Source organism: Sinomonas sp. RB5, from assembly GCF_054063535.1.
In genome coordinates, this window is record NZ_JBSSGJ010000011.1 from 56,519 (window position 1) to 113,652 (window position 57,134).

Below are 57,134 nucleotides of genomic sequence, written 5' to 3' on the forward strand. Positions count from 1 at the left end.
CGCGTGCGGGTGGAACTGCAGGACCGAGGCGACGCACATCGCGGTGACGGGTCCCTCGACCAGCCCGTGCACGGCCCCGGCCTTGACGGCGCCGGTCGCCACGAGCACCACGTGCCGCGCGGCCATGATGGTCCCGACGCCCTGGGTGACCACGTGGTGCGGGACCTCGTCGATCGAGGAGAAGAAGCGCGCGTTGTCGCGCCGGGTCTGCTCGGTGAGGGTCTTGATGCGGGTGCGGGAGGCGAGCGAGGACCCGGGCTCGTTGAAGCCGATGTGCCCGTCCGTGCCGATGCCGAGGATCTGGAGGTCCACTCCCCCGGCGTCGAGGATCGCCTGCTCGTACCGGGCGCATGCGTCCTCGAGGTCGGCGGCGGCGCCGTCCGGGCTGTGGACGCGCGCGGGGTCGATGTTGACCCGCTCGGCGAAGTCGCGGCGGATCACGGACCGGTAGGACTCGGGGTGGTCCGCGGCCAGGCCGACGTACTCGTCGAGGGCGAACCCCGAGGCGCGGGAGAAGTCGAGCCCGTCCTCGGCGTGGAGGCGGACCAGCTCGTCGTAGACGGGCAGGGGCGAGGACCCCGTGGCGAGCCCGAGCACCGCGTCGGGCCGGCGAGCCAGCAGCGCGGCGACGGCGGACGCGGCGGTCCTGCCGACCTCGTGCGCGTCCCTGAGGATGACGATTTCCATGCTGGCCCCTCCCGTCGGTCTCCGGCACCTCGCGCCGGGCGGTGCGCATCCGGCGCGGACTTCCTGCTGTCCTATCTTCCGCCGCGGCGGCCCGGCGCACGACGGCGGCCGCCCGCCGTCGTGCCTCGGCCCGCCGTGCGCTTCAGCGCACCCGGACGAGGCTCGAGTACAGCTCGGGGCCGCGCGCGTCCATGAGGCGGCCGCCGAGGAGGATGCCGGCGGCGAGCAGCGCGCCTCCGAGCAGCACCCCCACGCCGAGGGTCGCCCACGCGAAGCCGGCAGCGCCCGTCGCGGCAGCGAGCACCGTGAGGACGATCTCGGGTGCGGCGAGGATCCCGAGCGCCACGACGCCCCCGAACTGGACGAGGAGCGTCTGGGCGCTGTTGCCGGCAGGCTTCTTGAACGGGCTCTCCCCGGGCAGCGGGACCGCCACGGTGTACCGCGCCGAGACCACGGAGGACAGCCCTACCCCGCTGAGCAGCACCCCGAGCGCGAGCCCGAGGAGGGCCGGGAACAGGGCCCAGTCGCCCGCCAGGGCAAACGGGAGCGCGGTGATGAGCGCCACTGCGGGCAGGGCGAAGAGCAGCAGGGCCGCAGCCCGCCCCAGCCGGTCGGCCCAGCCGCGCACGCCCGCGGCCAGGTGCATCGAGAAGGCCGTCGAGTCGTAGGAGACGTCGGCCGAGATCGACCAGGCCAGGACGAAGGCGGAGATCGCCCCGGCGAGCGGGAACGGTCCCTCGAGCACCGATCCGGAGCTGTGCCGGCCGGCGCGCGAGGCGACGAAGAGCACCACGGGCAGCAGCGGCACCACGATGAGCCCCGTGGTGTACCGGGGATCGCGGATCCAGTAGGTGAGGGCACGGGCCGCGACGGCGCCCGCCGGCGTGGCGGGCATCCAGCCGAAGGCGCCGAGCCCCCGCCGCGGGGCCGGCGAGCGCCCGGATCCCCTGCTGCCGGGATTCTCGAGGGCCCGCGCGAGCGCCCAGGACCATCCCCAGGCAGCGAGGACGAGCGCCGCGGCGGTGATCAGCAGCTTCGCGGCCGCCTCGCCCATCCGGCCCTCGGCCACCGCCGCGGGCGCCGAGAAGGCCGCGCCCAGCGGCGTCCAGCCCAGCACGGCCGCGGCCTGGGAGACGGCCGTGGTGCCGCCCTCGCCGATGCCGCGGGCGAGCAGCGAGATGCCGGGGCCAAGGAACATGATCGGCACGATGAACAGGATCCGGGTCACGTCGCGGAACCGGCGCGAGGAGGCCAGCTCCGCCACGATGCTCGCCACGAGGCGGCTCGTGACCACGCACAGCGCGAGCGCGAGCAGCGCGCCCAGCACGGCCGCGGCGACGACCAGGCCTCCGCGCGCCCACGTCACGGTGGTCCCGGCGAGCGCGAGCGCGGTGCACACCCCCGGCACGCCGATGAGCCCCGCGGCGGCCTGCCCGAGGAGCAGCTGGCGCAGCGGGATGGGGTAGAGCGCGAACCGGGCCGGGTCCAGCGTGAGGTCGATCCCCGAGAGCACGATCGGGGTCAGGGCCCAGCCCAGCACGAGCAGGGAGCCCGCCAGCACCAGCACCGTCTCGGCAATGGGAACCGGGACGGCCCTGAGGGCCACGAGCCCCACCAGGGCGAGCGCGAGGATCCAGAGCCCGTACAGGGCCCCGATGATCACGCCCACCAGCTGCCAGGGGCTGCGGCGCAGGCCGTTGCGCAGGAGGGTGAGCTTGAGCCGGATCAGGTGTGCAACCACGACAGTCCCCCCGTGCGCCCCGGCCCGCCCACGAGCTGGACGAACCGGTCCTCGAGCGAGGCCCCGGCGCGGACCTCGTCCACGGTGCCGGCCGCGAGGATCTGTCCCTGCGCCACGACCGCGACGTGGTCGCACATGCGCTGCACGAGGTCCATGACATGGCTCGAGACGACGACGGTGCCGCCGGATCGGACGAACTCGGCGAGGATGGCCCGGATCCCGGAGGCCGAGATCGGGTCCACCGACTCGAACGGCTCGTCCAGCACGAGCACCCTGGGCGCGTGGACGAGCGCCGCGGCGAGCGCGATCTTCTTCGTCATGCCGGCCGAGTAGTCCACCACGAGCGTGCGGCCCGCATCGGCGAGGTCGAACGCCTCGAGCAGGTCCCGGACGCGCGCCGCGACGGTCACACGGTCCATGCCCCGCAGGAGGCCCGCGTAGGTCAGCAGCTGCTCCCCGCTGAGCCGGTCGAAGAGGCGCACCCCGTCGGGGAGCACTCCGAGGAGCCGCTTCGCACCGACCGGGTCGGCCCAGACGTCGACGCCCAGCACGGCGGCCGTGCCGGCGTCGGGGCGGAGGAGGCCGGTGGCCATCGAGAGGGTGGTGGTCTTCCCTGCCCCGTTCGGCCCGACCAGCCCGTAGAACGAGCCGGCGGGCACGTCGAGGCTGATCCCTGCCACGGCCGGCTTGCCGCCGAAGGTCTTCACAAGGCCCCGGAGGGAGAGCGCGGCGGGCACGGCCGGGCTGGGAGCATCCATGCCACCACGCTAGCAAGCGCCGTCCCGCCGCGGATGAGCCCCGAGGATGACTAGCGGCTCAGTCTTGAGGATGACCGGCGCGCAGTGGCCTCAGAAGAGGGCCGTCCTCAGAAGAGGGCGCGGGCGAGCTGCTGCCGGGCCGTGGCCACCCGCGGATCGGCGGCGCCGACCACCTCGAAGAGCTCGAGCAGCCGGACGCGTGCCGCCTCCCGGTCCTCGCCCCCGGTGCGGGAGATGAATCCGACGAGGCGCGAGAACGCATCCTCCACGTGCCCGCCCGCCACGTCGAGGTCCGCGACCCGGAGCTGGGCGGCGAGGTCGTCGGGGGACGCCGCGGCGGCGGCCCGGGCGGCCTCGGCCGCGGGCTGGTCCACCTCGGCCACGCGGGCCATGAGCTGGACCTGGACGAGCCCCGCCTTGGCCTCGCGGTCCGCGGGCTGCTCGGCGAGCGCCCTGCGGTACGCGGCCTCGGCCGCGGCGAAGTCGCCGCGGTCGATCGCGTCGAAGGCCTCCTGGTGCAGCGGGGGCAGCTCCGGCTCCGCCTCGGCGGCGGGGACGCCGTCGGCGGTGCCGGTGACGCCGTTGGCCGCGGCGACCCGCAGCAGCTCGTCGAGGAGCTGGCGCGTCTGCGGCTCGGAGGCCGCGCCCTGGAAGAGCGGGATCGGCTGGCCCTTGAGGATGGCGACGGCGGTCGGCACGGCCTGGGCCTGGAAGGCCTGGGCGAGCTGCGGGAAGGCCTCGACGTCCGCGGCGGTGTAGAGCAGCCGCCCGGCGTAGGAGGAGACGATCGTGCCGAGGTCGTCGCGCAGCCGCTGGGACTCGGGCGAATAGGAGGCCCACAGGAGCACGACGACGGGCACGGTCGCCGAGCGCTGGACGACCTCGCCGAAGGTCCGCTCGTCGAGGTCGATCCGGCCCGGTGCCGGGGCGCCCTGCGCGGGCGCCGCGTGGTCGGCGGGCTGCCCGGCGCCCGCAGGCGCCGGGTGGGCGGCCGAGGCGGGCGGGGCCGCCGTCGCCCGCGCCTTGAGGGCCGAGAGGTCGACGGCGCCGCGGAAGTTCAGCTGCGGCTGGGGCTGGCGGGAACCGGGAACACTCATGGCCCCAGCTTAGCGAAGGGCCGGGACGGGCGAGGGCGGGGCCGCACCGCGTCGGTGCAGCCCCGCCCTCACTCCGGACGGACCTCGTCAGCTCACGCTGGCCCCGGAGAGGTTCCGGGTGGCCCCGATGAGGGTGACCTGCTGCGGGCCGCCGTCCTTGGGGATGTAGAGCATGACCGACTCGCGGAACGTGAGGGTCGCCTTCGTGCTGGCCTCCTTGCCGCCGGCGAGCGCCGCGGCGTCGTCCTGGAGGGTGACCTTGTCGCCCGAGGCCTTCGGCGTGCCCTCGACCGTGAAGTCGAGCGGTGCGACCACGATCGCGCCGCCGTCGGCCGCGCGGAAGGCGGCCGCCTCGTTGCCGACGGGCGTGTGCTTGAAGGTGAACGTCGCGTCCGCGGCCTTGGCGATGTCGGACTGGTAGCCGAACGTGTCCTTGATGTAGGCGTTGTCCGGGATCCTGCCCTTCCAGGCGCTGTTGGCGTTGGAGAGCCGATCGGCCACCCCCGCAATCGCGTCCTTCGGGCTCACCGTGAGGCCCGCCTTGTCGTCGAGGGCGATCTGGTCGGTACCGGACTTGGGCGTCCCGGGGAAGGTCGCACCCGGCAGGAGCGGCGCGGCCTCGATGAGCTTGTAGTTCTCGCGGGCGGATGCCTGGCGCAGCGTCAGCAGCTGCGGGGTGGTGTTGCCCTGCCCCTGGGTGACCGCCACGATCGTGCGCGGCCAGGACCGCTGGGTCGTCACGACGGTGGTGAGCAGCTTCGACGAGCGCACGGGGGCGATCGCCGGGGCGCTCGAGACGGCCGCGCGCACCTTGTAGTTCTGCTGGCGGGCGAGCAGCGCCGAGCCGTCGACCCGGGCGCCGAGCTTGCCGGCGTCCTTCGCGTCGTCGCCGGCCTGCACCGCGTTGGCGGTCTGGTCGAGGATGCGCGTGAGCTGGTCCTCGACCACCACGCGCGTCCCCGACTCGGCGGGGCTGGGTGCGGGCGCGGTCGCGGCCTGCGCGGGGACGGCTGCGAGGCCGCCCACGCCGAGCAGGACGGAGAGCACCGCAGCGACGCGGGCCGCCGGCGTGCGCCGCACGGCCGGCAGGGACGCCGCGCGGCGGTCCGCTGTGCGCTCGGCGGTGCCGGGTGCCTGGCCGGGCACCGGGGGGTTGGCCGCGGTCGCCGGACCGGACGCGCCGGCCTCGGGCGCACGACGCCGGTCCTCGCCGTCGGTGCCCGGGCCGCCCGCGTCGGGGCCGCCGGTGCGGGGGGCACCGGGGCCGCCCCGGAGGCGCCGCAGCAGCACCAGGGCGGCGGCCGCGAGGATCAGGAGGGCGCCGATGACGATGAGCGGGACAGCCCACGGCATGGTCGCGTGGCTCGGCCAGGTGATCGTCACGTCCTGGGGTGCCGGGGCCTTCCCGTCGGTCGCGAGGAGGAGCTGCCAGTCGCCCGAGTCCGGGAGGTCCCAGTGGTACTGGAGGGTGCCGTTCGCGTTCTGGCTGGTGGCGAACAGGTCGGCGCCGGCGGGGTTCGGCGAGGTGGCCTCGCCGTCCGTGTGGGTGGCCTTGAGGACCTTGCCGTCATCGGAGGCGCCGTCGATGGTCGTGTGCGCGGCCTTGCCGACCCAGGCGGCCATGTCGTCGGGGCGCGCAGCGGCCAGCACGTAGTTGCCGTTGCCGTGGACGGTCAGGGTCGCCTCTCCCCCACGGAGGTCCTTGAGCTTCGCATCGATCACCGTCAGCGGGGTGGCCGGGGTGCCGGCCGGAACCGTTGCCGTCACTTGGTCGGCTGGCGCCCACCAGGTGAGCTGGCCGATGCCGGCCACGAGGGCTACAAGGCCGAGCAGCAGGAGCGCGGCTGCGGTCTTCAATCGCACAGGAATACCTCACGTCGGGGGAAGGGAACCTGTCCATGGTAACCAAATCGTGACCATCGGGTCAGATCGGGCCGGCTGGTAGGGTGTGCGCAGTGGGCCCGGGGGCCTGCGGCCCACCCGCAGCCGAGCCCTCGGTGCCCGTCGTCCTCCGGCCTGTCCGGACCTAGCAGAAGGCAGAGGCGTGGGAGAGAACCACCAGCCCGAACCAGTCGAGCCGGAGTCTCCCTCCGCCGCGGGGACGAACCCGCCCGTGAAGCATCCGGTGATCGGGACCGGGCACACGGCCGAGCACCATGGCGGCAGGGAGTTCATGCGCACGGTCGCCCAGCGCCTGCGGACGCCGCTGCCGGGGGCGCAGCCGCGGGTGCGCTTCGAGATGCCGCCCATCGCCGAGGCGGAGGAGGGCAGCCCCCTCGCCCCGCTGTCGAAGGACAGGGGCCTCGGCGAGCCCGGGCCGCGGGTCTCGAACAGGAACCCCGTCTACGTGGGGTTCATGGGGACCGTCGGCGTGGGGATCGCGCTCGCGCTGTACTACATCGCAGCGCACACCACCCAGCTGCTGCTGTGGATCCTCGCGGCCCTGTTCATCTCCCTCGGGCTGGACCCCGTGGTGCGGTGGCTCGAGTCGCGCCGCATCCCCCGTGCGCTCGGCATCGCCGTGACGATCCTCGCGCTCCTGGGCGTGCTCGGCGCGTTCTTCGGCACGCTCATCCCGACGATGGTCGACCAGATCACCCAGCTCGTGAACAACGTCCCGACCTGGATCAACGACTTCCTCGCCTCCGACTTCTACAAGAGCATCGACGAGCAGTTCGGCATCAAGACCCGGGTGACCGAGGAGCTGCAGAAGTTCGGCCAGGACTCGACCGCCGTAACGAACCTGTTCGGCGGGGTCCTCGGCTTCGGGACCACGGTGGCGAACTCCCTGTTCGGGGTGCTCATCGTCGTCGTCCTCAGCCTCTACTTCCTCTCCGCCATGCCGGCGATGAAGCGGTGGGCCTACCGGCTCGCACCCCGCTCCCGCAGGGTGCGGGTGCAGGCGCTCAGCGAGGAGATCACCCGGTCGGTGGGCAACTACGTCATCGGGCAGGTCTGCGTCGCCGCCCTGAACGCGGCCTTCGCCTTCATCGTCATGACGATCCTCAAGGTGCCCTTCGCCGCGCTCCTGGCGTTCATGGTCGGCTTCCTCGCGTTCATCCCGCTCGTGGGCGGCGTCGTCGCGGGCACGGTCATCTCGCTCGTGGCGCTCACCGGCGGCTGGCAGACCGCCGTCATCCTCGCCGCCGCGTACTTCGCCTACCTCCAGTTCGAGGCGTACTTCATCTCGCCGCGCATCATGCAGCGCGCCGTGGCGGTGCCCGGCCCGGTCGCGGTGATCTCGGTGATCGCGGGCGGCAGCCTCCTCGGCGTGCTCGGGGCGCTCATCGCGATCCCGACCGCGGCCTCGGTGATGCTGCTCATGCGGGAGGTCTTCATCACGAGGCAGGACCAGCACTAGCCCGAGCGGCCGGCGCGCCGGGCCGCCGTCAGGAGGCGGTCGCCGTCGGCCCGTCCCACACGGCAGGGAGCTCCGGGGACTCACCGAGCACGTCGTCGACGACCTCGCCCAGCACCCGCTGCACGAACTTCTCGCCCACCCAGAGGTGCTTCGCGCCCTCGACGGCGACGACGCGCGCCTGCGGCACCCGCGCGAACCGCTGCACGGCCTCGGCAGGGCGCAGGTAGTCGTCGAGCTCCGGCACGAGCACGGTCAGGGGCCGCCCGCACGCGGCCCACGCCTCGAGGTCGGCGTCGCCCGCGCGGTGCAGCGGCGGCGAGAGCAGGACCGCCCCCTCGATCTCGTCCACGACCGGGGGCACGGCCCCGTACTTCAGCGCGAGTTCGGTGCCGAAGGACCACCCCACGAGCCACCGGCGCGGAAGCCCGCGCTCGGCGGCGAAGCGCACCGCGGCCTCGACGTCCGCCCGCTCGCCGACGCCTTCCTCGAACTGGCCCTCGCTCGTTCCGCGCGCGCTCGAGGTCCCGCGCGTGTTGAACCTCAGGACGGCCATGCCCGCGAGCGCGGGGAGCCGGAAGGAGGCCTTGCGGTAGACGTGCGAATCCATGAAGCCGCCGTGGGTCGGCAGCGGGTGGAGCGTGATGAGGGTCGCCACCGGCTCCGTGTCCTGCGGCAGGGCCAGCTCCCCGACGAGCGTGAGCCCGTCCTCGGTGCGCAGCTCGATGTTCTCGCGGCGCGCGGGCAGGACGGTGTTGGCGCGGATCGCCGCGGGCCCGTCGGGCTCGGTGAACACGTAGGAGGCGGGGTCGAAGCTCATGGTCCCCACAGTATCGAAGGGGGCTACCGGTAGCGGTACGTGCGGGTGCGCCAGCAGTGCGTGTGCCAGTGCCGCCGCTCGGCGATCCCGGCCTCCTCGCCGAACAGGTGGTCGTCGGCCCAGACCACCAGGTGGGCCGTCCCCGGCGGGATGGTGCGCGAGCACCCAGGGCACGTGTACACCTTCGCCGCGCTGCGGGTCGTCACCTGCCGGACGCGCCAGTCGCCGTCCGGCGCGGACTCGAGCCGGGCGAACCCGGCGAGCACGCGTTCGGGATTGAAGTCGTCCCGCCCGTCGCGCGCGTCCGCGGCGTCCCTGTCGCTGCGGGGGGCGGCAGGGCGGCGTCGTGGGCGGTTCGAGCGGGGCATGGCTCCATTCTGCCGTGCCCACTGCCTCGTGCCCGTCCCACCGGGGGGCCCGCGCCGTCCGTGGGCGCCACGGTAGAGTTCTCGGGTGCGACTCGTCATTGCCCGGTGCTCCGTCGACTACGTGGGGCGCCTGAAGGCCCATCTGCCCCTCGCGACCCGCCTGCTCGTCGTCAAGGCGGACGGTTCGGTGCTCGTCCACTCGGACGGCGGGTCGTACAAGCCGCTGAACTGGATGAGCCCGCCGGCCACCCTCCGCGTCGTCTCCCCCGAGGAGTCCGAGTTGGAGGACGGCGTCCTCGAGCAGTGGACGGTGCAGTCGGCCAAGACGGACGACCGGCTGATCGTCAACGTCCACGAGGTCGTGCACGACTCCTCCCACGAGCTCGGCGTGGACCCCGGCCTCATCAAGGACGGGGTGGAGTCCGACCTCCAGCGGCTCCTCGCGGAGCAGATCGAGACCCTGGGGCCGGGCTACAGCCTGATCCGCCGCGAGTACTTCACCGCCATCGGCCCGGTCGACATCCTCGCGCGAGACGCGACCGGCGCGACCGTCGCGGTCGAGCTCAAGCGGCGCGGCGACATCGACGGCGTCGAGCAGCTCACGCGCTACCTCGAGCTCCTCAACCGCGACCCGCTGCTCGCGCCCGTGCGGGGCATCTTCGCCGCCCAGCAGATCAAGCCGCAGGCGCGGGTTCTTGCGGCCGACCGCGGGATCGACTGCGTGACGCTCGACTACGACGCGATGCGCGGCGTGGACGACGTGGAGTCCCGCCTGTTCTGAGCCCGACCGGGCTCGCCTAAGGTAGTGGCATGACGACCGCCGCCGCTGCCCCGGATTCCACCGCCCAGACCCGGCTCACCCTCCGCGGCCGGATCGTGAGCGACGGCGCCGTCCAGGAGGACGGCCTCGTCGCCGTCGAGGACGACCGCATCGAGTACGCGGGGCCCGCCGCGAACTTCGATGCCGCGGCCTTCGGCGGCCAGTCGGTGTCCGTCCCGGACGGCGCGCTGCTGCTCCCCGGGCTGGTCGACCTGCACTGCCACGGCGCGGCCGGCGTCGACTTCCCGACGGCGGACGAGGAGCAGGCGCGGCGGGGCATCGCCTTCCTCCACGGGCGCGGGACGACCACGTTCCTGGCGAGCCTCGTCACCGCCTCGCGCGAGGACCTGCTCCGCGGCGTCGCGCTCTTCTCGCAGCTCGACGACGAGGGCCTCGTGGCGGGTGTCCACGCCGAGGGGCCCTTCCTCTCGCACGCGCGCTGCGGGGCACAGAACCCGGACTTCCTGCTCGAGCCGGACGTCGACTTCGCGATGGAGCTCATCGAGGTCTCGGACGGCTCGCTCGCGACGGTGACGTACGCGCCGGAGCTGCCCGGCGCGTCCGACCTCGTCGACCTCCTGACGGCCCACGGCGTCACGCCCTCGCTCGGACACACCGCCTGCGACGACGCCACGGCGGAGGCCTCGCTCGAGCAGGCGCGGGACGGGCTCACGGCCGCGGGGTTCGACGGTGCCGAGGGCGTGCCCACGGTGACGCACCTCTTCAACGGCATGCCGCCGCTGCACCACCGCTCCCCCGGTCCCGTGGCGGCCTGCCTCCGCGCTGCCGCCGCCGGGGCGGCCGTCGTGGAGCTCGTGGGCGACGGCGTGCACCTCGCCCCCGCGACCGTCCGCACCGTCTTCGAGCTCGTCGGCTCGGCCAACATCGCCCTCGTCACCGACTCGATGGCCGCGGCCGGGCTCAGCGACGGCCACTACATGCTCGGCCCCTCCCCCGTGAGCGTGGCCGGCGGCGTCGCGACCCTCGATGCGAACGGCTCGATTGCCGGAGGTACGGCCACCCTGCTCGAGGTCGTGGCCCGCACGGCGGCCGCCGGGGTGCCGCTCGCCGACGCCGTACTCTCCGCCACCGCTGTCCCCGCCGCCGTCCTGGGCCGCTCCGACGAATTCGGCAGCCTGCGCCGCGGGCTGCGGGCCGACATCGTGGCCACGGATCCGGACCTCGGCCTGGCCGCGGTCGTCCGCGCTGGCCGGGTGCTCCCCTCGGCACGCTGACGCCGGCTGGGCGAATTTGCCATTCATAGCCCGTCAGAGGTCCATGCCGGAACGTTTTCCGTGCGTTCTCCTGAATTTCTCCCCGCCGTCGCGCATGAAACGGCGTATGCCGTTGACCGTGAATGCGCGGCATGATTGGCTAGAGCCAGTCTTGATGTAGGTAGCAGTGTTTTCCATGCAATGCAGGCTCGCAAGACCGTTGCGAGCGTGGAGTTCCCGGCCAACACCGGCCTCCTCGCGGAGTAACCCGGCCGGCACACAAGTGCCGGCGTCTCGTTGCAATCCACAGGAGAACGCAGGACATGGCACAGGGGACCGTCAAGTGGTTCAACGCCGAGAAGGGGTTCGGCTTCATTACCCCGGATAACGCCGAATCGGACGTCTTCGTCCACTATTCGGAGATCAAGGCGAACGGCTTCCGCACACTGGAGGAGAACCAGCGCGTCGAGTTCGAGATCGGCCAGGGGGCCAAGGGCCCGCAGGCCACCGGAGTCAGCGCCATCTGAGCAGCTGCACGCCGGCGCATGACGCGCAGGAGGGGTTCCGAATCTCGGGACCCCTCCTTTTTTCATGACCGATTACTGACCGGCGCTGTAAACATTCATGGGTGATGCCGAATTAGCTGACCATCTGGCGCAGGAGGCGCATCCGGTGCCGCATCGTGAGGCCGGGGAGATAGGCCTGGGCGAGGGCCTGGCCGATGGCCGGGAGCTGCAGCGGGTCCTGGTAGTACATATAGAGCGCGTGGTATTCGGGCTGGAAGCGCGACTTGAACTTCGCGAGGGAGCGGAAGCCGTAGACCGGCTCGAGGGCCTGGCCCACGGCGTTGAGCAGCCTCGAGAGCAGCTCGTCCCCGGCGTCCACCTCGGCCCGCTCCCCCGCGGGATCGGCAGCCAGCGGGGAGCCCGACAGCGAGATCCATTCGACGCTGCCCTTCAGCTCCGTCACGGCCGAGGCGATGAGGAACTCCATGACCCCCGGGAAGGCACCGGGCCCGCGGCGCATGAAGTCGAGCGTCCATCCGACGATCCGCGACTCCTGGTACACGGGCAGCCAGCTCGTCACGCCGTGGATCCGCCCCTCGGCGTCGACTGCGAGGCACAGGAGCACTTCCGGGTCGTCGAGTTCGTCGAGGCCGCCGAGGGTGAACCCCATCGCGGGAAGGGCCTTCTGGGCGGACCATTCCTCGGAGAGGGCGCTGAGCTGCTGGCGCTGTGACGGGCTGAGGTGGTGGTACCTGGTCCACACCGCGCTGACCCCCAGCTTCGCCGCCCGGTTGACGGCGGTCCTGACGTTCTGCCACTCCTTGCCGACGAATTCGAGCTCGCGGACCTTCAGGCGGGTCTCCTGGGCGACCTCGACGCGGTGGAATCCGCGCGCCCGCAGCACGGGCCACAGGTCGGCGGGCAGGGAGTAGAAGCACGGCACGAGCGCCGTGCGAGCGCAGTGGGCGATGAACTCGGTGACGACCGCCGAGGCGCGCTCCGGCTCCCCGATGGGCCCTGCCACCGAGAGCGCAACCCTCCCGTGCAGCTGGAAGGCGAGCCCGGCGGTCCCGTGCTCGTCGAACCAGAACCGGTTGGGCGGCCAGAGCGTCATCCAGGACAGGGATCCGCCGCCGCGCCGCACGAGGCTGCGGGCGAGCTGGAGGCTGCCGTCCCTCGCCCCCACAGACTGCCGCCCGCGGAGCACGACGACGGCCGCCAGGACGAGCGCGACGAGCCACAGGATCAGGCCGCTGTGGATGAAGAGCCAGAGCTCCGCGCCGCTCCGGTTCCGGAAGAGGGCGCCGTAGCTGCTCGGGATGGGCGAGGGCAGGTACTGGCGGACGAGCTCGGCGAGCAGCCCCCACGCGGACTCGCGCCGGCCCAGTCCCCCGCCCTGCCACCACAGGAGCGTGTAGGCGACGACGAGGCCTCCCGCGACGGCCCCGCCGACGGCGCCGAGGCGCCGGCGCATGCCGCGCTCGGTCTCCACGGGGAACAGGCCGCGGTTGGCCCACAGGATCGCCACGAGGGCCACCGCCGTCAGGGCGATGGGCAGCAGGTGCAGGAAGCCCGAGGCCAGCACGGTGAACCGCGGCCCGCGCGGCGCAGGCGGCATCCTGACGAACAGCGCAAGGTAGCCCACCGCGAGGGCGCCGACCGCGAGCTGGACGGCGATCGCGAGGCGCAGCGCAACCTTCCGCCCGCGCCGCAGTCCTTCCGCGCAGATCAGGAGGATGGCCATCGGCACGAGGGAGGTCACGTAGCCCTCGGGCGAGAGGAAGGCCGGCTGCGCAGCCTGGAGGCACGCGGTGTCGACCACTCCGCCGCAGTCCTGCTCGAGCTGGGCGAAGACGGGCATCGGGTTGAGCACCATGTCGCGGACGAGGGCGAGGGGCCCGGACGGGCTCCGTGTCAGCGCCGTGAGGACCGGGCCCACCGCCGCGAGGGTGACGACGACGACCACGATGTTGCGCCGCTCGCGCACGGACGGCAGGGCCAGATGCGAGTCGTGCCGCCAGCCGGCGGACCACCACGAGGCGGCGATGCCGAGCAGGGCGCCGATGAGGCCGAGCACGGTCTCGGAGTGGCCCACGTAGAGCGTGAGCATCGCGGCGATGCCCACCACGGCGGTGCGCAGCCGGCGCCGCCAGAGGACGCCGAGCGCGGGGGCGGCCGCCATGGCGGTGAACAGGGCGGCGGGATAGGGTCCAAGCACGGGGTCGTCGACCATCGAGCCGAGCCACCCGTCGCCCCCGATCCGGGCCAGCTGGGTGACCGCGAAGAACGCGGTGACGGAGGCGAAGTCGCCGAGGAAGAACAGGGCGGCGGCCTTGAGGGAACCGTAGGCCGTCTCGGCCACGGCGACGAGCACACCCACCACCACGGTCGCGGCGAGGTAGGCGACCGGGTTCGTGACGAAGAAGATCGAGGTCACGGCGCCCCACCACTGGCCGGAGCGCAGGGATCCGAGGTCGCCGCCCACCACGTCGAGCACCGCCGGCGGCGGGCCGGAGAGGATGCTCCCGGTGGCGATGCCGGCGATCCACATCACGGCGATGACTGCGAGGGTGAAGGGGATGCGACGGCCGCCGCGGGCGGCGGCCCGCGCGGCCTGGGCGAGCCTCCTGGCGCCGTTCACGGGTGTCCAGCCCCGGAGGCGGCGGCGCGGCGGCCGGGGAAACTCGACGGGGCTGCCATCACGCGGGAGGATGCCCCGGAGCTCAGCGCCACGTCCCGATGCCGATGACAGGTCCGGCCTCGAGCCACGAGGCGAGGCCGGCGTAGGCGTTGAAGTCCATGGCGAAGCGCACGCTCGCGCCCTGGTAGGCCAGCTCGACGATCACGACGTCGGCCTGCACCCTGGTGCGCTCGGCCTCGGTGGGCGATCGGCGCCCCAAGAGCTCCAGCGAGCTGCGCGTGAAGCGGTGCCGCGCGCGCGGGCTGAGGGAGAGGAGGTTGAACCATTCGAGCTCGGTGTCCTGATAACGGCATACCCCCATCCGCCACGGCCCGGAGGCCATGGAGATGGAGGCATCGACCGTGCCCAGGGTGCGCCGCAGGACTACGCGGCGCACCCCGAGGGCACAGAGCAGGGCTGCGAGGAGAACGAAGACCACTGCCAGGACGATGAACGGAATGGCGGAGTCGTCCATCGAGGTCTGGCTAACGGGTCCCCGCGGCCGATTCGCCGATCTGGGCGTTGTCGGCGACGATCACGACCCGGTCGGAATCGACGGAGAAGAAGCCGCCGTCCACCGTCGCCGTGATCCGCGAGCCGGAGACCGGCTCGATCACAATGTCGCCCGCATGCATGATCGCCAGGACGGGGGTGTGGCCGGGAAGGATCCCGATCTCACCGTCCGCCGTGCGGGCCTTGACCATCTTCGCCGGGCCGGACCACACGAAGTGGTCCGCCGCGACGATCTCGACCTCGAGCTCAGCCATGCTACTTGGTCTGGTCCTGGATCTTCGCCCAGTTGCGCTCGACGTCGTCGAGGCCGCCGACGTTGAAGAACGCCTGCTCGGCGATGTGGTCCAGCTCGCCGTCGCAGATGGCCTTGAAGCCCTCGATGGTGTCCTTGATGGACACGGTCGAGCCCTCGACACCGGTGAACTGCTTCGCGGTGTAGGTGTTCTGCGAGAGGAACTGCTGGATGCGGCGCGCACGGGCCACCACGATCTTGTCCTCTTCGGACAGCTCGTCGACACCGAGGATCGCGATGATGTCCTGCAGCTCCTTGTTCTTCTGGAGGATCTGCTTGACCCGCACGGCGGTGTCGTAGTGGTCCTGACCGATGTACTGCGGGTCGAGGATGCGCGAGGTCGACGTCAGCGGGTCGACGGCCGGGTACAGGCCGCGCGAGGCGATCTCACGCGAGAGCTCGGTCGTCGCGTCGAGGTGCGCGAACGTCGTCGCCGGAGCCGGGTCGGTGTAGTCGTCGGCCGGGACGTAGATGGCCTGCATCGACGTGATCGAGTGGCCGCGCGTCGACGTGATGCGCTCCTGGAGGAGGCCCATCTCGTCGGCGAGGTTCGGCTGGTAGCCCACGGCGGAGGGCATGCGGCCGAGCAGCGTCGACACCTCGGAGCCCGCCTGGGTGAAGCGGAAGATGTTGTCGATGAAGAGCAGCACGTCCTGGTTCTGGACATCGCGGAAGTACTCCGCCATGGTCAGGGCCGAGAGCGCGACGCGCAGGCGCGTGCCCGGGGGCTCGTCCATCTGGCCGAACACGAGGGCGGTGTCCTTGAGCACCCCTGCCTCGTCCATCTCGACCCAGAGGTCGTTGCCCTCGCGGGTGCGCTCGCCCACGCCGGCGAACACGGACGTGCCGCCGAAGTTGCGGGCCACACGGGTGATCATCTCCTGGATGAGCACGGTCTTGCCGACGCCGGCGCCGCCGAACAGGCCGATCTTGCCACCCTTGATGTACGGGGTGAGCAGGTCGATGACCTTGATGCCGGTCTCCAGCATCTCAGTGGAGCCCTCGAGCTGGGCGAAGGAGGGGGCCTTGCGGTGGATCGGCCAGTGGTCGGCGGCCTGGATCTCCGACTCGGCGACGTCGAGCGGCTTGCCGAGGACGTTGAAGATGTGGCCCTTGACGCCGTCGCCGACGGGGACCGAGATCGGGGCGCCGGTGTCGACGACCTTGGTGCCGCGGACGAGGCCGTCGGTGGCCTGCAGGGAGATCGCGCGCACGAGGTTGTCGCCGAGGTGCTGGGCGGTCTCGAACGTGATCTCGCGCGTGTGGTCGCCGAGGGTGATCGTGGTCGTCAGCGCGTTGTAGATCTCCGGGATCGCGTCGGCCGGGAACTCGACGTCGACAACCGGCCCGATCACGCGGGCAATGCGGCCCGTCGCGCCAGCGGTCGCAACCGCTTCAGAGGCAGTGGCAGTCATCTCTCTCACTTCTTCAGTAGATGCGTTGATTCAGTCTAGGTGGTGTGTACGAGCGCGTCCGTGGCTCAGGCGCTGAGCGCGTCGGCGCCGGCGATGATCTCCGTCAGCTCCTGCGTGATCTCCGCCTGGCGGGCGGTGTTGCGCAGCCGCGTGTACTTCTTGATGAGCTCGGTCGCGTTGTCGCCGGCGTTCTTCATGGCGCGCTGGCGGGAGGCGAGCTCGCTCGCCGCGGCCTGGAGCATCGCCGCGAAGATCCGCGATTCGATGTACCGCGGCAGCAGCGCGTCGAGCACCTGCTCGGGCTCGGGCTCGTACTCGTAGAGGGGCAGGATCTCCTTCGCGTCCTTCGCCTCCTCCTCGACGACCTCGAGGGGAAGCAGCCGGATCACGGTGGGCACCTGCACCACCATCGACTTGAACTGGGTGTAGACGACGTGGATCTCGTCGACCCCGCCGTCCTCGTATGCGGTCGCGAAGGCGTCGAGCAGCACGCGGCTGATCTCCTTGGCCGTCGCGAACTCGGGGTTGTCCGTGTTGCCGGTCCACACCCGCTCGTAGGGGCGGTTGCGGAAGTCGAAGTAGGCCTGGCCCTTGCGGCCCACCAGGTAGGTGGCGATCTCCTTGCCCTCAGAGCGGAGGAGCTCGGCCAGGGACTCGGCCTGCTTCATGATGCTGGCCGAGTAGGCGCCGGCCTGGCCTCGGTCTGCCGTGAGGACCAGCACCGCCGCGCGCCGCACCTGGGTGGGCTCGGTGGTCAGCGGGTGGTCGATCTCGGACGAAGAGGAGACAGCAGAAACGGCGCGGGTAATGGCATTCGCGTACGGCAGGGAGGCGGCCACGCGGGCGCGCGCCTTGCCGATGCGGGAGGTAGCAATCAGCTCCATCGCCTTGAACATCTTGCGCATCGACGACGTCGAGGCAATCTTCTGGCGGTAGACCCGGATCTGGGCTCCCATTCTTGTCCTTTCCTCACCCTCGCCGACCGGCCGGGCCGGAGCCGTGGGCCCCGGCCCGACCGATCAGCTGCAGGGAATCAGCGCTTCTGCTTGACGATCTTTTCCTGGTTGACGTCGCCTTCGGCAAGAGCATCGTGCTCCTCGTGCCCGGCGCCGACCAGCAGGCTGTCGCCCTGGCCGAAGAAGCCCTTCTTGAACTCCGTGACGGCGGTCTTGAGGGCCTCGACGGTGTCGTCCTCGAGCTTGCCCGTCTGGGCCAGCGTCGTCAGGATCGACGTCTTGCGCTTGAGGTAGTCCAGGAAGTCAGCCTCGAAGCGGCGCACGTCCTCGACGGGGACGTCGTCGAGGTAGCCGCGCGTACCGGCCCAGATGGACACGACCTGCTCCTCGACCGGGAACGGCGAGTACTGGCCCTGCTTGAGCAGCTCCATGAGGCGGGCGCCACGGGTGAGCTGCTGGCGGGACGCCGCGTCGAGGTCGGACGCGAACATCGCGAACGCCTGCATGTCGCGGTACTGGGCGAGGTCCAGCTTCAGCGTGCCGGAGACCGACTTCATCGACTTCACCTGCGCGGCGCCGCCGACGCGGGAGACCGAGATGCCGACGTCGACCGCGGGACGCTGGTTGGCGTTGAACAGGTCGGACTGCAGGAAGATCTGCCCGTCGGTGATGGAGATGACGTTGGTCGGGATGTACGCCGAGACGTCGTTCGCCTTCGTCTCGATGATCGGCAGGCCGGTCATCGAGCCTGCACCGAGCTCGTCCGAGAGCTTCGCGCAGCGCTCGAGGAGGCGGGAGTGCAGGTAGAACACGTCGCCCGGGTACGCCTCGCGGCCCGGCGGGCGGCGGAGGAGCAGGGAAACCGCGCGGTACGCCTCGGCCTGCTTCGAGAGGTCATCGAAGATGATGAGGACGTGCTTGCCGCCGTACATCCAGTGCTGGCCGATGGCCGAGCCGGCGTAGGGGGCAAGGTACTTGAAGCCGGCGGGATCGGACGCCGGGGAGGCGACGATCGTCGTGTACTCGAGGGCACCGTGGTCCTCGAGGGTCTGGCGCACGGCGGCGATCGTTGAGGCCTTCTGGCCGATCGCGACGTAGATGCAGCGGACCTGCTTGGTGACATCGCCCGAGGCCCAGTTCGCCTTCTGGTTGATGATCGTGTCCACCGCGATGGCGGTCTTGCCCGTCTGGCGGTCGCCGATGATCAGCTGGCGCTGGCCGCGCCCGATCGGGATCATCGCGTCGATGGCCTTGAGGCCGGTCTGCATCGGCTCGTGGACCGACTTGCGCTGGGTCACGCCGGGCGCCTGGAGCTCGAGCGCGCGGGTAGCCTCCGCCGCGATCGGGCCCAGGTCGTCGATGGGGGCGCCGAGCGGGTCCACGACGCGTCCGAGGAAGGCGTCGCCGACGGGCACGGAGAGGATCTGGCCGGTGCGGTGCACCTCCTGGCCCTCCTCGATGCCGCCGAAGTCACCGAGGACGATGACGCCGATCTCGCGGACGTCGAGGTTCTGGGCCAGGCCCAGGGTGCCGTCCTCGAACCGGAGGAGTTCGTTCGCCATGACCGAGGGAAGCCCCTCGACACGGGCGATGCCGTCTCCGGCGGAGGTGACGCGGCCGACCTCGACGCGCTCAGCCGTGCCGGGCTGGTAGGAAGCCGCGAAGTCGTTCAGCGCGCTGCGGACGTCGTCGGCATTGATGGTCAATTCGGCCATCTTCAGTCCTGCTCTCTTGATCTCGTGGTCATCGAAAGCGGAACTGCTGCGATGACCGGATTGTCTTGTACGGAGTGTGCTGATGCCTCAGCGTGCCTGGGCGGCCAGCTGACGTCGCAGGTCGCCGAGCCGCGTCACCGTCGAGGCATCGAGCACCTCGTCGCCGACCGTCACGCGGAGGCCGCCGACGAGCGAGGGTTCCACGGTCGTGTTGATCTTCAGCTCGCGCCCGTAGAGGGTGTTGAGCCCGTCCTGGAGCCGCTTCAGCTGCCCCTCGCCCAGAGGACGCGCGACGGCGACGTCGGCGATCCAGCGCTTCTGGCGGCCAGCGGCGAGGGACGCGAACTTCTCCACGAGGGCCGTCGGCTTGGCGCCGCGCGGGGCGGACACCGCCTGGCCGATGAGCAGCCGGGCCTCCTCGGACGCCTCCGGCACGAGCCGCAGGGCGAGGGTGCGCCGGGCCTCCGGGGAGGCCTGCTGCTCGGTCAGGGCGGCCTGGAGCTCGTGGTTGCCCTCGACGGTGTTGTTGAACGCGAACAGGTCGTTCTGGAGCTTCTCCAGCCCGCTGAGTCCGCTCGCGGTCCCCGCGCCCTGCTCGGCCACGGCGCATGCCACGGTCGAGGCGATGGTCTCGAGCGCATCGCTGATGTCGCGCGCGCCGGCCCACCGCGAGGCGGCGAGCTTGGCCGTGATCTCCACGGCCTCGCCCGAGGCCTTGCCGTCCAGCAGGCTGTGCACGAGGGCCGACTTCTCCGCGCCCTCACGGGACGGGTCGGTCAGCGCGCGCCGAAGCCCGGCGGAGCCGTCGAGGACGGCGAGGATGCCGAAGAGCTCCCGCGCCAGCGACAGCGAGGCCGTGGGCAGCGTGGTCTCCAGGTCCGCCAGCTCGGCGGCCAGCGATTCGCTCGATGCTCCTGCCATTACTTCGCCGCACCTGCGTTCTGGGACTCCAGCTCGTCGAGGAAGCGGTCCACCACACGGGCGGCGCGCGCATCGTCGTCGAGGGACTCACCGACGATCCGGCCGGCCAGGGTCGTGGCCAGGGTGCCCACCTCGGAGCGGAGCGACGCAACAGCCTGCTGGCGCTCGGCCTCGATCTGGACGTGCGCCTGCTCGGTGATGCGGGCGGCCTCGGCGGCAGCCTTCTCCTTGAGCTCGGCGAGGATCTGGGCGCCCTCGGCGCGGGCCTCTTCGCGGATGCGGTTGGCCTCGGTGCGGGCGTCGGTGAGCTGCTGCTTGTACTCCTCGAGGGCTGCGGACGCCTCCGCCTGGGCCTTCTCTGCCTTGGCGATGCCCCCCTCGATGGCCTCGGCGCGCTCCGCGAACGTCTTCTCGAACGCGGGAACGACGAACTTGACCACGATGAAGAGCAGGACGGCGAAGCCGACAGCAACGACCAGGATTTCCCACCAGCTCGGCATGAGCGGGCTCTGGGCGCCCTCGGTGGCGGCGCTAACAATGAACTGATGCATGTGTTGCACCCCTCCTATCTACTCGGTTCTGGCTGTGTGTGCCGTGTTCTGGGTCAGAGAACGAAGGCGAACACGAGGCCGAGGATCGCGAGCGCCTCGGTGAGCGCAAGGCCGAGGAAGGCGATCGGCTGGAGCACGCGCTGCGCCTCCGGCTGGCGGGCCACGCCATTGATGTAGGCCGCAAAGACGAGACCCACGCCGATGGCACCGCCGATGGCGGAGAGACCGTAGCCGACGAGGTTGAGGTTGCCGGTCATTGTGTTCCTTTCAGGCTGCCCTGGAGGGCGGGTTGAGTGATCGGTTCATCCCCCGTGAAGGGGAAGTCTCAGTGGGCGTCCGCGTGGAGCGCGCCCTGAATGTAGATGGCAGTCAGAAGCGTGAAGACGTACGCCTGCAGCACCATGATCAGCGCCTCGAGCATGTACATCGCGGTCGCGCCGACGAGCACGAGCAGCGACGTCCCCTTGAGGACCACGCTCTCCTGCGCGATGAGGAACGCGATGCCGGACCCCGCCAGCGCGACCACGAGGTGGCCGGCGAGCATGGTCGCGAAGAGACGGAGGCTGTGCGTCATCGGGCGGACGATGAAGTTCGAGATGATCTCGATCGGGACGACGATCGGCAGGATGTACCACGGCACCCCCGCGGGGACCACGGTGAGCTTGAGGAACCGCGCGCCGAACTTCTTCAGGCCGACGCCGATCCACGTCACGTAGACGAGCGCCGCGAGGAAGTACGCGCCGCCGACGTGGGACATCGTGGGCAGCTGGAAGAACGGGATCGCGCCGTAGATGTTGTTCACGAGGATGAAGAAGAACAGCGCGAAGAGCAGGGGCACGAACTTCATGAAGTCCTTGCCGCCGATGATGTCCTTGCCGATCGAGTTGCGCACGAACCCGTAGAGGTACTCCCCGGCGAACTGGAGCTTGCCGGGGACCAGCTGGCCCTTGCGGGAGGCCGCGATGAAGAACCAGGCGATGAAGACGACGGAGAGCAGGACCATGAGCATCTGCTTCGAGAAGCCCTCGTGCGCGCCCCAGGGGAAGATGGCCGGGAGGTGCATGTCCTCGAGGGTGGGCGGGGTGAAGGCGCCGGAGTCTTCGGCCGGAAGCGTGAGCGGGGTCAACGCGATTCCTCTCTGCAGTGTCCATCGTCGGGCAGATGCTGGGGCGAGTGGCTTCGACCCCCACATGTGAAATTTTTCGGGTGCTCCATCAGCGACGGTCCGCCTCGGCGTCATCGCCTGGGCCCTGATGCTCAGCGGGGCCCGTTCGGTGCGTGAAGAGCCCATGCTTCATGGTCAGGTAGATGCCGCCGGCAATCCCCACCAGAGCGCCAGCGAGCACAAGCCAGCGCGTTTTCAGGAGATTGTCCAGCCCCCACCCTATCAAACTCCAGACAACGATCCCGCCAATCACATAGCTGAAGACGGCCATTCCGGAGTTGTAGCCGCCGTCGCCGGAAGGCTCGACGGGGCCCTGCTGGGGCGTGGTGTCCTCAGGCACGGGGACCCTCCTTCCCGGACGACGGCGCGGCGTCGCCACCGGTGCCATCGGCCGCCGGAGCGTCGTCGAAGATCTGCAGGCGGAGCCTGCTGAAGCGGTAGAGCTCGGCCGCCTGCCAGACGACGACGCTCACGATCCCGGCGGCGCCGAACCACGGGCGGTCGATCCAGGCCGGGGTGCCGATCCAGAGCAGGATCGCGGCGAAGCCGACGATCTTGAGCACGTAGACCACGGCGAAGACGCCGATGGCCCCCGACGGGTTCCGCCGCCCCACGAGATGCCCTGCGATGAGGCTCAGGGCGAAGAACGCGATCACGATCACGGCCGCGAAGGCCACGCTCGCCGCGGCCGCGGGGCCGGTGGACACCAGGGCCGCCGCCACGAGCAGGACCGCTGCCGCGGCGGACGCCGCCGTGCAGGTGCCGGCGAGGCCGAGCCACGGGGTGGGTCCGGGGTCGGAGCGGCCGACGCGGGGACGGCCGAAGAAGCCGTGCCGGTGCGTCATGGGGTCCATTTCATGCCAATTCGTCGGCGGCCTGCTGCCAGGAGGCCGGCGGGGGTGGGTGCCCTCCTATTCTACACAGGATAGAAGAGGTTCCCGCCGCCCGGCGGGGCCGGGGCGCGCCGTCAGGAGGCGGGGCGTGCCCGGCGGGCGCGCAGCCAGGCCGGGGAGGTCAGGTAGGCCACGAGGACGGCGGCGGTCACCACCTGGGCGGCGAACACCCCGCCCGACGGCGCGGTCGCCGCGTAGAAGCCCGCGAGTCCGGTCAGGACGGAGGCCGCGGTGACCAGGAGCGCGACCTCGAGGTGCCGCAGGCCGTTGTCGGTGAGCCGCTGGTACACGTGCTCCCGGTGCGAGGCGTACCAGCGCTTGCCCTGCAGGGTGCGCCGCACGAGCGTCGCGAAGGTGTCGGCCAGGTAGACGAGCACGGGCGAGAAGACGTACTCGAGCGGGAGCTGGGCGAGGAATGCGGCGACCGCGGTGAGCGAGATCCCCGCCCCGAGCAGGTAGCTGCCCACGTCGCCCATGAACATCGACCCGCGCAGGACGTTCCACGGGAGGAACCCCGCGAAGGAGGCCGCGAGCAGCACGCCCGCTGCGACGAGCCAGCCGTGTCCGGTGGCGGCGCCTGCGGCGGCGTAGAGGATGCCCACGGCGACGGCGTGCAGCCCCGAGATGCCGTTGATCCCGTCCATGAAGTTGGCGACGTTGATGTAGGCGGCCACGGCCACCATGCCGAGCGGGAGCCACCACAGGCCCTTGCCCGTCACGAGGATGATCGCGAGGGTGCCCGCGAAGCCGACCGCGAGCTGCAGGGCGGCCCGGCTCTTGATCCGCAGGCCCCGCAGGTCCTCTGCCCACCCCACGGCGGCGGCCGCGACGGTGCCCGCGACGACGCACGCGGCCAGCCCGGCGCCGTCGTCCGCGAGGCCCGCCGCGAAGGCGACGGCCCAGCCCGCGAGCAGGCCCATCCCGATGGTCAGCCCGAGCCCCCGCACGGTGGGACGGGTGTGGGAGGAGCGCTCGCCCGGGACGTCGATGACCCCGAGGCGCGTCAGCACGGGCCGGGCAAGGACGGGCAGCGCGGCGCTGACCGCGAAGGCCAGCGCCGCGGCGAGGACGATCACGCTGCCCCCGACCCCGGAATGACCTCGTGCGAGAGCTCGGTCTCCTCCTGCACCTGGGCCTCGATCATCGCCTCCTCCGTGCGCGCGCACTCGGCGAGCCAGCGGTCGTAATCGAGGCGGTCCGGGGCGATGCCGGACGAGGTCGCGTGGGAGATCTTGGGGTGGAGGGGCCGCACGTCGGCGACGTCGGGGTCCACGAGGTCCTCGTGCAGCTTCTCCGCTGGCCGCAGCCCGGTGAAGACGACGTCGATGTCCTTGCCGGACATCGCGATCATCCGCTCCGCCACATCGAGGATGCGGACCGGTTCCCCCATGTCGAGGATGAGCACCTCTCCCCCGCTGCCGATCGCACCGGCCTGGATGACGAGCTGGCATGCCTCGGGGATGGTCATGAAGAAGCGGGTGACCTCGGGATGGGTGACCGTCACCGGGCCGCCGGTGCGGATCTGCTCGGAGAAGAGCGGGAGCATCGAGCCGCGCGAGCCCATGACGTTGCCGAAGCGGACCGAGACGTAGCGCCGTCCGGTGCGCCCCGCCATCCACGCGGTGAGGCGCTCGGCCATCCGCTTGGAGTGCCCCAGGACGGTGGTGGGGGCCGCGGCCTTGTCGGTGGAGACGTTCACGAACGCCTCGACCCCGACCGCCTCGGCTGCCCGCAGGACGTTGAGCGTTCCGACGACGTTGGTCTTCCACGCCTCGGCGGGGTACTGCTGGAGCAGCGGCGCGTGCTTGAGCGCGGCGGCGTGGAAGACGACCTCAGGACGCCGGTCGCGGAAGACGCGGGTGAGCCCCTCGGCGTCGCGGATGCTCACGAGCACCGTGTCCCGGCCGTCGAGCAGGCCGCGGCCCGTCAGGGAAATCTGGGTGGCCTGGAGGGCGGTCTCGTCGTGGTCGACCATGATGAGCTCGGCCGGGGCGAAGGGGTGGATCTGGCGGCACAGCTCGGAGCCGATCGAGCCGCCAGCGCCCGTGACGAGGACGCGCTTGCTGGTGATGTAGCCGGCGATCTCCTCGACCTTGATGTCCACCGGCCGCCGGCCGATGAGGTCCTCGACCGCGACCTCGCGGAAGTCAGTGACGCTGTGCGCGCCGCCGCCGAGCATGTCCTTCAGCGGGGGGAGCACGAGCACCTTCACTCCCAGCCCTGCCACGCGGTCCGACACCCCGCGGATGAACGCGGCGTCGGCCGCGGCGAAGGCGAGGATGAGCGCCGTCGACCGCGTCCGGCGGATGAGCTCGGGGAGGTCCTCGCCGGTGCCGAGGACCTGGACCGAGGAGACCCGCAGGTGCTTCTTGGCGGGGTCGTCGTCGATGAAGCCGGCCGGGTAGTACGGCGACTTCGGGTCCTGCATCATCCGGGTGACGAGGTTCGAGCCGAGGAAGCCGGCGCCGTAGACGAGCGCCTGCTGGGCGTTCTCCCCCGGCTTCTGCCGGCTCTCGACCCACATGCGCTTCGCGTACCGGCTCGCCGCCATGAACAGCGCGGCGAACGGGAACGCGATGACGCCCGTGCTGCGCGGGATCTGCAGGCTGAAGCCGAGGAAGGTGCTCAGGAGCACGAGGATCGTGGCCACGATGAGCGTGACCGAGACCAGGAGCCTGGCCTCCTCGAACGAGCCGAAGCTGTACCGGCCCTGGTAGAGGGCCATGCTGAAGCCGACGACTGCCTGGCACAGGATGGCGAGCAGGCTGAACGCCGCGACGCCGTTGGGCGTGAGGGTCTGCTCGGTGAGCTCGTAGCGGAGGACGACGGCGACGAGGATGGCCAGCGTCCATGCTCCGGCATCCAGGACGAACTGGATCCAGCGCCACAGCACCGGCCTCGGGGCCTCCGGCGTTGTTGCGGAGAAGCTCATGCGCGTTTCATTGACTCTCTTCCGTGGGGGCCCCGGCGTGTGCCCCGCGTGCGTGTCCAAGATACTCTGCCGTGCCGGACGGCGCGTCCAGTCTCAGCTCCGCGGCGCGACCATGCGCCGGTACCGCCCGGCGCGCACCGAGGTGGGCAGGAAGCGGTACACGGCGCGGATGCCCACGTTGCGCAGCCAGTCGGCGCGCGTGATGAAGCCGCCGGCCAGGAGCTGGTCCTGGGTGGCGACATCGTTCGCGAGCACGCGCAGGCCGCCGCGCCGTTCGTACGCGCCGCCGGAGACCCGGTAGCGCACGAGCGGTTCGGCGAGGTTCCGCACGGCGGCGCCCGCGGCGATCATCCGCACCCACAGCCAGTAGTCCTCGGCCGCCGGCACCGACTGGTACCCGCCCACCGCCTCGGCGGCGGCGCGGCGGAAGACGACCGTGGGGTGCGAGATCGGGTTGCGGGCCCGGGCGGCCGCGACGATCTGCGGCGGCGAGGTGGGGACCGAGCGCGTCGCGAGGACCGCCGCCTCGTCGTCGCCGATCTCCTCCATCGCGCTGCCGACGAGGTCGGCGCCGGCCTCGATGACGGGCAGCTGGGCCGCGAACCGGCGCGGCAGCGAGATGTCGTCCGCGTCGGCGCGGGCGACCACCGCGTGGCGGCACGCCGCCAGGCCGAGGCCCAGCGCCGCGGTGATGCCGACGTTCGACGGCAGGGCCAGCACGGTCACCGACGTGGCCGGTCCCGCGATGGCCTGCGCGTCGTCGAGGGCGGCCTGGAGCTCGGCGTGCACCGGTCCGTCGCGCACGATCACCGCCTCCGCCGGCGGCCGCTCCTGCTCGGCGGTGCTCGAGGCGAGGGCGCGCCGGAAGCGGTCGGCGGTGTCGCCGTCGTATACCGGCAGCAGGAGGCTGAACGGCTCCCCCGCCGGAAGCGGCGCCGCGGGCGGCAGCGCCGGCACGGGCCGCAGCGGGTAGATGCCCGCGAGGACCTCGGCGTTGCTGCGCGGCGCGCGGAGGGCGTCGCGCAGGCCGCGCGCGAGGCACCCCGCGAGGAGGCGCCGGTCGGCGGACTTGGCGAAGGTCCGGGCCCAGATCCGGGCCGTCGCGTACGCGTACGCGAGCCGCTCCCACGGGGCGAGGGAATGCGTGCGTCCGTAGAGCCAGAACCGGTTGCGGACCTCGTAGTAGAACCGCGGGCCCGGGTCCACGTCGGTCGTGCCGAACTTCTTGGTGTGATGCGTCACGACGGAGGCCGGGATTTGGATCGCGTCGTGGAAGCGGGCCAGCCGCGTCGTGTACTCGAAGTCGTCGCCCCACAGGAAGTAGTCCGCGACCGGCAGGCCGAGCGCCCGCACCGCGTCTCCGGAGAGGAAGCACGAGACGAACGACGCGCTGCGGATGGGGCGGGCGCCGACTGCCGCGGCGCGGCGGCGCTGCGTGGCGGTGACGCCGAGCCGCTCCCGCATGGAGTTCATGGGGTGCTCGCGCCCGTCGGACCAGACCACGTGGCTGGCGAGCACGGTGGGCCGGTGCTCGGGGGCCTGCGCGTACCGGGTCCACGCGTCGACGGCCGCGGCGAGGGTGTCGGCGTGCGGCTCGGTGTCGTCGTCCATGACCCACACGAGGTCGGCATCGTGGTCGAGCACGGCCCGCTCGATCCCCACGGTGAAGCCGCCGGCGCCGCCCACGTTGGTGCCGAGCTCCACGAGGTCGATCGCCAGCGGGGTCTGCAGCGTGCGGACGAACTCGGCCGAGCCGTCCGTCGAGGCGTTGTCCACGACCACCACGGCCGCGGGCAGCATGGTCCCCGACGCGAGTCCCGCGAGGGTGCGCGCGAGCAGCTTTCGGCGGTTGAAGCTCACGACGACGGCGACGACGCGCGGGGGCGCCTCCGCGGTCCCGGCTGGAAGGTGCTGGGGTGCGGTTCCCGTGGTGCTCATGCGGGCGGGAGGTCTGCCTGCTCGCCGGCGGCCGCGGCGGGCTGCTCGGCTGCGGCGTCACCAGCCGCTCCGGCCGGCTGCTCGGCTGCGGGCTCTGCTGCCACGGGCTCTGCGTCCGCCGGCTCGTGGACCGCGGGCTCCTCGCCCAGGCCGAGCACGTCCGGTGCGACCTCGCGGATCGCCTCGAGGCTGAGCGCGCCCTGGCGCACGACGCGCAGGTGCTCCCCCGTGCAGTCGATGATGGTCGAGGGCAGCCCCGCGGCCCCGCCGTCGTCCCCGTCGGCCGGGCGGAAGCCCTCCTCGAGGTAGACCTCCACGCTCTCGGCGAGCTGCTCGCGGGCCTCCGCTGCGGTCTGGGCCGCGGGATGGCCGGTGCGGTTGGCACTCGAGACGGCGAGCGGGCCCGTGATGGTCAGGAGCGCCTGGGCGAGCTCGTCGTCGGGGATGCGCAGGGCCACGGTCCCCTTGGTCTCCCCCAGGTCCCAGGTCAGCGAGGGCTGGGCGTGGAAGATGAGCGTGAGCGGACCCGGCCAGAACTTCTCGGCGAGGGCGCGGCCGGCGGCCGGCACCTCCGTCGCGAGGCCATCCATGGTCTGCAGGCGCGGGATGAGCACGGGCGGGGGCATGGAACGGCCGCGGCCCTTGGCGGCCAGGAGCGTGGCGACAGCCTGTGCGGAGAAGGCGTCGGCGGCGATGCCGTAGACCGTGTCGGTCGGCATCACGATGCACTGCTTCTGGGCGATCGCGCGCTGGGCGTGGGCGAGGCCCTCGGCGCGCTGCTGGGGATCGGTGCAGTTGTAGGTCGCGGTCGTCACGGCGACCATTCTTCCACGCACTCTGCCGTGCACCGTCCGGGCATCAGGCGCGCACCGCGCTCGTGGCGCGCGGGAGGCCGTTGAGGTCGGCGTGGGAGCGCACGGCAGTCCAGTCCGGGCTCGCCGCGAGCCGCTCGGCGATGCGCCGCGCCTGCACCTCCGCGTGCTCCATGACCAGGAATCCGCCCGGGACGAGGAGCCGCGCGGCCGTGGCCGCGGCGGCGAGCGGGAGCTCGAGGCCACCGTCGGCGCCCCCGTAGAGCGCCATCTCGGGGTCGTGAAGGGCCGCCTCCGGGTCCCGGGGGACCATGTCCGGGGGGATGTACGGCGGGTTCGTCACGACGACGTCCACGGTGCCGTCCAGCTCGCCGAGCGCGGTGCGCAGGTCGCCGCGCACCAGCCGGACTCGTCCGCCCACCTCGGGCAGCGCCAGGTTCCGCGCGGCCCACGCGTGGGCGAGCTCGGACAGCTCCACGGCGTGCACGACGGCGCCGGGCACCTCGTGCGCGACCGAGGCGGCGATGGCCCCGGACCCCGTGCCGAGGTCGACGACGACCGGGCGGCCGCCCGCGCGGGCCGGCCCGGCGGCGTCGGGCGCCTCCCCCGGGGCCGGGGCGACGGCACCGGGGAAGTGCTCCGCGATCCAGTCGAGCGCGACCTGGACGACGCCCTCGGTCTCGGGCCGGGGGACGAAGACTCCGGGGCCGACGGCGAGGGTCAGGTGACGGAAGTGGGCCGCCCCGGTGAGGTGCTGCAGCGGCACGCGCCGGGCGCGCTCCGCGACGAGGTCCCAGAAGCCGTCCGGGACGGGATGGCCGGCGATGGCGAGCGCCCGCAGGCGGCCGAGGCCGCCCCCGCCCAGCGCATCGCCCGTGGGGCCGTGGGCGAGCAGGTGCTCGGCGAGGAGCTCCGCGTCCACCCGCGGGCTCGGCACGCCCGCCTCGGCAAGGAGGGCGGCCGCCCGCCGCAGGGCGGCGCCGAGGTCCTCCTCCGCCCCCGGCCGCGCTCCCCCGCCTGCCCCGCTCCCGGCGGCCTCGGTCATTCGCCGAGCGCCTCGAGCCGGTGCTGCTCGTCCATGTCGATGCAGGACTGGATGACGGGGCCGAGGTCGCCGTCCATGACCGCGTCGAGGTTGTACGCCTTGTACCCGGTGCGGTGGTCCGCGATGCGGTTCTCGGGGTAGTTGTAGGTGCGGATGCGCTCGGAGCGGTCCATGGTGCGCACCTGGGACTTGCGCGCCTCGGCGTTCTCGGCGTCGATCTGCTCCTGCTGGTGCGCGAGGAGGCGGGAGCGGAGCACGCGCATCGCGGCCTCGCGGTTCTGCAGCTGGGACTTCTCGTTCTGCATCGCCACGACGATGCCCGTGGGCAGGTGGGTGATGCGCACGGCCGAGTCGGTCGTGTTGACGCTCTGGCCGCCGGGGCCCGAGGAGCGGTAGACGTCGATCTTGAGGTCGTTGGCGCTGATCTCGATCTCTTCCGGCTCGTCCACCTCGGGAAAGACGAGGACGCCGGCCGCGGAGGTGTGGATGCGGCCCTGCGACTCGGTGACCGGCACGCGCTGGACGCGGTGCACCCCGCCCTCGTACTTCAGGTGGGCGAACACGCCCTCGGCCGGGTCGCTGGAGCCGCCCTTGACCGCGATCTGGATGTCCTTGTAGCCGCCGAGGTCAGACTCGGTCGAGGAGAGGACCTCGGTCTTCCAGCCCTTCGACTCGGCGTAGCGCGTGTACATGCGCGTAAGGTCGGCGGCGAAGAGCGCTGCCTCGTCGCCGCCTTCGCCGCCCTTGATCTCGAGGATCACGTTGCGGGCGTCGTTGGGGTCGCGCGGGATGAGGAGCCGGCGCAGCTTCTCCTGGGCGCTCTCGTGCCCCTCCTTGAGGACGGGGACCTCGGCCGCGAAGTCGGGATCCTCCTGGGCCATCTCCTCGGCCGCCTCGAGGTCGTCCCCGAGCTGCTTCCAGCGGTTGTAGGCCTCCACGATGCCGTTGAGCTGGGCGGAGCGGCGGCCGAGCTTCCGCGCCAGCGCCTGGTCCTGGTAGACCGCGGGGTCGCTGAGCTGCTTCTGGATCTCGGCGTGCTCGTCCAGCAGTCCTTGCACGGACTCGAACATGTCAGGGGCCTTTCTGGGGACGGTGCTACAGGTAGGAGCGAGCCGGTGCCGGCTCCCGGGGGAACGACGACGGCGGCCGGGCCCGGGGTCTCCCGGGCCCGGCCGCCGTGGAGGGCGCTAGTGCCGGTCGCTCTCGCCCTTGCCGGCGAGGGTCGTCTTCTGCACCTGCAGGAGGAACTCGACGTTCGACCCGGTCTCGCGGATCTTCGTGGTGAGCAGCTCGAGGGCCTGCTGCGTGTCGAGGCCCGAGAGCACGCGGCGCAGGCGCCACATGATCTTGACCTCTTCCGGCGAGAGCAGGTTCTCCTCGCGGCGCGTGCCGGACGCGTTGACGTCCACGGCCGGGAAGATGCGCTTGTCCGCGAGGGCGCGGGACAGGCGCAGCTCCATGTTGCCGGTGCCCTTGAACTCCTCGAAGATGACCTCGTCCATCTTGGAGCCCGTCTCCACGAGGGCGGTGGCGAGGATCGTCAGCGAGCCGCCGTTCTCGATGTTGCGCGCCGCGCCGAAGAACCGCTTCGGCGGGTAGAGCGCGGCGGAGTCGACGCCGCCGGAGAGGATGCGGCCCGAGGCCGGCGCGGCGAGGTTGTAGGCGCGGCCGAGGCGGGTCATCGAGTCGAGGAGCACCACGACGTCCATGCCCATCTCGACGAGGCGCTTGGCGCGCTCGATCGCGAGCTCGGCCACGGTCGTGTGGTCGTCGGCCGGGCGGTCGAACGTCGAGGCGATGACCTCGCCCTTGACCGAGCGCTGCATGTCCGTGACCTCTTCGGGCCGCTCGTCCACGAGCACCATCATGAGGTGGACCTCAGGGTTGTTGATGGTGATCGCGTTCGCGATGGACTGCAGGATGAGCGTCTTGCCGGCCTTGGGCGGGGAGACGATGAGGCCGCGCTGGCCCTTGCCGATCGGCGCCACGAGGTCGATGACGCGGGGGCCGATCTTCTTGGGGTCGGTCTCGAGGCGCAGGCGCTCGGAGGGGTAGAGCGGGACGAGCTTGGTGAACTCGACCCGGTTCTTCATCTCCTCGGGGCTCTTGCCGTTGACGCTCGTGACGCGCACGAGGGCGTTGAACTTCTGACGGTTGCTGCCGTGCCGGCCGCCGCCCTGGGCGCTGCCGCCCTGGTTCTCCTCGCCCTCGCGGGGAGCGCGGATGGCGCCCACGACAGCGTCGCCCTTGCGCAGGCCGTACTTCTTGACCTGGGTGAGCGGGACATAGACGTCGTTCGGGCCCGGGAGGTAGCCGGAGGTGCGGATGAAGGCGTAGTTCTCGAGCACGTCGAGGATGCCGGCGACCGGCAGGAGGACGTCGTCCTCGGTCACCTCGGTCTCGTCGACCTCGGGGCCGGCGCTGCGTCCGCGGCGGCGCTCGTTGCGGTCGCGGAAGCGGTCGTTGCGGCCGCCCTGCTGAGCCTCGTCGCGGTCGCGCCCGCGGCGGTTGCGGCGGGAGCGGCGGGAGCCGCCCTCCTCGCCATCGCCCTCGTCGCGGCGGCGCTCCTGGCGCTCGGCACGGTCCTGCGGGCGCTCGCCCTCGTCCCGACGGCGCTCCTGGCGCTCCTGGCGCTCCTGGCGCTCGGCACGGTCCTGCTGGCCACGCTCGCGGCGGCCCCGACCCTCACCGGCCTCCTCGTGCCGTCCGGGGGCCTCGGCCGGTGCGGCCTCGGCGCGCTCGGGGGCGGCAGCCTCGGCCGGGGCCTCCTCGCGGGCGGGCTGGGAGGCCTCGGCGGCCCCCTGGCCGGCCTCGGCACGGCGGTTGCGGTTGCGGGTGCGGCTCGGGCGGGTCCCCGCCTCGGGGGCCTCCTGCGCGGGGGCGGCCTCGGGAGCGGCCGGTGCTGCCTCGACAGCGGCGGCCGACGGCGCCGCCTCGGCCTGGGCGGCCGGCTCGCCCGCGGCGGGGGTCACGACGCCGTCGCTGCCCGCGCGGCGGCGGGTGCGCCCACGGCCACGGGCCGGGGCGCCGGCCTCGGCGGGGGCCTCGGCGGCGGGAGCCTCCTGGGCGGGGGCGGCGGCCTGCGTCTCGGGCAGGGGAAGCTCGGCGGTGGCCTCCGCCTTCGCAGCCGGGCGGCGGCGCTCGGCGGGACGGGCCAGCGGCTCGCCCTTCTGGTGGGCGGTGATCGCGGCGACAAGGTCGCCCTTGCGCATGCGGGACCCACCGGTGATGCCCAGCTGGGACGCCAAGGCCTGCAACTGCGCGAGCTTGAGGCCGGCGATCCCCTTGGACTCGGACGCGGAGGAGGCTTCCACTGCTGGGTTCAGCTCAGTGGTCTGTGTCACGGATGGTCCTTCCGGAGTCGAGACGCCGGCTTCGTTCGAGCCGGCGCATCGTGGTCGTGGCCGTCGACGAGAGCGACGGCCAGGCTGTGGCGCCGCGAGGCCAGATGGCCGGGCGGCGTCGTAGTCATTCAGCCCGCCCCGAGCATGAGCTGCCGTCGATGCCGCCGCTGCCGCGCGGGAAGGCGCAGGCAGCCGGGCCGGGGCACAGAGCTGGAGGGGCGGCACCCTTGGCACGAAGCTGGATCACGGAGGCGGCGCGCAGTGCCCGGGCCTAGTTGCCGAGGGCAGATTCACCACTGGAAGTTTCACCGCGGAACAGATTTACCGTGGGTGCACGTCCACTTTAGCACCTTCGCGGTCCACAGCCAGACGCGCGACGCGCCAGCGTGTCACCGACACCGCGCCCTGCTCCGCGTCGAGGACGTCGTGGGCGAAGTGCTCGACCGCGGCCTCCACCGCACGGGCCTCGTCCTCGCCGTCCGCGAGGACCAGCACGGTCGGACCCGCGCCGGAGACGACCGCGGCGTGGCCCTCGGCCCGCAGCGCCGCGATGAGCCGGGCGCTCGGTTCCATCGCGGTGGAGCGGTAGCTCTGGTGGAGGTAGTCCTCGGTGGCGGGCAGGAGCAGCGACGGGTCCTTCGTGAGCGCGTGCACGAGCAGCGCCGCGCGGCCGGCGTTCGCCGCGGCCGCGTGGTGCGGGACCGAAGAGGGCAGGAGCGAGCGGGCCAGCTCGGTCGAGAGCTCGAAGTCCGGGATCGCGACGATGGGCATGACGCTGGGCGCGACCTCGGCGATGGCCGTCCGGAAGGCCTCCCCGTCCTGCCACGACAGCGCGAGGGAGCCGTAGATCGCCGGCGCCACGTTGTCGGGGTGGCCCTCGATCTCGCTGCAGAGCTGCAGGGCCCACGCCCGGTCGGGGCGGTCCTCCGGGGCCACGAGCGCGGCGGCCGCGAGGACCGCGGCCACCGTGGCGGAGGCCGAGGAGCCGAGGCCGCGCCCGTGCGGGCTCACGTTCTCGGCCGACAGGGCCAGTCCACCGTGCCGGTAACCGAGGCGTGCGAGCGCGGCGTCGAGCGTGCGGACCACGAGGTGGCTCTCGTCGCGCGGGAGGGTGTCGGCTCCCTCGCCGCGCAGCTCGAAGGCGAGCCCGCCGCCGTCGTGCGTCTCGACGGTCACGGTGTCGTACATCGCGAGGGCCAGGCCGAGGCTGTCGTAGCCCGGGCCGAGGTTCGCGCTCGTCGCCGGGACGCGCACGGTAACACGCTGCCCGGCGGCGACGGTGCGCAGCGACTCGGCGGCCGCCATCGTCGGTGCCGTCATCGCCGGCCCTACGCGAGGCCCAGGGCGGCCGCGACGCTCACGACGTCGTTGCCCACCTTGACGGGCTCGACCTCGCCGCCGTCGGCGGTGCGGAGGGCCCACTGCGGATCCTTGAGGCCGTGGCCCGTCACGGTGCACACGATGGTCTTGCCCGTGGGGACCCTGCCGGCCCCGTGCATCTTGAGCAGGCCCGCGACGCTCGCGGCGGACCCGGGCTCGACGAAGACACCTTCGCGGGCCGAGAGCCAGCGGTGCGCTGCGAGGATCTCGTCGTCGGTCACGGCGTCGATGAGGCCGCCGGACTCGTCGCGGGCGGCGACCGCGGTCTCCCACGAGGCCGGGTTGCCGATCCGGATTGCGGTCGCGATCGTCTCGGGGTGCGTGATGGGGTGGCCCGCCACGAAGGGCGCCGCGCCGGCGGCCTGGAAGCCCCACATGGCGGGCAGCTGGGTCGAGACGGCCTCGAGCGTGCGCGCGGGCGCGCCGTCGAAGGCGTACTCCGTAGCCGTGGCGTACTCCTTGTAGCCCTTCCAGTACGCGGAGATGTTGCCCGCGTTGCCCACCGGCAGGACGTGGATGTCGGGTGCATCGCCGAGGGCGTCCACGATCTCGAAGGACGCCGTCTTCTGGCCCTGGATGCGCGCGGGGTTCACGGAGTTCACGAGGAAGACCGGGTACGCGTCGGCGAGCTTGCGGGCGATCTCGAGGCAGTCGTCGAAATTCCCGTCGACCTGGAGCAGGGTGGCGCCGTGGGCGATCGCCTGGCTGAGCTTGCCCATCGCGATCTTGCCCTCGGGCACGAGGACCGCGCAGGTGAGCCCGGCGGACGTCGCGTACGCCGCGGCGGACGCGGACGTGTTGCCCGTGGACGCGCACACCACGGCCTTGGCCCCGGCCTCGACGGCGGCCGTCATGGCCATGGTCATGCCGCGGTCCTTGAACGAGCCGGTCGGGTTCATGCCCTCGACCTTGAGGTAGACCGTCGATCCGGTCAGCTCGGAGAGCTTCTGGGCGTGCACCAGCGGGGTGCCGCCCTCCCCGAGCGTGATCACGCGCGTCGAGGCGGTGACGGGCAGGCGGTCTGCATACTCGCGGATGACTCCGCGCCACTGGTGGGCCACTAGACTCCTTCGGCTCTCAGGACGCTCGTCACGGATTCGACGACGTCCAGGTTCTTGATGTCGGCAACGGTCGCCGCGAGTGCGGCCTCCGAGGCACGGTGGGTCACGAAGCGCAGTTCGGCGCGGCGGCCCTGCGGCCGGGCGCCGGCGCCGGCGGAGGCGGAGGCGGGCTCTGCCCCGTCGATCCGCTGGCGCATCGTCTCGATGGAGACGCCGTGCTCGGCGAAGACGGCGGCGACGCGGGCCAGCACGCCCGGCTCGTCGGCGACCTCGAGGCCGATGCTGTAGCTGGTCGTCACGGCCTCGGGGCCGACGAGCGGGAGCGTGCGGGTCGCGGTGCCGGTCCGGCCGGGCGAGCCGGCCAGGAGCCGCCGCGCCGTCGTGACGACGTCCCCCATGATGGCGGACGCGGTCGGGGCGCCGCCGGCGCCGGCCCCGTAGAACATGAGCGAGCCGGCGTTCTCGGCCTCGATGAACACCGCGTTGTAGGACCCGCGGACCGCGGCGAGCGGGTGGGTGCGCGGCAGCAGCGTCGGGTGGACGCGCACGCTCACGCCCTCGCGGGGGGCGCCGGCCGCGCCGTCGTGCGCTGCCTCGGCACCGTCCGCAGGCTCCAGCGGCACGAGCTCGGCGATCGCGAGCAGCTTGATGGCGAGCCCGGCGTCCTGGGCGGCGGCGATGTCCGCGGCGCTCACGTTCGTGATGCCCTCGCAGCGCACGTCGTCGAGCGAGACGCGGGTGTGGAAGGCGAGCGAGGCGAGGATGGCGGCCTTCGCGGCGGCGTCCAGCCCCTCGACGTCGGCGGTCGGGTCCGCCTCGGCGTAGCCGAGCCGCTGGGCCTCGGCCAGGACGTCGGCGAACTGTGCGCCCGTCGTGTCCATGGCGTCGAGGATGAAGTTCGTGGTGCCGTTGACGATCCCCAGCACCCGGGTGATGCGGTCGCCCGAGAGGCTCTCCCGGATCGGGCGGATGATCGGGATGGCGCCGGCCACGGCGGCCTCGAAGTTGAGCTCGGCCCCGTGCGCGTCGGCCTCGTCGAACAGCGTCGCGCCGTCCTGGGCGAGGAGGGCCTTGTTGCCCGTGACGACCGAGGCGCCGCGGCGGAGGGCCGCGAGGATGTGGGTGCGCGCGGGCTCCAGGCCGCCCATGAGCTCGATCACGAGGTCCGCGGAGCCCACGAGGGCCTCGGCGTCGGTCGTGTAGAGCCCGTGCGGGAGCTCGACGTCGCGGGGGGCGTCCACGTTGCGCACCGCGATGCCGACCAGCTCGAGCCTCGCCCCGGCACGGGCCGCGAGGGCTTCCGCGTCGTCCAGGAGGATGCGCGCCACCTGGGAGCCCACGGTGCCTCCGCCCAGAAGCGCTACCTTCAGCACGCGCCGCGCGTCGCCCTCCGGCTGCGGGCCTGCCTGCGGCTGGGGGGCCTCGCTGGTCTCCGTCATGGTCGCTCCCATCGTTGTCTCTCCCACGGTGTCTCGCCTCGCTTTCCCGCCCGGGGCGGTCATGCTCCCATGTCGCGGGAGAGCAGGTCCTCTTCGGTCTCGCCGCGCACGATCCAGCGGGCCGCGCCGTCGCGGACCGCCAGCACGCCGGGGCGCGCGAGGTAGTTGTAGTTGCTCGACAGCGCCCAGCAGTAGGCCCCCGTCCCGGGGACCGCCAGGAGGTCGCCGGCCCGCACGTCCGCGGGCAGGTAGGCGTCGCGGACCACGATGTCGCCGCTCTCGCAGTGCTTGCCCACCACGCGGGCCAGCTGCGCCGGTGCGCTGGACGTCCGGTTGGCCAGGACCACGGAGTAGTCGGCGTCGTACAGGACGGGGCGCGCGTTGTCGCTCATGCCGCCGTCGACCGAGATGTAGCGGCGCACGGCGGTCCCGCCGTCATCCTGCGCCGCTGCGCCCGGCACGTCCACGACGACGTCCTTGATGGTGCCCACCTCGTAGAGGGTGAAGGTCGTGGACCCCACGATCGCGCGGCCCGGCTCGATCGAGATCCGCGGGGCGGCGATGCCGAGACGGTCGCAGGTGGCGCGCACGACGCCGGCCAGCGCCTCCGCGATCTCGCCCGCGGGCCGCGGAGCGTCCCCCGGGACGTAGGCGATGCCGTAGCCGCCCCCGAGGTCGAGCTCGGGCAGCGCGACACCGTACGCGGAGCGCATCGCGGCGACGAATTCGAGCAGCCGCACGGCCGCGGCCTCGAAGCCCTCGGGCTCGAAGATCTGGGAGCCGATGTGGCAGTGGACGCCGAGGAGCTCGATGCTGTCGTGCCCGGCCGCCGCCGCGACGGCCTCCTCGGCCATGCTCGCGGCCGCGTCCGGTCCCGCGCCGGCGAAGGACGCGCTGGCCGTGCCCGGGGCCATGGAGAGGCCGAACTTCTGGTCCTCGTGGGCGGTGGCGATGAACTCGTGCGTGTGCGCGTGGACGCCCGGCGTGAGCCTGAGCATGACCTTGGCCCGGGGCGCCTCCGCGCCGGGGGCATCGGTGCCGCGCGCCGCCGCGATCGCCGCCACGCGCTCGAGCTCGTCGAGGCTGTCGACGATGATGCGGCCCACGCCCAGTTCGAGGGCGCGGGAGATCTCGGCGTCCGACTTGTTGTTCCCGTGCAGGCCGATCAGCTCCCCCGGCACGCCGGCGCGGGCGGCCACGGCGAGCTCGCCGCCCGAGGCGGTGTCGAGCCGCAGGCCCTCCTCACGGACCCACGCGGCCACGGCGGTGCACAGGAAGGACTTGCCCGCGTAGTAGACGTCCACTCCCCCGCAGAGGTCGGCGAAGGCTGCGTCGAACGCGGTCTTGAACGCGCGCGCCCTGGCCCGGAAGTCGTCCTCGCTCAGGACGAACACCGGGGAGCCGTAGGCGGACTTGATCTCCCCCACCGGCAGGCCGGCGACGGTGAGCTGCCCGTCCGGGCCGCGGCCGGCGTCGTGCGCCCAGAGCGAGGGGACGAGCCAGTTGAGGTCGCCGGGGACCTCGAGCCAGGCGGGGGCGAGCGGCGAGGCGGCGCGGGCAGCCGTCATCTCGGCCACGGGCCTACATCCTCTCCGGCGCGGAGACGCCCAGGAGACCCAGCCCGTTGGCGAGGACCTGGCTCGTGGCGTCGTTGAGCCACAGGCGCGTGCGGTTGAGGTCCGTGACCTCCTCGTCGCCCTGGGGCGCGATGCGGCAGTTGTCGTACCACGAGTGGTAGGCGCTCGCGACCGCCTCGAGGTGGCGGGCCACGCGGTGCGGCTCGCGGAACTCGGCGGCCTTGGCCACGATCGACGGGTACGCCGCGAGGCGCGCCAGGAGGTCGTTCTCGCTCGGGTGCACCAGCAGCGCGGCGTCGAACGCGTCCGTCCCGTCCACCGTGCGGGCCACCCCGGCGGCCTCGGCGTTGCGGGCGGCCCCGCGGGAGCGCGCGTGGGCGTACTGGACGTAGAACACGGGGTTCTCGTTGGAGTTCTTCTTCAGCAGCTCGGGGTCGAGCGTGAGCGGCGAGTCCGCGGGGTAGCGGGCGAGGGAGTAGCGCACGGCGTCCTTGCCGAGCCACTCGATGAGGTCCTTGAGCTCGATGATGTTGCCCGCGCGCTTGGACAGCTTGGCCCCGTTGACGGAGACGAGCTGGCCGATGAGCACCTCGATGGCCGCCTCGGGGTCGTCGCCGGCGCACGCGGCGATGGCCTTGAGGCGGTTGACGTAGCCGTGGTGGTCGGCGCCGAGGAGGTAGACCTTCTCGGCGAAGCCGCGGTCCTTCTTGGACAGGTAGTAGGCGGCATCGGCGGCGAAGTACGTGGGCTCGCCGTTGGCACGGATGAGGACGCGGTCCTTGTCGTCGCCGAAGTCGGTGGTGCGCAGCCACACGGCGCCTTCGGCGTCGAACACGTGGCCCTGCTCGCGCAGGCGCTTGACCGCGGTCTCGATCGCGCCGGACTCGTGCAGCCCCTCCCTCTCGGAGAAGTAGACGTCGAACTCGACGTCGAACTCCGCGAGGGTGGCCCTGATGTCCTTCATCTGGGCGGCGTAGGCGGCCTCGCGCACGATCGGCAGCGCGGCCTCGTCGGTCAGCTCGCGCACGTCCGGGTGGGCGGAGAGCACCTCGTGGCCGAGGTCCACGATGTACTGGCCCGGGTAGCCGCCCTCGGGCACGTCGCGACCGTGCAGCCGGGAGAGCACGGAGCCGGCGAAGACGTTCATCTGGTTGCCGGCGTCGTTGATGTAGTACTCGCGGGTGACGTCCGCGCCCGAGGCCCGCAGCACCCGCGCGATCGAGTCGCCGAGGGCCGCCCAGCGGGTGTGCCCGATGTGCAGCGGACCCGTGGGGTTGGCGGAGACGAACTCCATGTTGATCACGTGGCCGGCGAGGGCCTCGTTGGTGCCGTAGGCGGCGCCGGCCTCGACGATCGACTTGGCGAGCGCGCCCGCGGCGGCGGCATCGAGGGTGACGTTGAGGAAGCCGGGGCCGGCGATCTCGACCGAGGCGACGCCCTCCACCGTGGCGAGGCGCCCGGCGATGAGCTCGGCGAGCTGCCGCGGCGCCATGCCGGCCCGCTTGCCGAGCTGGAGGGCGATGTTCGTGGCCCAGTCCCCGTGGTCGCGGTTCTTGGGCCGCTCCACGCGGATCTCCTCCGGCACGTCCACAGAGAGCTCGCCGGCGCGCACGGCGTCGGCGAGGCAGGCAGAAATGGCGGAGGAAAGTTCTTCGGGAGTCACCCCCCTAGCCTACCGGCGCCGCCTGTCCGCGCTGAAACTGCGCCCGTCATGGTCCCGCCCGTCCGCGGGCAGCGGAGGGGCCGCGGCGCCGCGCCGGACGACCACCCCGGGGTGGTCGTCGATGAAGTGCGGGCGGCTGATGACCCACCCCGAGACGCCGAGGACTGCCAGCGTGAGCCCCAGGAACACGAACGAGGCAGTCCAGGCCCCCGTGGCGTCGTGGAGGAGGCCGGCGGCGAGCGGTCCCGCGCAGGCCACGACGTAGCCGACCCCCTGGGCGAAGCCCGACACGGCGCCCGCTGCCTGGTGCGACCGGGTCCGCAGGTTGACGAGGACGAGCGCGAGGGGGAAGGTCGCCGGTCCCAGCCCGGCCAGCGTGGACCACAGCCACGTGGCCGTGCCCGGGGCGAGGGCCAGGCCCAGGTAGCCGGCGGCGAACGTCGCAACGCCGAACGCGACCACCGGGAACGGATTGCGGAGCCTCGCCGCGAGGACCGGGACCGCGAGGCTGAGCGGCAGCCCCAGCCCGGCGAACAGCGAGAGCTGGAACCCGGCGGCGGCGGCATCGAGCCCGGCGCCGCCCACGATCGAGGGCAGCCACGCGAACATCGTGTAGGTGTTCAGCGAGGTGCAGCCGAACAGCAGCGCGAGCGCCCAGGCGGCGGGCGAGTGCCACGGTCGGACGACGGCGCGCGGCGGCCGGGCGCCGTCGGCCGCGGGCTGGTCCGGGCTCGCCGCAGCACCGCCGGCAGCACGGCCGGCACCACGGTCCGAGGCGCGGCCGCGGCGGGCGGGCCAGACGGTCAGCCACGGCAGGACCGCGAGGACGTTGACCGCGGCCCACCAGCCCAGGGAGGCCCGCCACCCGGCCGCGTCGGCCACGGGCACGGCGAGCAGCGGCGGAACGGTGGTGCCGACGTTGATGACCGTCACGTACAGGGCCGTCAGGAGCCCGACCCGGTCGGGGAAGTACTTGCGCACCATGGGCGGCAGGACCACGTTGCCCGCGCCCATGCCCGCGAGCGCGAGCGCGGAGCCCGCGAGGAACACGCCCGTCCCGGGGGCCGCGGACCGGACGGCCTGTCCGGCCGCTGCGGCCGCCATCGCCGCCACCGCGATGGCCTCGACGCTCCAGGCCCGCATGAGCAGCGGCGTGAGCAGCCCGGCGACGCCGAAGAGCGCCGTGGGGAGCATGCCGAGGATGCCCACGAGCCACGACGGCAGGAACATCTCCCCTGCGATGCGGTCGGTGAGCGCCGGCACGCTGGTCACGGCGGTGCGGAGGGTGAAGGCCACCGCCAGCAGGCCGACGAGGACGAGGATGCGGCCGCGCCAGGGCCTGCGCCCCCGGGTCCCCCCATGTTCTTCTGCCACCCCCTGACGCTATCGTGCTGGTCATGGACAAGGACATCCAGGACCGCATCCGCGAGCTCATCGACGAGGAGCACTCCCTCCGCGGCACCCCGGGGGCAGGCAGTGCAGAGAAGGGCACGGGCCGCCTCGGCGAGCTGGAGGCGCAGCTCGACCAGTGCTGGGACCTCCTGCGCCAGCGCCGCGCCAAGCGCGAGTTCGGGGAGGACCCCGACGAGGCCAGCGTGCGCCCCGCCGACGTCGTGGAGAACTACAGGGAGTAGCCCCGGCGGCCCCGGTTTGCGCGGCGCCGGTCAGCACCTGATAAGCTCGGTGAGTTCCCGCGAGGGAAACACGAGTTGCCCTCGTAGCTCAGTGGATAGAGCGTCTGCCTCCGGAGCAGAAGGCCGTAGGTTCGAATCCTATCGAGGGCACCACCGCACCCCCGGTCCGATGGACCGGGGGTGCTTCTCGTTGACGGCGGCCATTCACCTCGGCATACGGACGCCCCTGGCCGGCTCAGGCTGCCCTGGCCCGCAGGAGCGGCCCGGACCCCGGCCGCCCCTGCGGGCCACGGCAGCAGTCGTCTTGGTGCAGCCCACTAGACTGGATCAGCCATGGCCCTGACGATCACGTATCCCGCCGCCCTCCCGGTCTCCGAGCGCCGCGACGAGCTCATGGAGGCCATCGCCGCGAACCAGGTCACCATCATCGCCGGCGAGACCGGCTCGGGGAAGACGACCCAGATCCCCAAGATGTGCCTCGAGCTCGGCCTCGGCGAGAAGGGCCTGATCGGCCACACCCAGCCGCGGCGGCTCGCCGCGCGCACCGTCGCCGAGCGCATCGCCGAGGAGCTGGACGTCGAGCTCGGCGCCGAGGTCGGCTTCCAGGTGCGCTTCACCGGCGAGGTCGGGCCGCAGACCAAGGTCAAGCTCATGACCGACGGCATCCTGCTCGCGGAGATCCAGCGGGACAGGCTCCTGCGGCGCTACTCGACGATCATCATCGACGAGGCCCACGAGCGCAGCCTCAACATCGACTTCATCCTCGGCTACCTCAAGCGCGTGCTCCCCCAGCGGCCGGATTTGAAGGTCATCATCACCTCGGCGACCATCGACCCGGAGCGCTTCGCCCGGCACTTCGCGCGCGAGGTGCCCGGCGCCGAGCCCGAGCCCGCGCCGATCGTCGAGGTCTCGGGCCGGACCTATCCGGTCGAGATCCGCTACCGGCCCCTCGTCGCCGAACCGGCCGGCTCCGAGGACGAGGACGACTCGGTGGCCCGCAGCGACGACGCCCTCGAGGAGGACCGGGACCCGGTCGACGCCGTGTGCGACGCGGTCGACGAGCTCTCCCGCGAGGCGCCCGGGGACATCCTCATCTTCTTCTCGGGCGAGCGGGAGATCCGCGACGCGGCCGAGGCCCTCGCCGGCTCCATCCAGAAGAACCCCCGCATGGCCGGGGCAGAGATCCTGCCGCTCTTCGCCCGGCTCTCGCTCGCCGAGCAGCACCGCGTCTTCACCCCCGGCGGGAAGCGGCGGATCGTGCTGGCCACGAACGTGGCGGAGACCTCCCTGACCGTCCCCGGCATCAAGTACGTCATCGACACCGGCACGGCGCGCATCTCGCGCTACTCGCACCGCACCAAGGTCCAGCGCCTGCCGATCGAGCGCGTCTCGCAGGCCTCGGCGAACCAGCGCGCCGGCCGGTGCGGGCGCGTCTCCGACGGCATCTGCATCCGCCTGTACTCCGAGGAGGACTTCCTCTCCCGGCCCGAGTTCACCGATCCGGAGATCCTGCGGACCAACCTCGCCGCGGTGATCCTGCAGATGACCGCGATGGGGATCGCCCGCGGTCCCAAGGACGTCGCGGCGTTCCCGTTCGTCGAGCCGCCCGAGTCCCGCGCGATCAGCGACGGCGTGACCCTCCTGCGCGAGCTCGGCGCCCTCGTCGAGCCGGGCAAGGAGCAGCCGGGCACGGAGCAGGCAGGCAAGGAGCAGGCGGGCCGCGGGCAGCGGCCCGGCGCGGAGTCCGCCGCGGAGCCCGGCGGGGCGCACGACGGCGGTCGCGGCCGCCGGGGGAAGCGCACCGGTGCCGCGGGTGAGCGGGGCGCGCTGACCGCCGTCGGCCATCAGCTCGCCCAGCTGCCGGTCGACCCGAGGCTCGGCCGCATGATCGTCGAGGCCGCGCGGCGGGACTGCGCGCGCGAGGTCATGGTCCTCGCCGCGGCCCTGACGATCCAGGACCCCCGCGAGCGCCCGTCCCAGGAGACCGGCAAGCGGCAGGCCGCGGACGAGAAGCACGCGCGGTTCAGGGACGAGACCTCGGACTTCACGGGCTACCTGAACCTCTGGAACTACCTCCAGGAGCAGCAGCGCGACCTGTCCTCCTCCGCGTTCCGGCGCCTGTGCAAGGCCGAGTTCATCAACTACCTGCGGGTGCGCGAGTGGCAGGAGCTGTTCCAGCAGCTGCGCCAGCTCGCCCGGCCGCTGGGGATCTCGCTCGGCCAGGGGCGGGACACGGGCACCCCGCTGGAAGCAGTTGCGAAGCACGACGCCGTCCACCAGTCCCTCCTCGCGGGCCTCCTGAGCCACATCGGGCTCCTCGACGAGCGCAAGTGCGAGTACCTCGGCGCCCGCGGCACCCGGTTCGCGGTCTTCCCCGGGTCGGCCCTGTTCAAGAAGAACCCGACCTACGTCATGGCCGCGGAGCTCGTCGAGACGAGCCGCCTGTGGGCCCGGACGGCGGCGAAGATGGATCCGGCGTGGGCCGAGCTCGTCGCACCGCACCTCGTCAAGCGCACGTACTCGGAGCCCCACTGGTCCAAGCGCTCGGGCTCGGTCATGGCCTACGAGAAGGTGACCCTCTACGGCGTCACGCTCGTCGCCCAGCGCCGCGTCAACTACGCCCGCATCGACCCGGCGCTCGCGCGCGAGCTGTTCATCCGGCACGCCCTCGTCGAGGGCGACTGGCACACGCGGCACCACTTCTTCAAGCGCAACCAGGCCCTCCTGGAGGAGGTCGAGGAGCTCGAGACGCGCATGCGGCGCCCCGGGCTGCGGGCGGACGATGAGGCATTGTTCGAGTTCTACGACGCGCGGGTCCCGGCGTCCGTGGTCTCCGAGCGGCACTTCGACGCGTGGTGGAAGAAGGCCCGGCACGAGGAGCCGCACCTGCTCGACTTCGACCGCGCCCTGCTCCTGGGCGAGGACGCCGAGGGCTCGGCCGCGGCGGCCGACGCCGCCTACCCGACGGTCTGGCGCCAGGGCGGCTTCGACCTGCCGCTCGCCTACGAGTTCCACCCCGTCGCGCCGGGGGGCACCCCGGACCCGGCCGACGGCGTGACCGCCGAGGTGCCGGTGCTGTTCCTCAACCAGCTCGAGCCCGAGCCCTTCCGCTGGCAGATCCCCGGGCTGCGCACCGAGCTCGTCACCGCCCTCATCAAGTCGCTGCCGAAGCAGGTGCGCAAGGCCTTCGTGCCCGCCCCCGACGTGGCGCGGCAGGCCGTCGCGGCCCTCGAGGCCGACTTCGACCCGGCAGCCGATGCCCTCGAGGACTCCCTCGAGCTCGTGCTGCGCCGGCTCAAGGGGCAGATCATCCCGCCCGGCTCATGGAACTGGGGCGCCGTCCCGGCCCACCTGCTCATGTCCTTCAGCGTCGTGGACCCGAAGGGCACCGTGCTCGGCGCCGGCAAGGACCTCGTGGCCCTCAAGGAGCAGCTCGCCCCGGCCACGCGGCGCGCGATCGCCGAGTCCCTCGGCGCCACCCCCGCCACCACCTCGCCGACGTCACCCCGTGGGGGCGCGACGTCACCCCGTGGGGGCGCGACGTCACCCCGGGGCGGCGCGACGTCACCCCGCGGTACGGCCGCCGCCCCCGCCGGAGCGCCGGGTCCGGCCGGAGGGTCCGGGCTGGCCGAGCGCACCGGGCTGACGAAGTGGAGCGTGGGGACGGTCCCGCGGACGGCGAGCACCGTCGTCGGCGGCCACACGGTGACCGGCTATCCCGCCCTCGTCGACGAGGGCCGGACCAAGGCGGCGCCGCGCGGCACGGCCGGCCTGCGGGTGTTCCAGACCGAGGAGGACCAGCTGCGCGCCCACCGCGGCGGAGTCATCCGCCTGCTGGCGCTGCGCGTCCCGCCGCCCGACCGGTACGTGCTCGAGCACCTCAACAACCGCGAGAAGCTCACCTTCAGCCAGAACCCGCACGGCTCGGTCGCGGACCTCATCGCCGACTGCTCGGTGGCCGCGATCGACAGGCTCGTCCCCGCGGAGCTGCCGTGGGACCGCGCGGCCTTCGACGCACTCTACGATCACGTCCGCGCCGAACTCATCGACACGGTCTTCAAGGTGACGGCGATCGTAGAGCAGGTGCTCGCGTCCTCGCTGAGGATCGGCAAGGCGCTCAGGGGTTCCTCGAGCCTCGCGCTCGTGAGCGCGCTGAACGACGTCAAGGCGCAGCTCGAGCAGCTCGTCTACCCGGGCTTCGTCGCGAGGACCGGCTACGCCCAGCTCGAGCACCTCCCCCGCTACCTCAGGGCGATCGAGCGCCGGCTCGAGAAGCTCCCCACCAACGTCCAGCGCGACGCGGTCGCCATGGCCGCCGTCCAGGCGCTCGAGGACGACTACGACGACGCCGTGGCGGCCCTCGCGCCGACCGGCCGCAACGAGGCCAAGCTCGCCGCAGTGCGGTGGATGATCGAGGAACTGCGGGTGAGCCTGTTCGCCGTCGAGCTCGGCACCGCCGGGAAGGTCTCCGAGAAGCGGGTGCGGCAGGCGCTCAACGCGGCCCTCGCCCCCGCCTAGGGTCAGGCGGCCGGGACGTGCTCGCCGTGCCCGGCGGCGCGCAGCGCCTCGCGGATCCGCTCCGCGGCGGAGTCCAGGACGGCCGGGTCCGGGTTCTGCTGCGCGCGCTTGAAGTCGTACTCGGCCTCGCTGCGGGAGGGCCAGACGTGCAGGTGCAGGTGGTCGATCTCGAAGCCGGCGATGATCATCCCCGCGCGGGGCGCGCCGAAGGCCTCCATCTGCGCCTGCCCGATCTTCTGCGCCACGAGCGTGAGCTTCGTCATGAGCTCCGGCGAGGCGTCGGTCCACCGGTCCACCTCCTCGCGGGGCACCACCAGCGTGTGGCCCTCGGCGAGGGGACCGATGCTCAGGAAGGCGACGACGTCGGCGTCCTTCCACACGAAGCGGCCGGGCAGCTCGCCCTCGATGATGCGGGTGAACAGCGTGCTCATTGCTCTCTCCTCGATGGGGCCCCCGCGCCGCGCAGGCTCGCGGCATCGAGGACGAACCGGTATTTGACGTCGGAGGCGACCATGCGGTCGTAGGCCTCGTTCAGCGATTCCGCCGTGACCACCTCGATCCGCGGGGCCACCCCGTGCTCGGCGCAGAAGTCCAGGACCTCCTGCGTCTCGGCGATGCCGCCGATGAGCGAGCCGGTGTAGGTCAGGCGCCGACGGATGAGGGCCCCGGCACGCACCGGCGGCATGTCGCCGGAGGGCAGGCTGAGGGCCACGAGGGCACCGTCGAAGCGCAGCACCGAGAGGTAGTCGTTCGGATCGTGCGGCGCGGCGACGGTGTCGAGCACGACGTCGAGCGTGCCCGCCGCCGCCTCGAGCTGGGCCGCGTCGGTGGTCACCACGACCCGGTGGGCGCCGAGCTGGGCGGCGTCGGCCACCTTCGCGTCCGTGCGCGTGAAGACGGTGACCTCTGCCCCCATCGCGGCGGCGAGCTTGACGGCCATGTGCCCGAGTCCGCCGAGCCCCACGACGCCCACCCGGCGCCCGGAGCCCACGCCGAAGCGGCGCAGCGGCGAGTAGGTCGTGATGCCCGCGCACAGGATCGGGGCGGCCGCGGCCGGGTCGAGGGCCGCCGGGATCCGCAGCACGTACGCCGCATCGACCACGATCCTCTCCGAGTAGCCGCCCTGCGTGACCTCCCCGCCGTGGCGGGGGTCCGGGGCGCCGTAGGTGGCGACCATGCCGCGTTCGCAGTACTGCTCGAGCCCTGCCCGGCAGCGCGCGCACTCCCGGCACGAGTCGACCATGCACCCGACGCCCACGCGGTCCCCGACGGCGAACCCGCGCACGGCGGACCCGGTGCGGCGCACTCGTCCCACGATCTCGTGGCCCGGGACCAGCGGCCAGGGCCTCTCCCCCCACTCGCCGCGCGTCGCGTGCACGTCGGAATGGCACAGGCCGCAGAACTCGATGTCGATCTCGACGTCGTCCGCCTGCGGCTCCCGCCGGGTGAGGGTCAGGGGCACGAGGCCGCTCGAGGCCGAGGTGGCACCGTACGCGCGCACCTCGGAGCCGTCCCCTGACGCGGTGCCGCGGCCCGGGCGCTCCTCGAGCAGGTTCTCGCGGATGGTGTCCGCGCTGGGCATGACGGGGCGTCCGGGGGTCATGCCACCGACGCTATCGCATGCCGGCCGCTCACGCGCCCGGGCTGTTCTCGGGGCCGCCGGCCCGGCCCGCGCCGGCCGCGGAGGGCTCGGCGCCCACGGCGACGGGGCGGGAGGGGTCGCGGGACCACTGCGAGAACGAGCCCGGGTACAGTGCGGCGTCGATGCCGGCGACGGCGAGGGCGAGGATGTCGTGGGCCGCCGTGACGCCGGACCCGCAGTAGACGGCGATCGGGCGGCGGCCGTCCGCGCCGAGCGCGGCGAAGCGCTCCCGCAGTGCGGCCGGGGGGAGGAAGGTCCCGTCCGCGGCCAGGTTCTCGGCGGTGGGTGCGCTGAGGGCGCCGGGGATGTGGCCGGCGCGCGGGTCCACGGGCTCCACCTCGCCGCGGTACCGCTCGGCGGCCCGGGCGTCCAGCAGCACGCCTCCGGCCGGGGCGCCGGGCCGCGGCTGCGCGAACGCGGCTGCCTCGTCCGCGCCGATGCGGGGCAGCCGGCCCTCCCCCAGGGTGACGTTCCCGCGCTCGGGGACGCCGGCGCCCTGCTCGAGAGGCAGCCCCGCCGCGGTCCAGGCGCCCAGTCCTCCGTCGAGGACGCGGACCGACTCCAGGCCCGCGTCGCGGAGCATCCACCAGGCCCGGGCCGCGGCCTGCCCGGAGGTCGCGTCGTAGACGACCACGGCGTCGCCGTCGTCGATGCCCCAGGAGCGCGCGGCCTCCTCGAACGCGGCCCGGGACGGGAGCGGGTGCCGCCCGCCCGCGGCCTCTTCGGCGCTGCCGGGGGCGACCGGCACCGCGAGCTCGTTCTCGAGGTCGGCGAACACGGCGCCGGGAAGGTGTCCGACCGCGTACTCATGGCGTCCATTCGGGCCGCCGAGGGACCAGCGGACGTCGAGCAGTACGGGGCGCTCGCCGCGGGCGAGGCGCTCGGCGAGCTCCGCCGCCGTGATGAGGACCTGTTCACCGTTCATGGCCACACCCTAGCGCGGCGTACGCTGTCCGGATGGACGCACGCACCACTGGCGCCGCCCCGCGGCCCGGCGTCGGGGCCCGGGCCTGGGCGGACGAGGCCATCCGCCGCCTCGAGTCGGACGCCCGCCGCAGCGCCGACACCCATCTGCACCGCGTTCCCCTCCCCGAGGAGTGGGGCGTCGACGTGTACCTGAAGGACGAGTCAACGCACCGGACCGGCAGCCTCAAGCACCGGCTCGCCCGGTCCCTCTTCCTCTTCGCCCTGGTCAACGGCTGGATCAGCGAGGGGACCCGCGTCGTCGAGGCCTCCAGCGGCAGCACGGCCGTCTCCGAGGCCTACTTCGCACGGCTCATCGGGGTCCCCTTCACCGCCGTGATGACCCGCGGGACGAGCCGGGAGAAGATCGCCCTGATCGAGCAGTACGGCGGCTCGTGCCACTTCGTCGACTCGGCCTCGCAGGTGTACGGCGAGGCGGCACGCCTCGCCGAGTCCTGCGGGGGGCACTACCTGGACCAGTTCACGTTCGCCGAGCGCGCCACGGACTGGCGCGGGAACAACAACATCGCCGAGACGATCTTCGACCAGCTCAGGCTCGAGCCGCACCCGGTGCCCCGCTGGATCGTGGTCGGCGCCGGGACCGGGGGCACGAGCACCACGATCGGGCGCTTCGTGCGGTACCGGCGGCTCGCGACCCAGCTCGCCGTCGTCGACCCCGAGAACTCGGCGTTCTACCCGAGCTGGGTCTCGGGCGCCCCCGCCGAGGGCGGCGCGTCGCGGATCGAGGGCATCGGCCGGCCGCGGCTCGAGCCGAGCTTCAATCCCAGGATCGTGGACCGCATGTTCCGCGTGCCCGACGCCGCCTCGGTCGCCGCGATGCGCGACCTCACCGCGCGCTTCGGCTTCGACGCGGGCCCGTCGACGGGCACCAGCCTGTGGGGCGTCTGGCAGCTGGTGTCGCAGATGGCGGCCGCCGGGGAGCGGGGCAGCATCGTCACCCTCATGTGCGACGCCGGCTCGCGCTACCGCGGATCCTACGGCGACGAGGGCTGGCTCGCCGAGCAGGGGCTGGACCCCGCGCCGCACGCGCAGGTGCTCGAGCGGTTCTTCGCGACGGGGCGCTGGGACCGGTGAGGCCTCAGAGGTCCACCGTCTGGCCGGCTTCGAGGTGCTCGTAGCGGGTGCCGTAGAGGTCCCCGATGCGCTGGGCGTGCTTCTCGACGATCCCCGTGCCCCAGTCGTTGAGGAGGGCATTGTGGATCGGGTAGGCGCGCCGGGCCCCGACCGCGATGATGAAGTCGAGGACCTCGCCGACCTTGCTCCAGGGCGCGTGGATCGGCACGAGCAGGGTCGGCACCTCGGCCCCGGGCGGGACGGTGAACGAGTCGCCGGGGTGGAACACCTCGCCGTCGACGAGGTAGCCGATGTTCGCGACCATCGCGACGCTCGGGTGGATCAGCGCGTGCTGGCTCCCGAACGTGCGGACCCGGAATCCTGCGGCGTCGAACTCGCTGTCCGTCTCGGCGGTGTGAATGCGATCGGCGGCCGACGGCGCGGCCTCCTTGAGCGCGACGGCCACTGAGGGGGGTGCCCAGGCCTCGAGCCGCGGGCTGGCCTCGAGGACGGCGGCGGCGCGCGGGAGGTCGATGTGGTCGGCGTGCTCGTGCGTGACGAGGAACGCCTCGGCGCCGTCCAGGGCCTGCTCGACTTCCGAGAAGTTGCCCGGGTCGATCGTCAGGACGCGGTGGCCCGTTCCGGTGTCGGCAGGCTTCTCGAGGCGGACGCAGGCGTGCGTGAACTTGGTCAGGCGCATGGCGCCAGTCTAGGACCGCCTCTTGCTAGGCTAGAAGACCCGATAGGCAGTGCAGGAGGAGTCGTTGGCCGAGAAGCCGCGCGAGCAGCGCGTGACGAAGCAGCGGGTCGCTGTCTCGGCAGCCCTGGACAGCCTCGAGGACTTCGTGAGCACCCAGGAGCTGCACCGTCTCCTCCAGGGCGAGGGGGCGTCCGTCTCGCTCGCGACGACGTACCGCATCCTGCAGTCCATGGCGGAGGACGGGCTCGTGGACGTGCTGCGCAGCGACGACGGCGAGGCCGTGTACCGCCGCTGCGAGGCCACCGGCCACCACCATCATCTCGTGTGCCGCCGGTGCGGCAAGGCGGTGGACATCGAGGCGCCCGCGGTGGAGACCTGGGCCAGCCGGGTGGCCCGCGACCACGGCTACACGGCCGTCGAGCACACCGTCGAGATCTTCGGCCTCTGCCCGGAGTGCACGGCCCGCGGCGCCGGCGCCGCGGACCCGGACGGCGGGTCCCCGGCAGCCTGAGCGCTCCCCCGGCGAGGGTCCCGCCTCAGGCGGCGGCCGACGTCTTGGGCCGCCCGCCGCCCGCCGGGCCGGACCCGAGCACGCGCCCGTTCGCGCCGCGGCGGCGCCGGATCCAGCCGATAGTCGCGCACACCGCGTAGATGAGGAACGAGAGCGTCGTGATGTAGGGGCTGATCGGCAGCCGCCCCCCGAGCGCGAGCATGATCCCGCCCACCGTGGCGGCCGTCGCGAAGAGCACGCTGAGCAGGAGCACGAGGCGCGGGGCGGAGGTCACCTTCAGGGCGGCGGCGGCCGGCGTGATGAGCAGCGCGAGGACCAGCAGGGCCCCCACCACCTGCAGCGACAGGGCCACGCTCACCCCGAGCACCACCATGAACAGGATCGAGAGCGCGCGGACCGGGACGCCCCGGGCGTGGGCCATCTCCGGGTCGACGCTCGCGAACGTCAGCGGCCGCCACACGGCCAGCAGGACGGCGATGACCGCCGCGGCGGTGACGGCGAGGACCTGGAGCTGGACCGTGTTGACCGCGACGATCTGCCCGGTGAGCAGGCCGAACTTGTTCGCCGCCCGGCCCTGGTAGAGCGCGAGGAACAGGATGCCGAGCCCCAGCCCGAACGGCATGAGGACGCCGATCACCGAGTTCTTCTCGCGCGCCCGCCCGCCCATGAGGCCGATCAGGAGGGCCGCGGCGACCGAGCCGACGAGCGAGCCGGTGACGATGTCGCCGCCGACGAGGAGGGCGAAGGCGGCCCCGGCGAAGGAGAGCTCCGAGATCCCGTGGACCGCGAAGGCGAGGTCCCGCTTCATGACGAAGGTGCCCACGACGCCGCCGAGGAGGCCCAGGACGGCCCCCGCCCACACCGAGTTCTGCACGAGCGCGAGGATCTCCCCGTAGTCCTGGAACGAGAAGACGGTGCCCCAGAAGTCGTCGAAGTTCACGGCGTGTCCTCCTCGTGGTGGTGCGCGCCGCGGTGGGCGTGCGTCGTCGCGTCCGGGAGGCCGACGACGACGATCCGGCCGTGGACCTGGGAGACCTCGACGGGCGAGCCGTACAGCTCGGAGAGCACGGACGTGGTCATGACCTCCTCGGGCGTGCCGACCCGGAAGCGGCCGTCGGCCAGGTAGAGGACCCTGTCGACGTAGTCGAGGATCGGGTTGATCTCGTGGGTGACGAAGACGACCGCGCTCCCCTCCTCGCGCCGCTGGCGGTCGATGAGCCCGCTGACGGCCTGCTGGTGGCCCAGGTCGAGCGAGAGCAGGGGCTCGTCGCACAGCAGGACCTTCGGGTGGCCGGCGATGGCCTGGGCGACACGGAGGCGCTGCTGCTCCCCGCCCGAGAGCTGGCCCACGGGCACCTTGGCGTAGTCGGAGGCGCCCACTCTCGCCAGGAGGTCCTCGACGCGGGCGTCGACCGCCCGCCGGTGCAGGCGCACGCCCCACCGGTGCCCGTCGACGCCGAGCGCGACGAGGTCCCGGGCGCGCAGGGGCGTGTCGGGGGCGAAGGACTTCTGCTGCGGGATGTAGCCGATCTCCTCCCCCGCGCGGCCGGGAGCGCGGGCCGCCACCTCCGCCGTCCCCTCGCTGAGGGGGACGACGCCGAGCAGCGCCTTGAGGAAGGAGGTCTTGCCGCTTCCGTTGGGTCCGAGCACGGCGAAGAACTCGCCCGGGCGGATGTCGAGGTCGAGGCCGGACCAGAGGGTCCGGGCGCCGAACGCCAGTGCCGCGGAGCGGAGCCGCACAGCGGGCTCAGGGGCCTGCGCGGCGCGGGCTCCGGGCCTCATGCGAGGGCCTTCTTCAGCTCGGCCACGTTCTGGCTCATCCAGCCGAGGTAGTCCTCGCCCTCGGGGACCGTCTCGGTGAAGTCGACCACGGGCACCTTCGCCGCCTCGGCGGCCGCCCGCAGCTGCTGGGTCTGCGGGCTCTCGGTCTGCGGGTTGTAGGCCAGGAGGGCGACCGATCGCGAGGAGACGAGGTCAAGGGTCGCCCTGAGCGCCTCGGGCGGCACATCCTGCTCCTCCTCGACGGCGGACGAGTAGGCCGTGGGGGTGGCGTCCCGGAGCCCGGCTGCCTGGAGGAGGTAGAGCGGCACCGCCTCGGTCATGACGGCCGACTTCCCTGCCGCCGAGGACTTGAGCGCCGCAAGGGTGGACTCGAGGCCGGACAGGCGGGCATCGACGTCCCGGGCCCGGCCCGCGTAAGCGTCCCTGCCGGCGGGGTCCAGGGCGCCGAGCCGCGCGGCGATGGCGTCGGTGACCTTCTTCATGGCGCTGACGTCGTACCAGACATGCTCGTTGAACGCCGGGCGGCCGGCGGACGCGCCGGCCGCGAGTCCGGCGGTCTCCACCGCCGTGATCACGCTGTCCGGCCCGAGGTCGGCCTCCCGCACGAGCGGATCCATGTACGGGTCGTAGCCGCCGCCGTTCTCGATCACGAGGCTGGCCTTGGACACCGCGAGCCGGTCGTGCGTCGTCGCCTCGTAGGAGTGCGGGTCCTGGCTCGTGGCGGAGACGATCGAGGTGACGGTGACCCGGTCCCCGCCCACGGCCCGGGCGAGGTCACCGTAGACGTTGGTCGAGGCGACGACGCGCACGGTCCCGCCCTGTCCCGGCGACGCCGGTGAGCCCTGGCCGCCCGGCGAGCAGGCGGCCAGGGCGGCCACAGCCGCCACGGCGACGGCGCCCCGGGCGGCGGTGCGCGCCCAGGCGGGGGCGGAGAGGGTCGAGCGCAAGGGTGCCTCAGTTCTGCGGGTCGGCGGACAAAAGGTGAGAATCGGTCGCAATAGGATCACTGTACCGCCTCTTGCGAACAATTCACATCTGGCTCTTGCGAACCATCCACCTCTGGCCGCGCGGGCCCCGCCTCACCGACCCCGCTCGAGGCCCTTCTGGCGGCGGAAGGCCTGGCTCTGCGTCACATCCCGGATCTCGCCCACCAGCTTCTCGATGACGTCCTCGAGGAACAGCACCCCGCGGGTCGACCCCTCGGGGCCGATCACCCGGGCCAGGTGGAAGCCCGACTTCTGCATCCCGGAGAGGGCGTCCTCGATCTCGTCGTCGAGCCCGAGGTTCGCCAGCGAGCGCACGCGGCTCTCCCCGATCGGCTTCCCCCGCCCCTCCGGACCGATAGCGAGGACGTCCTTGAGGTGGAGATAGCCTACGAGCTCGCCGTCGTCGTCGACCATGGGGAAGCGGGAGAAGCCCGTGTGGGAGACGGCCTTCTCGAAGTCTGCCGGCGTGGCGCTGGTCGGGAGCGAGACGAGGTCCCCGACCGGCACCATGATCGACTCCGCAGTCTGGTCGGAGAACTCGAGCGCCCCCGAGAGCAGGCCCGACTCGTCATCGAGCAGCCCGCTGCGGGTCGACTCCTCGACGATCGAGGCGACCTCCTCGAGGGTGAAGCTCGAGGTCACCTCGTCCTTCGGCTCGACCCGCAGCAGGTGGAGGACAGCGTTGGCGCTGCCGTTGAGGAAGAAGATCACGGGCCGCACGAGCCGGGCCATGCTCAGCAGGACCGGGGCGAGGAGCACGGCCGCGCGGTCCGCCGTGGAGACGGAGATGTTCTTCGGCACCATCTCCCCGATCGTGACGTGCAGGAAGGTCACCGCGGCGAGCGCCACCGCGAATCCCACGGTGTCCGCGAGCTCGACCGGCAGGCCGAGCGAGTGCAGCGGATCGCCGATGAGGTGGTGGATGGCGGGTTCGGCGACCTGGAGGATCAGCAGCGAGCACACGGTGATGCCCAGCTGGGCGGCGGCGAGCATGAGCGAGACGTTCTCCATCGCGTGGAGCGTGGTCCTCGCCCGCCCGGACCCGGCCTCGGCGAGCGGCTCGATCTGGCTGCGCCGCGCGCTCATGATCGCGAACTCGCTCGCGACGAAGAAGGCATTGCCGAGCAGCAGGGCTGCCAGCCAGAGGATCCCGGCCCAGTCCCCCATCAGGCGGCCCTCCCAGAGCCGCGGCCAGAGGCGTTCCGGGGGCCGGCGGCCTCGGCGCCGCCGGGCTCGGGCGGCGGCGGGGTGAACCGGAGGCGGTCGACCCTCCGGCCGTCCATGCGCACCACCGTGAGCGTCCCGCCGCCGACCTCGAGGGAGTCGCCGGTCTGCGCGACGCGGCCCAGGGCGCTCATGACGTAGCCTCCGACCGTCTCATAGGCGGGGCTGTCCACGACCCGGAGGCCGGGCACCTGTTCCGAGACCTCGTCCGGCCGCATGAGGCCGGGGAAGTACCAGTCGCCCGCGGAGCTCTGCAGGACCCCTGGGGCACGGCGGTCGTGCTCGTCGGCGACCTCGCCCACGATCTCCTCCACGAGGTCCTCGAGCGTGACGATCCCCGCGGTGCCGCCGTACTCGTCGAGCACGGCGGCGAGCTGGAGGTTCCCGTCCCGCAGCTGCGAGATGAGGGCATCGAGGTGGATCGTCTCGGGCACCTGGAGGATGTCCGTCATGATGGCGGCCGCCGGGACCCCGCGCCGCTTCCGGGCGGGCACCGCGACGGCCTTCTTCACGTGGACGACGCCGCGCACGTCATCGGGCGAGTCGCCGATCACCGGGAACCGGGAGTGCCCCGTCGCCCGGGCGGCCTCCACGATGGCGTCCACCGGCTCGTCGGCGTCGATGGTCGTGACGCGAATGCGGGGGGTCATGACGTCCGCCGCCGTCCGCTCGGAGAAGCGCAGCGTCCGGGAGACGAACCGTGCCGTGCCCGCATCGAGTGTGCCGAGCTCGGCAGAGCGCCGCACCAGGGAGGAGAGCTCGGCAGGCGAACGGGCACCCGAGATCTCCTCCTTGGCCTCGATGCCCATGAGCCCGAGCACCCGGTTGGCGAAGCCGTTGAAGAGGACCACCGCCGGCTTGAAGGCCGCGGTGAAGACGAGCTGGGGGCGGGCGACGGCGCGCCCCACCACGAGCGCCCGGGCGATCGCGAGGTTCTTGGGCACGAGTTCGCCGATCAGCATCGACAGCAGGGTCGCGAAGACCATCGCGACGGTGAGGGAGACCGCGGTGGCCCCCGGCACCCCGAGCGCGCGCAGCGGCTCCTCGAGGAGCCTGCCCACCGACGGCTCCATCACATAGCCCGTCAGGAGCGTGGTCAGCGTGATGCCGAGCTGGCAGCTGGAGAGCTGGGTAGAGAGGGTCGTGAGGCAGCGCAGGAGGGCCTCCGCGCCGGGTTCGCCGGCGTCGGCACTGCGCTGGACGGTGGCACGGTCGAGCGCCACCAGGGAGAATTCGACGGCCACGAAGAATCCCGTGCCGAGGATGAGGAGCAGGCCGGCGGCCAGCAGGAGCCATTCCACGTCAGTGCTCGAGCTCCTCGCGCCATGACATGGCCGCTCGCGCGGGGACCAGGTGGGCAAGTACACGGTGCATGCCGGCCCCGTGGCGGCGGGCGCCGGTCGGGCCCTCGCGGCCAGGCCGGCATCTAGAGGTGCCGTCCATAGTGGTTCCAGCCTATCAGCGCCCCACGGACCCGAGGTCGGTGCGACCCGGGTGTGACGGCGGACTCACAATCGCCCGATTCGCTCCGGTCTTTACTAGACTGGACCCTTGAGTGTGGGCTCCTGACGGCGCCCACGGCGGTCGGCGGATACGGCCAGCCCCCGAATAGCGCCCGGTGGAGCACGCGGGCGTGCGGTACGGGGCCGAGGCGCGGAGCCGCTGACACGCGGGCCTAAGTATCGATGGAAGAGGCGTATCTCCAGTGCCAGAACTGCCAACCCACCGCCTGCCCGAGGAATTCGGCGGCAACGAGTGGCTTGTGGACGAGCTCTACGAGCAGTACCAGCAGAACAAGAACTCCGTGGACGCCAAGTGGTGGCCGCTGTTCGAGTCCTTCGACTCGGACAGCGGCCACACGTCCAACGGCACGGCGAAGGGGCCGGCCGTTGACACGCTGACCCGGCAGATTCCGGCCGTCAAGGCTCCCGCGGCGCCTGCCCAGCCCCCGGCGGCCCAGCCCGCAGCCCCGGCGGCCCCGTCTCCGGCCCCGGCAGCCCAGCCCGCGCCGGCGGCGCCGAAGCAGGGTGCTGCACCGGCCCCGAAGCAGCCGGACGCGGCCCCGAAGAAGGGCGCCGCCGCCGTCGTGCGCGACGGTGCCCGTCCCTCCACGACCGGCCTGATCCCCGCCCAGCTGCCCAAGACGGCCAAGGACGAGACGATCGAGGAGGACGTCGTCTCGACGCTGCGCGGCCCCGCCAAGGCCATCGCGACGAACATGGTCCAGAGCCTCGAGGTCCCCACGGCGACGACCGTGCGCGCGGTGCCCGCGAAGCTCCTGATGGACCAGCGCGTCGTCATCAACAACCACCTCACGCGGGTGCGCGGCGGCAAGGTCTCCTTCACGCACCTCATCGGCTACGCCGTGATCCGCGCGCTCAAGCTCATGCCGTCGATGAACGTCTCCTACGACGTGGTGGACGGCAAGCCGGTCGCGAT

Annotated in this window: 50 protein-coding genes and 1 tRNA gene (2 of these 51 running past the window's edge); 10 read left to right on the forward strand and 41 right to left on the reverse strand. The window is 72.6% G+C overall.

Annotation, left to right across the window (positions count from 1 at the left end):
• From nagB to ACVWWH_RS13480, 5 genes are all read right to left on the reverse strand, one after another.
• A protein-coding gene (gene nagB, locus ACVWWH_RS13460; protein ID WP_457316903.1) for a glucosamine-6-phosphate deaminase crosses the window boundary here: on the reverse strand, nt 1–687 show its 5' portion. 96 nt of this gene lie to the left of the window's left edge; 687 of the gene's 783 nt are visible here — the first part of the coding sequence; its start codon is at nt 685–687; the stop codon falls past the left edge of the window.
• A gap of 142 nt (nt 688–829) precedes the next feature.
• Nucleotides 830–2,428, reverse strand: coding sequence for a transporter (locus ACVWWH_RS13465; protein ID WP_457316904.1), 1,599 nt, complete (start codon nt 2,426–2,428; stop codon nt 830–832).
• Entirely contained in the window at nt 2,413–3,186 is a 774-nt protein-coding gene (locus ACVWWH_RS13470) for an ABC transporter ATP-binding protein (protein ID WP_457316905.1), read from the reverse strand. Before ACVWWH_RS13470 ends, ACVWWH_RS13465 begins: the two co-directional genes overlap by 16 nt.
• A 107-nt stretch (nt 3,187–3,293) precedes the next feature.
• A complete protein-coding gene (locus tag ACVWWH_RS13475) occupies nt 3,294–4,283 on the reverse strand; it encodes a co-chaperone YbbN (protein ID WP_457316906.1) in 990 nt (329 codons plus the stop codon).
• An 87-nt stretch (nt 4,284–4,370) separates the two neighbouring features.
• Nucleotides 4,371–6,146, reverse strand: coding sequence for a hypothetical protein (locus ACVWWH_RS13480; protein WP_457316907.1), 1,776 nt, complete (start codon nt 6,144–6,146; stop codon nt 4,371–4,373).
• Nucleotides 6,147–6,327: 181 nt separating this feature from the next.
• Here ACVWWH_RS13480 and ACVWWH_RS13485 point away from each other — a divergent pair, with 181 nt between their 5' ends.
• Complete coding sequence (locus ACVWWH_RS13485; RefSeq protein WP_371326629.1) at nt 6,328–7,644, forward strand: AI-2E family transporter; 1,317 nt, start codon at nt 6,328–6,330, stop codon at nt 7,642–7,644.
• Nucleotides 7,645–7,672: 28 nt separating this feature from the next.
• Here ACVWWH_RS13485 and ACVWWH_RS13490 read toward each other — a convergent pair whose 3' ends face one another.
• Together ACVWWH_RS13490 and ACVWWH_RS13495 are read right to left on the reverse strand one after the other, a co-directional pair.
• Nucleotides 7,673–8,461, reverse strand: coding sequence for an alpha/beta hydrolase (locus tag ACVWWH_RS13490; RefSeq protein WP_457316908.1), 789 nt, complete (start codon nt 8,459–8,461; stop codon nt 7,673–7,675).
• A gap of 23 nt (nt 8,462–8,484) precedes the next feature.
• Nucleotides 8,485–8,829 (reverse strand): ATP/GTP-binding protein, encoded by a 345-nt coding sequence (locus tag ACVWWH_RS13495; protein ID WP_457316909.1) that lies wholly within the window; start codon nt 8,827–8,829, stop codon nt 8,485–8,487.
• 85 nt (nt 8,830–8,914) lie between these two features.
• Between ACVWWH_RS13495 and nucS the strand changes: the two genes are divergently transcribed.
• The 3 genes from nucS (at nt 8,915) to ACVWWH_RS13510 (ending at nt 11,390) form a co-directional block, all read left to right on the forward strand.
• Complete coding sequence (gene nucS, locus ACVWWH_RS13500) at nt 8,915–9,610, forward strand: endonuclease NucS (RefSeq protein WP_457316910.1); 696 nt, start codon at nt 8,915–8,917, stop codon at nt 9,608–9,610.
• A 29-nt stretch (nt 9,611–9,639) separates the two neighbouring features.
• Complete coding sequence (locus tag ACVWWH_RS13505; RefSeq protein WP_457316911.1) at nt 9,640–10,884, forward strand: N-acetylglucosamine-6-phosphate deacetylase; 1,245 nt, start codon at nt 9,640–9,642, stop codon at nt 10,882–10,884.
• A gap of 302 nt (nt 10,885–11,186) precedes the next feature.
• Entirely contained in the window at nt 11,187–11,390 is a 204-nt protein-coding gene (locus ACVWWH_RS13510) for a cold-shock protein (RefSeq protein ID WP_066498529.1), read from the forward strand.
• A 112-nt stretch (nt 11,391–11,502) separates the two neighbouring features.
• Here ACVWWH_RS13510 and ACVWWH_RS13515 read toward each other — a convergent pair whose 3' ends face one another.
• The 25 genes from ACVWWH_RS13515 to ACVWWH_RS13635 form a co-directional block, all read right to left on the reverse strand.
• A complete protein-coding gene (locus tag ACVWWH_RS13515) occupies nt 11,503–14,010 on the reverse strand; it encodes a bifunctional lysylphosphatidylglycerol flippase/synthetase MprF (protein WP_457316912.1) in 2,508 nt (835 codons plus the stop codon).
• 82 nt (nt 14,011–14,092) lie between these two features.
• The gene (locus tag ACVWWH_RS13520; protein WP_066498535.1) at nt 14,093–14,524 is read right to left on the reverse strand and encodes a DUF2550 domain-containing protein; all 432 of its coding nucleotides are present in this window, start codon (nt 14,522–14,524) and stop codon (nt 14,093–14,095) included.
• A gap of 10 nt (nt 14,525–14,534) precedes the next feature.
• Complete coding sequence (locus ACVWWH_RS13525; RefSeq protein WP_066498545.1) at nt 14,535–14,816, reverse strand: F0F1 ATP synthase subunit epsilon; 282 nt, start codon at nt 14,814–14,816, stop codon at nt 14,535–14,537.
• Nucleotide 14,817: 1 nt separating this feature from the next.
• Nucleotides 14,818–16,269: a F0F1 ATP synthase subunit beta gene (atpD, locus tag ACVWWH_RS13530; RefSeq protein WP_066498546.1), complete on the reverse strand. Its 1,452-nt coding sequence runs from the start codon at nt 16,267–16,269 to the stop codon at nt 14,818–14,820.
• A gap of 65 nt (nt 16,270–16,334) precedes the next feature.
• On the reverse strand, nt 16,335–17,225 hold the full coding sequence (locus ACVWWH_RS13535; RefSeq protein ID WP_066498548.1) for a F0F1 ATP synthase subunit gamma: 891 nt from the start codon (nt 17,223–17,225) through the stop codon (nt 16,335–16,337).
• Between the two features lie 77 nt (nt 17,226–17,302).
• Nucleotides 17,303–18,940, reverse strand: coding sequence for a F0F1 ATP synthase subunit alpha (gene atpA / locus ACVWWH_RS13540; protein WP_066498553.1), 1,638 nt, complete (start codon nt 18,938–18,940; stop codon nt 17,303–17,305).
• Between the two features lie 87 nt (nt 18,941–19,027).
• Nucleotides 19,028–19,861 (reverse strand): F0F1 ATP synthase subunit delta, encoded by an 834-nt coding sequence (locus tag ACVWWH_RS13545; RefSeq protein WP_457316913.1) that lies wholly within the window; start codon nt 19,859–19,861, stop codon nt 19,028–19,030.
• The gene (locus tag ACVWWH_RS13550) at nt 19,861–20,412 is read right to left on the reverse strand and encodes a F0F1 ATP synthase subunit B (RefSeq protein WP_066498562.1); all 552 of its coding nucleotides are present in this window, start codon (nt 20,410–20,412) and stop codon (nt 19,861–19,863) included. The genes ACVWWH_RS13545 and ACVWWH_RS13550 overlap by 1 nt, the downstream gene beginning before the upstream one ends.
• A gap of 53 nt (nt 20,413–20,465) precedes the next feature.
• Nucleotides 20,466–20,669: an ATP synthase F0 subunit C gene (atpE, locus tag ACVWWH_RS13555; protein ID WP_066498570.1), complete on the reverse strand. Its 204-nt coding sequence runs from the start codon at nt 20,667–20,669 to the stop codon at nt 20,466–20,468.
• Nucleotides 20,670–20,737: 68 nt separating this feature from the next.
• The gene (atpB, locus tag ACVWWH_RS13560) at nt 20,738–21,538 is read right to left on the reverse strand and encodes a F0F1 ATP synthase subunit A (protein WP_066498577.1); all 801 of its coding nucleotides are present in this window, start codon (nt 21,536–21,538) and stop codon (nt 20,738–20,740) included.
• Between the two features lie 88 nt (nt 21,539–21,626).
• On the reverse strand, nt 21,627–21,917 hold the full coding sequence (locus tag ACVWWH_RS13565; protein WP_066498580.1) for an AtpZ/AtpI family protein: 291 nt from the start codon (nt 21,915–21,917) through the stop codon (nt 21,627–21,629).
• Nucleotides 21,910–22,422 (reverse strand): hypothetical protein, encoded by a 513-nt coding sequence (locus ACVWWH_RS13570; protein WP_457316914.1) that lies wholly within the window; start codon nt 22,420–22,422, stop codon nt 21,910–21,912. Before ACVWWH_RS13570 ends, ACVWWH_RS13565 begins: the two co-directional genes overlap by 8 nt.
• A 122-nt stretch (nt 22,423–22,544) precedes the next feature.
• Complete coding sequence (locus ACVWWH_RS13575; RefSeq protein ID WP_141305481.1) at nt 22,545–23,546, reverse strand: MraY family glycosyltransferase; 1,002 nt, start codon at nt 23,544–23,546, stop codon at nt 22,545–22,547.
• A complete protein-coding gene (locus ACVWWH_RS13580) occupies nt 23,543–25,402 on the reverse strand; it encodes a polysaccharide biosynthesis protein (protein WP_457316915.1) in 1,860 nt (619 codons plus the stop codon). The genes ACVWWH_RS13575 and ACVWWH_RS13580 overlap by 4 nt, the downstream gene beginning before the upstream one ends.
• Before the next feature lie 93 nt (nt 25,403–25,495).
• On the reverse strand, nt 25,496–27,340 hold the full coding sequence (locus tag ACVWWH_RS13585; protein ID WP_457316916.1) for a glycosyltransferase: 1,845 nt from the start codon (nt 27,338–27,340) through the stop codon (nt 25,496–25,498).
• Nucleotides 27,337–28,155, reverse strand: coding sequence for an L-threonylcarbamoyladenylate synthase (locus tag ACVWWH_RS13590; protein WP_457316917.1), 819 nt, complete (start codon nt 28,153–28,155; stop codon nt 27,337–27,339). The genes ACVWWH_RS13585 and ACVWWH_RS13590 overlap by 4 nt, the downstream gene beginning before the upstream one ends.
• A gap of 43 nt (nt 28,156–28,198) precedes the next feature.
• Nucleotides 28,199–29,197 carry a N5-glutamine methyltransferase family protein gene (locus ACVWWH_RS13595; protein WP_457316918.1) on the reverse strand — a complete coding sequence of 333 codons (999 nt, stop codon included), beginning with the start codon at nt 29,195–29,197 and terminating at the stop codon, nt 28,199–28,201.
• Nucleotides 29,194–30,267 (reverse strand): peptide chain release factor 1, encoded by a 1,074-nt coding sequence (gene prfA, locus ACVWWH_RS13600; RefSeq protein WP_066498592.1) that lies wholly within the window; start codon nt 30,265–30,267, stop codon nt 29,194–29,196. Before prfA ends, ACVWWH_RS13595 begins: the two co-directional genes overlap by 4 nt.
• A 117-nt stretch (nt 30,268–30,384) precedes the next feature.
• On the reverse strand, nt 30,385–32,541 hold the full coding sequence (gene rho, locus ACVWWH_RS13605; RefSeq protein WP_457316919.1) for a transcription termination factor Rho: 2,157 nt from the start codon (nt 32,539–32,541) through the stop codon (nt 30,385–30,387).
• 321 nt (nt 32,542–32,862) lie between these two features.
• Nucleotides 32,863–33,861: a homoserine kinase gene (thrB, locus tag ACVWWH_RS13610; protein ID WP_457316920.1), complete on the reverse strand. Its 999-nt coding sequence runs from the start codon at nt 33,859–33,861 to the stop codon at nt 32,863–32,865.
• An 8-nt stretch (nt 33,862–33,869) separates the two neighbouring features.
• The gene (gene thrC / locus ACVWWH_RS13615; RefSeq protein WP_457316921.1) at nt 33,870–34,982 is read right to left on the reverse strand and encodes a threonine synthase; all 1,113 of its coding nucleotides are present in this window, start codon (nt 34,980–34,982) and stop codon (nt 33,870–33,872) included.
• Nucleotides 34,982–36,421, reverse strand: a complete 1,440-nt coding sequence (locus tag ACVWWH_RS13620) for a homoserine dehydrogenase (protein WP_457316922.1) — start codon at nt 36,419–36,421, stop codon at nt 34,982–34,984. The genes thrC and ACVWWH_RS13620 overlap by 1 nt, the downstream gene beginning before the upstream one ends.
• Nucleotides 36,422–36,480: 59 nt before the next feature.
• On the reverse strand, nt 36,481–37,989 hold the full coding sequence (gene lysA, locus ACVWWH_RS13625) for a diaminopimelate decarboxylase (protein WP_457316959.1): 1,509 nt from the start codon (nt 37,987–37,989) through the stop codon (nt 36,481–36,483).
• Nucleotides 37,990–38,002: 13 nt separating this feature from the next.
• Nucleotides 38,003–39,661, reverse strand: coding sequence for an arginine--tRNA ligase (argS, locus tag ACVWWH_RS13630; protein ID WP_457316923.1), 1,659 nt, complete (start codon nt 39,659–39,661; stop codon nt 38,003–38,005).
• A 9-nt stretch (nt 39,662–39,670) separates the two neighbouring features.
• The gene (locus tag ACVWWH_RS13635) at nt 39,671–41,035 is read right to left on the reverse strand and encodes an MFS transporter (RefSeq protein WP_457316924.1); all 1,365 of its coding nucleotides are present in this window, start codon (nt 41,033–41,035) and stop codon (nt 39,671–39,673) included.
• Nucleotides 41,036–41,058: 23 nt separating this feature from the next.
• Between ACVWWH_RS13635 and ACVWWH_RS13640 the strand changes: the two genes are divergently transcribed.
• The 3 genes from ACVWWH_RS13640 to hrpA all read left to right on the forward strand — a co-directional run bounded on the left by ACVWWH_RS13640 (nt 41,059) and on the right by hrpA (nt 45,813).
• Complete coding sequence (locus ACVWWH_RS13640; RefSeq protein WP_066502497.1) at nt 41,059–41,295, forward strand: DUF2630 family protein; 237 nt, start codon at nt 41,059–41,061, stop codon at nt 41,293–41,295.
• 77 nt (nt 41,296–41,372) lie between these two features.
• A tRNA-Arg gene (locus tag ACVWWH_RS13645) sits at nt 41,373–41,448 on the forward strand.
• A gap of 180 nt (nt 41,449–41,628) precedes the next feature.
• Nucleotides 41,629–45,813, forward strand: a complete 4,185-nt coding sequence (gene hrpA / locus ACVWWH_RS13650; RefSeq protein ID WP_457316925.1) for an ATP-dependent RNA helicase HrpA — start codon at nt 41,629–41,631, stop codon at nt 45,811–45,813.
• Between the two features lie 2 nt (nt 45,814–45,815).
• Here hrpA and ACVWWH_RS13655 read toward each other — a convergent pair whose 3' ends face one another.
• From ACVWWH_RS13655 to ACVWWH_RS13665, 3 genes are read right to left on the reverse strand one after another with little or no spacing between them, the layout of a single operon-like run.
• A complete protein-coding gene (locus tag ACVWWH_RS13655; RefSeq protein WP_457316926.1) occupies nt 45,816–46,244 on the reverse strand; it encodes an HIT family protein in 429 nt (142 codons plus the stop codon).
• Nucleotides 46,241–47,416: an NAD(P)-dependent alcohol dehydrogenase gene (locus tag ACVWWH_RS13660; protein ID WP_457316927.1), complete on the reverse strand. Its 1,176-nt coding sequence runs from the start codon at nt 47,414–47,416 to the stop codon at nt 46,241–46,243. Before ACVWWH_RS13660 ends, ACVWWH_RS13655 begins: the two co-directional genes overlap by 4 nt.
• Nucleotides 47,417–47,444: 28 nt before the next feature.
• Nucleotides 47,445–48,380 carry a sulfurtransferase gene (locus ACVWWH_RS13665; protein WP_457316928.1) on the reverse strand — a complete coding sequence of 312 codons (936 nt, stop codon included), beginning with the start codon at nt 48,378–48,380 and terminating at the stop codon, nt 47,445–47,447.
• 32 nt (nt 48,381–48,412) lie between these two features.
• On the opposite strand from ACVWWH_RS13665, the gene ACVWWH_RS13670 reads away from it, so the two are divergent.
• A complete protein-coding gene (locus ACVWWH_RS13670; protein ID WP_457316929.1) occupies nt 48,413–49,513 on the forward strand; it encodes a PLP-dependent cysteine synthase family protein in 1,101 nt (366 codons plus the stop codon).
• A gap of 4 nt (nt 49,514–49,517) precedes the next feature.
• On the opposite strand, the gene ACVWWH_RS13675 is transcribed toward ACVWWH_RS13670, so the two are convergent.
• A complete protein-coding gene (locus ACVWWH_RS13675) occupies nt 49,518–50,192 on the reverse strand; it encodes an MBL fold metallo-hydrolase (protein ID WP_457316930.1) in 675 nt (224 codons plus the stop codon).
• 64 nt (nt 50,193–50,256) lie between these two features.
• Here ACVWWH_RS13675 and ACVWWH_RS13680 point away from each other — a divergent pair, with 64 nt between their 5' ends.
• Nucleotides 50,257–50,703 carry a Fur family transcriptional regulator gene (locus tag ACVWWH_RS13680; RefSeq protein ID WP_457316931.1) on the forward strand — a complete coding sequence of 149 codons (447 nt, stop codon included), beginning with the start codon at nt 50,257–50,259 and terminating at the stop codon, nt 50,701–50,703.
• Nucleotides 50,704–50,728: 25 nt separating this feature from the next.
• Here ACVWWH_RS13680 and ACVWWH_RS13685 read toward each other — a convergent pair whose 3' ends face one another.
• The 5 genes from ACVWWH_RS13685 to ACVWWH_RS13705 all read right to left on the reverse strand — a co-directional run bounded on the left by ACVWWH_RS13685 (nt 50,729) and on the right by ACVWWH_RS13705 (nt 55,996).
• Complete coding sequence (locus ACVWWH_RS13685) at nt 50,729–51,643, reverse strand: metal ABC transporter permease (RefSeq protein WP_457316932.1); 915 nt, start codon at nt 51,641–51,643, stop codon at nt 50,729–50,731.
• On the reverse strand, nt 51,640–52,485 hold the full coding sequence (locus ACVWWH_RS13690; RefSeq protein ID WP_457316933.1) for a metal ABC transporter ATP-binding protein: 846 nt from the start codon (nt 52,483–52,485) through the stop codon (nt 51,640–51,642). The genes ACVWWH_RS13685 and ACVWWH_RS13690 overlap by 4 nt, the downstream gene beginning before the upstream one ends.
• On the reverse strand, nt 52,482–53,432 hold the full coding sequence (locus tag ACVWWH_RS13695; RefSeq protein ID WP_457316934.1) for a metal ABC transporter solute-binding protein, Zn/Mn family: 951 nt from the start codon (nt 53,430–53,432) through the stop codon (nt 52,482–52,484). The genes ACVWWH_RS13690 and ACVWWH_RS13695 overlap by 4 nt, the downstream gene beginning before the upstream one ends.
• Before the next feature lie 132 nt (nt 53,433–53,564).
• Entirely contained in the window at nt 53,565–54,638 is a 1,074-nt protein-coding gene (locus tag ACVWWH_RS13700) for a hemolysin family protein (protein WP_457316935.1), read from the reverse strand.
• On the reverse strand, nt 54,638–55,996 hold the full coding sequence (locus tag ACVWWH_RS13705) for a hemolysin family protein (protein ID WP_066498628.1): 1,359 nt from the start codon (nt 55,994–55,996) through the stop codon (nt 54,638–54,640). The genes ACVWWH_RS13700 and ACVWWH_RS13705 overlap by 1 nt, the downstream gene beginning before the upstream one ends.
• A gap of 404 nt (nt 55,997–56,400) precedes the next feature.
• On the opposite strand from ACVWWH_RS13705, the gene ACVWWH_RS13710 reads away from it, so the two are divergent.
• Nucleotides 56,401–57,134 carry the beginning of a multifunctional oxoglutarate decarboxylase/oxoglutarate dehydrogenase thiamine pyrophosphate-binding subunit/dihydrolipoyllysine-residue succinyltransferase subunit gene (locus ACVWWH_RS13710; protein WP_457316936.1) on the forward strand. The gene runs 3,106 nt beyond the window's last position, so the window shows 734 of its 3,840 coding nt (coding positions 1–734); its start codon is at nt 56,401–56,403; the stop codon falls past the right edge of the window.

Coding starts and splice junctions, on each gene's coding strand:
- ACVWWH_RS13470 (WP_457316905.1), bottom strand. CDS start 3,186: ATGGATGCTCCCAGCCCGGCCGTGCCCGCCGCGCTCTCCCTCCGGGGC.
- ACVWWH_RS13475 (WP_457316906.1), bottom strand. CDS start 4,283: ATGAGTGTTCCCGGTTCCCGCCAGCCCCAGCCGCAGCTGAACTTCCGC.
- ACVWWH_RS13490 (WP_457316908.1), bottom strand. CDS start 8,461: ATGAGCTTCGACCCCGCCTCCTACGTGTTCACCGAGCCCGACGGGCCC.
- ACVWWH_RS13495 (WP_457316909.1), bottom strand. CDS start 8,829: ATGCCCCGCTCGAACCGCCCACGACGCCGCCCTGCCGCCCCCCGCAGC.
- ACVWWH_RS13505 (WP_457316911.1), top strand. CDS start 9,640: ATGACGACCGCCGCCGCTGCCCCGGATTCCACCGCCCAGACCCGGCTC.
- ACVWWH_RS13510 (WP_066498529.1), top strand. CDS start 11,187: ATGGCACAGGGGACCGTCAAGTGGTTCAACGCCGAGAAGGGGTTCGGC.
- ACVWWH_RS13520 (WP_066498535.1), bottom strand. CDS start 14,524: ATGGACGACTCCGCCATTCCGTTCATCGTCCTGGCAGTGGTCTTCGTT.
- ACVWWH_RS13525 (WP_066498545.1), bottom strand. CDS start 14,816: ATGGCTGAGCTCGAGGTCGAGATCGTCGCGGCGGACCACTTCGTGTGG.
- atpD (WP_066498546.1), bottom strand. CDS start 16,269: ATGACTGCCACTGCCTCTGAAGCGGTTGCGACCGCTGGCGCGACGGGC.
- ACVWWH_RS13535 (WP_066498548.1), bottom strand. CDS start 17,225: ATGGGAGCCCAGATCCGGGTCTACCGCCAGAAGATTGCCTCGACGTCG.
- atpA (WP_066498553.1), bottom strand. CDS start 18,940: ATGGCCGAATTGACCATCAATGCCGACGACGTCCGCAGCGCGCTGAAC.
- ACVWWH_RS13545 (WP_457316913.1), bottom strand. CDS start 19,861: ATGGCAGGAGCATCGAGCGAATCGCTGGCCGCCGAGCTGGCGGACCTG.
- ACVWWH_RS13550 (WP_066498562.1), bottom strand. CDS start 20,412: ATGCATCAGTTCATTGTTAGCGCCGCCACCGAGGGCGCCCAGAGCCCG.
- atpE (WP_066498570.1), bottom strand. CDS start 20,669: ATGACCGGCAACCTCAACCTCGTCGGCTACGGTCTCTCCGCCATCGGC.
- ACVWWH_RS13570 (WP_457316914.1), bottom strand. CDS start 22,422: ATGACGCACCGGCACGGCTTCTTCGGCCGTCCCCGCGTCGGCCGCTCC.
- ACVWWH_RS13580 (WP_457316915.1), bottom strand. CDS start 25,402: ATGAGCTTCTCCGCAACAACGCCGGAGGCCCCGAGGCCGGTGCTGTGG.
- ACVWWH_RS13585 (WP_457316916.1), bottom strand. CDS start 27,340: ATGAGCACCACGGGAACCGCACCCCAGCACCTTCCAGCCGGGACCGCG.
- ACVWWH_RS13595 (WP_457316918.1), bottom strand. CDS start 29,197: ATGACCGAGGCCGCCGGGAGCGGGGCAGGCGGGGGAGCGCGGCCGGGG.
- prfA (WP_066498592.1), bottom strand. CDS start 30,267: ATGTTCGAGTCCGTGCAAGGACTGCTGGACGAGCACGCCGAGATCCAG.
- thrB (WP_457316920.1), bottom strand. CDS start 33,861: ATGACGGCACCGACGATGGCGGCCGCCGAGTCGCTGCGCACCGTCGCC.
- ACVWWH_RS13620 (WP_457316922.1), bottom strand. CDS start 36,421: ATGACGGAGACCAGCGAGGCCCCCCAGCCGCAGGCAGGCCCGCAGCCG.
- lysA (WP_457316959.1), bottom strand. CDS start 37,989: ATGACGGCTGCCCGCGCCGCCTCGCCGCTCGCCCCCGCCTGGCTCGAG.
- ACVWWH_RS13640 (WP_066502497.1), top strand. CDS start 41,059: ATGGACAAGGACATCCAGGACCGCATCCGCGAGCTCATCGACGAGGAG.
- hrpA (WP_457316925.1), top strand. CDS start 41,629: ATGGCCCTGACGATCACGTATCCCGCCGCCCTCCCGGTCTCCGAGCGC.
- ACVWWH_RS13655 (WP_457316926.1), bottom strand. CDS start 46,244: ATGAGCACGCTGTTCACCCGCATCATCGAGGGCGAGCTGCCCGGCCGC.
- ACVWWH_RS13660 (WP_457316927.1), bottom strand. CDS start 47,416: ATGACCCCCGGACGCCCCGTCATGCCCAGCGCGGACACCATCCGCGAG.
- ACVWWH_RS13665 (WP_457316928.1), bottom strand. CDS start 48,380: ATGAACGGTGAACAGGTCCTCATCACGGCGGCGGAGCTCGCCGAGCGC.
- ACVWWH_RS13670 (WP_457316929.1), top strand. CDS start 48,413: ATGGACGCACGCACCACTGGCGCCGCCCCGCGGCCCGGCGTCGGGGCC.
- ACVWWH_RS13675 (WP_457316930.1), bottom strand. CDS start 50,192: ATGCGCCTGACCAAGTTCACGCACGCCTGCGTCCGCCTCGAGAAGCCT.
- ACVWWH_RS13690 (WP_457316933.1), bottom strand. CDS start 52,485: ATGAGGCCCGGAGCCCGCGCCGCGCAGGCCCCTGAGCCCGCTGTGCGG.
- ACVWWH_RS13700 (WP_457316935.1), bottom strand. CDS start 54,638: ATGGGGGACTGGGCCGGGATCCTCTGGCTGGCAGCCCTGCTGCTCGGC.